The organism is Undibacterium hunanense, assembly GCF_014284335.1.
Taxonomy (GTDB): Bacteria; Pseudomonadota; Gammaproteobacteria; order Burkholderiales; family Burkholderiaceae_D; genus Undibacterium; species Undibacterium hunanense.
In genome coordinates this window covers 115,344-173,014 of the sequence record NZ_JACOGF010000006.1, presented here as the reverse complement: position 1 = coordinate 173,014, position 57,671 = coordinate 115,344, and the positions used below count along the sequence as shown (strand labels likewise).

Here is a 57,671-nt window from a genome sequence, read left to right as displayed (position 1 = left end):
ACTGCACCCTGGTTATCCACTTTCCTGCTTTTCTTCGTTTGCCTGCAAGGTGCATTTGGTGCCTGGACGGTCACACTGAAGCTGCAACCCGTCATAGTGACCACTCACTTGATCCTCGGCATGGGTTTGTTGGCCCTTTTGAGTGCCAGTCTGGAACAGCAGAGCCATCAGGGGGATGCGCTGCGCCAGGCAGATGCCCGTCGCCTGCTGTGGCCTGCCAGCCTGGCCTTGCTGCTGGTCTTCATGCAAATTGCCCTTGGTGGCTGGGTGAGTACCAACTATGCTGCTTTGGCTTGCCATGACTATCCTTTATGTAATGGCAAGGTCATGCCTGCGATGGATTTCGAACATGGCTTCAGCCTGTGGCGACAACTGGGGCAGACCGTAAATGGTGATTTCCTGCCTTTCAGCGCCCTGGTGGCGATACAATGGGTACATCGTAATTTCGCCTTGCTGGTGGTGGCCGTCTGCCTGTGGGCAGGCTGGAAAACCCGTCAGACTCCTGGCCTGGAAAGCCTGGGCAGGAATATCCTGCTGGCGATTGTTGCCCAGTTTGTGATTGGTGTATCCACCGTCTTTTTTTCCTGGCCTTTGTTACTGGCGGTTTTGCACAATGGTGGCGCAGCGACTCTTGTGCTGTTGCTGACCATGTTAAACTACCGCATAAGGCATGTGAGCCTTGCCGCTGCCAAAGATAGATTATGACCACTTTAAGTTTGCCCTCCAACCGTTTTGCCCAGTACTGGGCTTTAACCAAGCCCCGTGTCACCCAGTTAGCCGTGTTCTGTGCGGTGATAGGCATGTTCCTGGCGACGCCGGATTTGCCTGACTGGCGTATCGTCGTTGCTGCCACGGTCGGTATCTGGCTGCTGGCTGGCGCTGCCTTTGCGGTTAATTGCCTGGTGGAAAAAGAAATTGACTCGCGCATGGCAAGAACTGCGCGCCGTGCCACAGCCCAGGGTGAAATCAGCGTTCTTCAGACACTGGTGTTTTCTGGTGTCATAGGCGGCATGGGTATGTGGATACTCTACACCATGGTTAATCCGCTCACGATGTGGCTGACCTTCGTCACCTTTGTCGGCTATGCCGTGGTCTACACCATTATCCTGAAACCGGCGACACCCCAAAATATCGTCATCGGTGGTTTGTCTGGTGCCATGCCACCGGCGCTCGGCTGGGCTGCCGTGGCCAATGACGTACCCATGCAGGCCTGGTTACTGGTACTGATCATTTTTGTCTGGACGCCGCCGCATTTTTGGGCGCTGGCCATGTATCGCCGTGACGATTATGCCCGCTCCGGCTTGCCGATGCTGCCTATCACCCATGGTCTGGAATTTACCCGTTTCCATATCTGGCTGTACACCATCGCCCTGTTTGCGACCACCATGCTGCCCTATGCAGTACACATGAGCGGCCTGATTTACCTGATCAGCGCGGTGATACTGGGGGCCATATTCCTTTGGTACGCATGGCGCATCTACAAGCACTATGATGATGCGCTGGCACGCAAGACCTTTGCTTTTTCCATCATTTACCTGTCCCTGCTGTTTGCGGCCCTGTTGATTGACCACTATATCAAGCTATGATGATATCCAATCTGTTCAAAGCTTTGACGGCTGCCCTGCTTGCGGTGTCGCTGCTGGCCTGCCAGAAACCGGCAGAAAAGTTCGTGAATACCGACCTGACTGGCCTCGATTACGCGAAAGACTTTGCCCTGACCGACCACAATGGCAAGCCGCGCACGCTGGCTGATTTTCGTGGCAAGGCAGTGGTGATTTTCTTCGGTTACACCCAGTGCCCGGATGTCTGCCCGACCACCATGGTGGAAATGGCGAATGTCATGAAATCCCTGGGGCCGCTGGCGCAAAAGGTACAGGTTCTGTTCGTGACAATAGATCCGGAACGGGATACTCAGGCCCTGCTGGCCAACTATGTACCAAATTTTGATCCCAGCTTCCTCGGTTTGTATGGCGATGCTGCTGCTACCGCCAAAGTTGCCAAGGAATTCAAGGTGTTTTATCAAAAGGCTGCAGGCAAAACGCCTGACAGCTACACTATGGACCATACGGCAGGCAGCTACGTATTTGATCCCGAAGGCCGTATCCGCCTGTTCCTGCGGCATGGACAGGGGCCAGAACCGATTGCCCATGATTTGAAGATGCTGCTGCAGTAATCTCACAGAAAGCGAGAAAGAGAAATCAGGCAGTAAAAGTAAAAAAGGCACTCAATGATGAGTGCCTTTTTCATGCAGTGCCGTGGTTTCAGGAAGTGAAACTGGCGAGGCTGCCTTTCATTTTCTTCAATGCCGCACTTTCGATCTGGCGTATGCGTTCGGCAGATACACCGTATTCATCGGCCAGTTCATGCAGGGTAGCACCGGTACCATCATCATTTTTCAACCAGCGTGCTTCGATGATGTGACGTGAACGTGCATCCAGCTTGGACAGCGCTGATTCCAGACCTTCGCTTTGCAGGCGATCGTACTGGCGTGTTTCCAGTACACGGGTAGGCTCATCGGATTCTGTCTTCAGATAAGCGATGGGAGCGAATTTCTCATCGTCATCATCCGTCGGTGCATCCAGCGCAATATCATGGCCGGACAAACGCATTTCCATCTCGATGACTTCTTCGCGTTTGACATCCAACGTTGATGCCAGGGCATCAATCTGCTTCGGTGTCATCGCGTCCAGGCCTTCTTTATGGCTGCGCAGGTTAAAGAACAACTTGCGCTGTGCTTTGGTTGTTGCAACTTTGACCAGGCGCCAGTTTTTCAGGATGTACTCATGCATCTCTGCCTTGATCCAGTGCATGGCATAGGACACCAGACGTACGCCCTGGTCAGGATCGAAACGCTTGACGGCTTTCATCAGGCCGATATTGCCTTCCTGGATCAGGTCTGCGTGTGGCAGGCCATAACCCAGGTAGCCGCGTGCAATCGAGACAACCAGGCGCAGATGCGACATAACCAGTTGTTGCGCTGCTGCGAGATCATTGTCGTTACGCAATTTTTTTGCATAATCAATCTCTTCCTGATGCGTGAGCATAGGCAGGCGATTGACTGCCGAGATATAGGCATCAATATTTCCCAGCGTGCCGCTAAAGCCAAGGGCCAGTGCGGTGCTGTCAGAAGCAGGGATTAATTGTGTTGTAGTTGTTGCCATTTTTCCTCCTCATTGCTGCCATCCTGAGTATGAATTACCCGATCTGGCACGTTCAAGTTCCTATATTAGCACTCTCTTGAGAAGAGTGCTAATACTGTGATTCTATGAATTCCATCAAAAAAATCTATCGAAAAACTTGTATTAATATGAAGTACTTATATAGCTTAGATGGCTGCCAGCTCTGAAAGTTGCAATCATTGAGGTAAATTTTAACTTTACAACATGGTCTGGATGTAATGCACAGGCTATGTTGACCTGTGGATTCAATTTGCCCGTGCCAGTTGTCTTCTGACCGACAGCCATACCCCGACCAGGCCCAGCACCATGCTGACAGCCAGCAATAACAGACTGGGCAGCAGACCCAGTGGTTGCAGATGGAACTCGGATGCATACAGTTTGGCAAATTCTGCAATCGCCCGGTTCAAGGGCTGCAGGGATGCTGCGATCAAGCCCAAAGCGGCGCCACCGGCCAGCAAACCGAGCAGGGCACCAGTATAGTAGTACGGCTTGTGGATAAAGCTATTGGTCGCCCCAAGCAGGCGGGTCACGGCAATTTCTGACTGGTGAGAGATCACTTGCAGCCGGGTGGCATTGAACACCACCACCACTACCACCACAGAAAGCGTTGCCGCCAGGAACAATAAGCCCAGTTGCATGATCTGTACCAGTGCCGCCAGCCGTTTGACCCAGGCCGAATCCAGTTGCACGATATCGACATCAGGCATTTGCCTGATTTCTTCCACCAGCATATCAAGCTTGCCGGCATCATTGTTCGACAGCGACAGGATATAGGCATCCGGCAAAGGGTTGCCACCCAGCGTGGACAGCACTTCGGCCAGATTGGATGATTGCTCCAGACTGGCCAGGGCCTTGTCCTTGGGGATGAAGTTCAGGCTGGCTGTAATATTTTTTTCTTTGAGCAACTTTTTGATCGGTATCGACAAGGCAGTTGCAGTTGGCCGTGGCGTATCCGGGCTGACAAAGATACTGATTTCCGGTTCTATCGACAATTGTGACGAGATGGGGCGGATATTTTCTATCAGCGTCAGGCCAGCGATGGGCAATGCCAGCGCAATGGCAACCACCAGCACATTAAACAGGAAATTACCGGGGCTGCCGCGTAAATGGGTCAGGGCACTTTTTAAGGCAAACAAATGCTGGCGAAACCAGATGGTCATGAATTCTTCCTCTGCGGGCAGCTAATGTAGGGTAGGTGGATCAGGCAGCGAGCGATGATTTCCAGGTATTCACGACCTGGCCCTGGCTCAGGTAAATTACGCGGCTGGCCTGGTCAAGAAACTGTTCGTCATGGCTGGAAATAATGCAGGTCACGCCTGCACTCTGGAAAGCCTTGAGCGCACCCAGTACCTTGTTGGCATTTTCGCGGTCCAGAAAGGCGCTCGGTTCGTCTGCCAGTATGATCTGGGGACGATTCACGATGGCGCGGGCAATCGCCACCCTTTGCTGTTCACCGCCAGACAATGCCATGGGCAAGCTGGCTGCCTTGTCCGGCAAGCCGACTTTTTCCAGGGCGATGCGGGCACGCTGCTCTGCTTCCGTGGATGAGGCACCAGTGACAACCAGGGGCAGCATTACATTCGACAGGACGCTACGGTCATTCAATAATTTCTGGTCTTGCAGTATCAGGCCCAGCTTGCGGCGCAGATAGGGCAGGCTGCTGGTTTTCAGCTTGCTGATGTCCTGGCCGTTGACGCTAACACGGCCGCTGCTGGGTTTTTCTATGCCCGCGATCATTTTCAACAGAGTGGATTTGCCAGCACCGGAAGGGCCTGCCAGAAAAATCAGTTCACCATCGGCAATCGACAGCGACACATCTTTCAATGCATAGGCATCTTGTGAATATTGTTTGCTGACGTGTTCAAAGACTATCATGGTCGGCCAATTCAGAGTGAATGAGAGAAATGGAAGTGAGCATTCAAATTCTGTTTTAGTATTACAACAGCGCTGACGCAACTTGTAATGTCTGACGTGTTAATGCCATCTCAAGCGCGTGCGTCTGACCCGCATCAATTCAGCAGGGCGTCCACAAATTCCTGCGCATTGAAGGGTTGCAAATCTTCGATCTGTTCACCTATACCAATGAAATACACAGGTACCGGGCGGTTTTTGGCAATCGCAGCCAATACGCCGCCTTTGGCCGTGCCGTCCAGTTTGGTAATCACCAGGCCGGTGAGTTGCAATGCATCGTCAAAAGCCTTGACCTGTGCCAGGGCATTTTGGCCCGTATTGCCATCGATGATCAGCAAGACTTCTTGCGGTGCACCGTCCATGCCCTTGCCTATCACGCGCTTGATTTTCTTTAACTCTTCCATCAGGTGCAGCTGGGTAGGCAGGCGTCCGGCGGTATCAACCATCACCACATCCGTACCGCGTGCACGGGCCGAAGCAACAGCATCAAATGCTACCGCTGCCGGGTCACCGGATTCTTGCGAGATGACGGTGACATTATTGCGTTCACCCCAGATCGTCAGTTGTTCACGCGCTGCCGCACGGAAGGTGTCGCCTGCTGCCAGCAATACCGATTGCTGATGGCTTTGCATATGCTTGGCCAGTTTGCCTATGGTGGTAGTCTTGCCGGCACCGTTGACGCCGGTAATCATCATCACCATTGGCTGATAGCGCCCTAGCTCCAGCGGTTTTTGCAAAGGCGTCAGCAAGTCCAGCAGCAACACTTTCAAGGCAGATTTGACTTGTTCGGCTTCGGTCAGTTTTTCTTCCTTGACCTTTTTCTTCAGCCCATCCAGCAGGAATTGTGTGGCTTCAACTCCGGCATCGGCGGTCAGCAAGGCGGCTTCCAGCTCTTCATACAAATCATCATCAATGCGAGCGCCGATGAAGAGGGTGGTAAGATTCGTGGATGTCTTGGCCAGACCTGCTTTCAGGCGGCTCAGCCATGAGCGTTTTGGCTCCGCCTGGGCGACTTCGGCAATGATTGGTGTGCTTGCTGTCACCACTGTGGCAGCAGATGTGGCAGGTGCAGCAAGCGCGTCTGCCGTTGTGGCGACAGGTGCCTCAATAGTGGTAGCGGCAGGCGCAATACCAGGTATGACAGCAGGCGCTTCTTCTTTGGGCTTCTTTTTAAAAAAACTAAACATCGGGAGTGATTTACCGGAATGCGGATGGCCAGAATGCCCATCCTGATATGAGAATGCTGCCATTCTAACAGACAGCGCCCGGTAAACTTATGCTCCAGTGTCAAGCATGCAATGAAAACAAATAGTAAAAAAACTACACCTATCAAACGTTCCAGTCATCAGGTCAGGATCATCGGCGGTCAGTGGAAGCGTACTGTCCTCAGCGTCATAGAAGCAGAGGGCTTGCGGCCCACGCCCGACCGTGTGCGTGAAACCGTATTTAACTGGCTAAATCATTTGCTGGATAATGCTTGGGGAAACAAGACTTGCCTGGACCTGTTTGCCGGTAGCGGTGCCCTGGGTTTTGAGGCAGCCAGTCGCGGTGCCTTGCAGGTGTATATGGTGGAATCGCATACACCAGCCTTCCGCCAGCTGGAACAGATCAAGGAAAAATTGCAGGCCAGCCAATGTAATCTGATACGTGGTGATGCCGCCAAGGCGCTACAGGTATTTGCGGACAAACAACAGATGCTGGATGTTGTTTTTCTGGATCCACCTTTTGGGCAGGACTGGCTGGCCCGTATCCTGCCTTTATGCAGCCGTGTAATGCAGGCAAAGTCTGTTTTGTACGTAGAGGCCGAGTTCTCATTGGCAGAACCGGTAGAGGATGAAAATCTGGCAAAAATACTTTCCGAATGGCAAGTTGTCAGGGCAGACAAGGCAGGTAGTGTGTTCTTTCATATACTGCAACGCAACATCTTGCCGCATGAGACGCACGAAAATCAGGCATAATGCCTGCTCAACTTGGTGCATATCCTTATGCATATTGCGAAAAAGGGAGTGAAGATGGTCACAGCCGTTTATCCGGGAACATTTGATCCGTTGACGCGTGGTCACGAAGACCTGGTGCGTCGCGCCTCCGGTCTTTTTGATACTTTGGTCGTGGGCGTGGCAGATAGCAAGAGCAAAAAACCTTTTTTCTCTCTGGAAGAACGCCTGACAATTGCCAATGAAGTATTGGGGCATTATCCGAATGTCAGGGTCGAGAGTTTTTCCGGTTTGCTGAAAGATTTTGTGCGCAAGAATGATGCGCGCGTGATTGTGCGCGGCCTGCGTGCGGTATCCGATTTTGAATATGAATTCCAGATGGCCGGCATGAATCGTTACCTGCTGCCGGATGTCGAAACCCTGTTCCTGACACCGTCGGATCAGTACCAGTTCATTTCTGGCACCATCGTGCGCGAGATCGCCATGTTTGGTGGTGATGTATCAAAATTTGTATTTCCTTCCGTCGATCGCTGGCTGAAACAAAAAGTGGCTGCGCTGGGCGACAGGACTTGATAGCTGTTTGCCGGTAGCGGCAGTAATAACGGTTTGACACAAACCGCCTGAATGAGAAGTGAGCTGGTATGGCCCTGATGATTACAGATGATTGCATCAATTGCGATGTCTGCGAACCTGAATGCCCGAATGATGCGATATACATGGGCCCGGAAATTTATGAGATCGATCCTCATAAATGCACGGAATGCGTGGGCCATTACAAAGAGCCGCAATGCCAGCAAGTGTGCCCGGTGAGCTGCATTCCCTTCAATCCGGAATGGCGCGAGACACCGGCACAGTTGCAGGCAAAATATGAAAGCCTGCAGGCTGAATCATAAGCCGCGTTTCATAAGCCGCGCTTCATAAGCTGATTCTTAAGCGGATTCAATAAGTGAAAACTGGCACAGGGGCTGCTTCCGCAGTCCCTTGTCGCTTCAATAGCAGCGTACCTGATTGCGTCCACCGTTTTTAGCCTGATACAAAGCCCGGTCTGCGCGTTGCAGCATATCCCGTGCGACGACGCTGGCGTTGTCCTGGTTAGACTTTTCATCGATGGTTGTGAGGCCGATGGAAATCGTGGCCTGGCAAGTGCCTGATGCGCTCAATGTAAATTCCTGGCTGGCGATACTCTTGCGTATGCGTTCCGCTACCAGAATGGCATCATGCAGATTGGTGTTGACCAATACCACCACGAATTCTTCGCCACCAAACCGCCCCAGCGTATCGCTCAGGCGCAGTTCAGCCTTGATGCGTCTTGCCACTTCTTTCAGCACATCATCGCCACCTTCATGTCCATAACGGTCATTGATTTGTTTGAAAAAATCAATATCCAGATACATGCAGGCAATGCTGTAGCGCTGCCGGCGCGCACGGCCTATTTCTTCCAGTGTTCTTTGTTCCACATAGCGACGGTTGCTGACATTGGTCAGCGGATCGGTCATGCCTATATAGGTCAGCCGTTCATTATTGATGACATTTTCCAGACAGATGGCAATGATGGAGCCCAGGCGCTCGATAAAATCGGTGGCCATATTCGGCTGAAAGCGGTCGGCCCGGAAGCTGCCTACATTCAGGCAACCGATCAGCCTGCCCTGACGGCGCATAGGGATGATGGCGATGCTGGCCGGTTTCTTGTTGAAACTGGTGAAATACGATGCATAGGCCAGGCTCTGGTACAGACCCAGCTGTGGTTTGCGCAAGGCTGATTCGGGCTGGCTTAATTCAACCTCATGTCGCAGAAACAGCAGGTGAGGGAATTCATTGAGATCAATTTTCAGGTCAGCCAGCATTTGTTGCAGGTCGCCATATTTATCGAACAGTACCAGCGACACCACATCCAGTTCGGAAGTGATCGCCAGTGCACTGAAAATATTCGTGATCAATTCACGGAAACTGTTGGCACCGATGATCTTTAAATCAAAGTTTTGATGGCGGGCCATGATGCTTTGATTGCGATGTGCCAGTTCCAGCAGGTTTTCCAGCCGCGCGCGCAAAGCCTGATTTTCGCGTTGCAATTCTTGCAGCGCGTCCTGAGCATCAAGCTCCAGGGTATCGTCGTCAGGGGCGGGGATGGCGCTATCCATAATGAGTTGTTCTGCTGTTAAAAGGCAATCTGCATATTGACTTCATCACCAAGTCGCAGGGTGTGCCCGGCGCCACTGTCCAGAATGACGTTCATGCCAAAAGTAATGCCACCATCCACCAGCGGGTTGGCGCGGTAAGTCTGCAAGATGTCCAAAGGATCAGGGCCGATTTTTTCGGTCAGTTGATCAATTGAGGGCATGGGACAGCGCGGACAGGGCTTGACCGGACGCAACTGTATGTCGGCACCGATTTCAAAGCATTCCGCATAATCTTCTTCATAGGCTTCCATCTCATCCAGCACCACATTAGGACGAAAGCGGTTCATTGGCAATGCGTCACGGCCCTGTTGTTGAAGGCGTTCATTCAAGTCATCGAGCGAAGCTGTACCCGTTAGCAAGATGGGGTAACCATCAGAAAACCGCGTGGGTACGCGTTTATCCCCGGTCCATTTCTGGTTGGCAAAGCGCTGGGTGTGTACGCTGGAGCGTACCAGCCTGCAGGCTACGCCAAGCACCTGACTGAACCAGGCGGCGGCTTCATCACCAGCATCCAGAGCCAGAAAACTTTCTTCCCAGATCGTTACCTGTACTGGTGCATCATCAGATTGTTCTGCTGGCAGTTGCAGGGGGAGTTGCAAAGCAGTCATGTTGGCTGCATGTACCAGCAAATGCTCGCTGCCCAGTTCCGGGCGTATCGTTGCCATCAGCGGATATTCCCTTTGTGTCAGGAACAGGCCCTGTTCATCCACCAGCATCCATTCCCTGTCATACACACCACCCGCGCTCAGGCCGGTATCCGTCAGGACGGCAGTGTTCAGCCGTATGCCAGCGCAGGATTTGATTGGGTAAATGTTCAGTTCAGCGATGCTTGGCATGGTAATTGGATAAATTAAGGGCCAGAGATGCGGTAGTGGGTATTTTAAAGGGGATCATGCTATTCATGCTGGCAATTTACAGGCATATTTTATGCCTGCATCGCAGGATGGGGGCTGGCTTCAGTCTTCGCCGCGAAATGCACGCCGGTAAGCCGAGGGCGAAATCCCGAATTCGCGGGCAAAATAGCGGCGCAGCAACAAGGCGGAACCAAAACCCGTATCCATGGCGATATCGTCAATAGACCGTTTGCCCGCTTCGAGTTGCCGCTGAGCCAACGCCAGACGCTGGTTCAGCAACCATTTTCCGACAGTGGTGCCGGTCTGTTGCTGGAAATGGCGGGTAAAACTGCGCCTGCTCATCAAGGCCCTTGCCGCCAATTCGTCCAGATGCTGGGTGTCTGCCAGATGGGCCAGCATCCATTCCAGCACTTTGGCCATGCGTTCATCTGTGGCCAGTACCGGTAACGGCTGTTCTATGTATTGCGCCTGGCCGCCCTGGCGATGCGGGGCCACCACCATGCGGCGCGCCACATGCGCCGCCGCTTCTGCCCCATAGCTGGTGCGCAAGACATGCAGACAGCAATCAATGCCAGCGGCGGTACCAGCCGAAGTGATCACGTCACCATGATCGACATACAGCACATTCGGATCCAGCCTGATATGTGGATAACGCTCGGAGAATTCTTTGACCAGTGCCCAGTGGGTGCTGGCACTGCGCTGTTCCAGCAAGCCAGCCTCTGCCAGCACAAATGCACCCAGACACAAGCCAATGATGCGTGCTCCGGCCTGGTGGGCGCGTCGTATGGCTTTCAACAGTTCCGGCGGGGCCGGACGCAAATCATCATGCCAGGATGGTATCACCACCATGTCGGCGCGGGCCAGTACGTTCAGCCCATGCTGTGTCTGTATGCTGAAACCGGCATTGGTGCTTATGGTACGTATGGTAGGTATGGTACGTGCGGTACGCAGCTTGTCAGCCCTGCCGCTGCCGTCTGATGGGGAAGGGGAACTGCATACACGCAGATGAAATCGTGGCAGGTCGATACTCGCATGGTGTTCGCCAAACACCATGCAGGGTACAGACAGATGAAACGGGCTGATGCCGTCAAAGGCCAGCACAGCTACATTCACACGATTGACAGGTTTAATTGTATGCATGGCCCAATTGTATCGAATATTGGCTATCGGGTCACTTATTCCATATCCGGTTTTCACCGAGAATGATGCACATGGACAGCATAAGTGCTGATTATTTTTGATCAACCCAAACAACAGGAAGCAGCCATGACTAGCGTTACAACAAACCAAAACGTAAAACGTGCCCTGATCGTCATTGATGTGCAAAATGAATATTTCACCGGCAATATGTTGATTGAATACCCTGATCCTCAGGTGTCTTTACGCAATATAGGCAGGGCAATGGATGCCGCCAAAGAGGCGGGTATTCCGGTACTGGTTGTCCAGCATTCTGCGCCAGAAAGTGCCCCTATTTTTGCGCGCGGCTCGCAAAGCTGGCAACTGCATGAAGTTGTCGCCAGCCGTCATGCGGACCATCGCATAGAAAAAAACATGGCCAGCGTATTTACCGGTACCGATGCAGCGGTGTGGTTGCAGAAAAATGAAATCACAACCATCAGCGTCGTTGGTTACATGACCCATAACTGCAATGCCAGTACCATCTATGAAGCTGCGCATAATGGCTATACAGTCGAAGTGCTGACCGATGCCAGCGGCAGTCTGCCTTATGCCAATGCAGCCGGGTTTGCCAGCGCAGAAGAAATCCATCGCATTTACAGTGTAGTCTTCCATTCAAATTTTGCCGCAGTGACCAGCACTGAAGAATGGATAAGCGCTGCGCAGGCGGCGACCCCGCTTGCCAAAAGCAATGTACTGGAATCACATCTGGCTGGCCGTCAGCATTCAGCCAGCCAGAATGGAATTTGATCTGCAAATCTGTTTGAGGTAAAACGCGACTGTCAGCGCGCGTACATTTTTCCTGATATCAGGAAGGCAGAGGCTGGTTGTTCATGGAATGCAGGGCGATGCAGTTACGTCCTGCATTTTTTGCCCTGTACAGTGCCTGGTCTGCGGCACCAACCAGGGTCGACAGATCAGTGCCGACCGTCGATGAATCGGCAACACCGGCACTCAAGGTGCTTTGCAGGATTTCGTTCTTCCATTCTATGCGCAGATCGGCATATAGCAGACGCACGCGTTCTGCCAACTGGGCGGCACCCTGCTCACGGGTACCTACCAGCAAGATACAAAACTCTTCACCACCGTAACGTGCCAGGCAATCCTCGCTGCGGATGACTGCCTGTAATAATTTGGAAAGACGGCGTAAGACTTCATCGCCAGCAGGGTGACCATGGCGGTCATTAATCCTTTTGAAAAAATCCACATCGATCATGATGATGGACAGCGGCTCACCGGTGCGGATGGCACGTGCCAGCAAACGTCGGGATTCGTCCTCGAAACGGCGCCGGTTCATGGCACCGGTCAGGCTGTCATATGATGCCTGTTCGCGCAAGTCACTGACCAGGCGGAAGGTGATCAACAGCACCAGCGATAGCGAGATCGACAGTTGTGACAAACCACCAAGGACCAGGAAGATGGGATTGACATTGCCCTGTGCGAACAGGCCGACTCCATGAGCAGGTGTCAGAAAAAGATTCAGTGCCCTGAGCAGGCTCATCAGCGCAATGAAGGCAAAAGAACCGGCGGCCAGCCAATAGGCTGTCTTCAGCGGTTGCGTGGTTTTCACCATCAGGTTGATTGCACCAGCCGCAAATATGCCACTGAATAACAGGGAATTAGCGATCAACACGGTGCGGATGTCATCTTGCACAATACCGAACCACAAGCTTTGCGTCATCATCTGCAAGCCCAGCCATGCGGTGATCCAGTAATTGCAGCGCTTTCCCTTGAAGGCTTGAATGCCGTTGAAGATAAAACCAAAGCCGCAGCCTGTGATCAGCGGCACGGCGGCGATAATCAGCAAGGGCCATTCCGGCGACATTTGCGTGCTGGTAAAAATACCGATACACATGCAACAATGCCCCAGAGCCCACTGGCGCGCACCCCTGACATTGTCGGCATGAAAACTGATGAGCGCCATCATCCCCGCACCCAGAAGATTGATCCCGCTCAGCATTAGCATGATGGTTCTGACATCCAGATTCATGTCAAACTCGCATCGATGATGTGGTGGGGATTCTTGTCAGGCAAATTTGCTCCGCAGTGGGTGTATCGTGACGTCAAAATTATTATAGCTTAGGTGCAGCAGAAATAAAAAAGCCGCGAATATCGCGGCTTTCCAGGCATATGTGCAAAACGTATGTAGCTTCGTTCAGACGTTGTGCTCAAACGTTGAACAGGAAGTTCAACACATCACCATCCTTGACCACATATTCCTTACCCTCGGCGCGCATCTTGCCTGCTTCCTTGGCGCCGGTTTCACCTTTGTAAGTGATGTAATCGTCGAATGCGATGGTCTGGGCGCGGATGAAGCCGCGTTCAAAATCGGTGTGGATCACGCCCGCTGCTTGCGGTGCCGTGTCACCTACATGGATAGTCCAGGCGCGTACTTCCTTGACACCGGCGGTGAAGTAAGTCTGCAGGCCCAGCAGTTTGAAACCGGCGCGTATCAGTCGATCGAGGCCAGGTTCCTGCATGCCCATGTCAGCCAGGAAATCGGCTTTGTCAGCGTCATCCAGATCCGCGATTTCAGATTCTATGGAAGCACAAATGGCCACGATAGGGGCGTTTTGTGAATTCGCATAAGTCGTCAACTGATCCAGCAAGGGGTTATTGGTAAAGCCGCTGTCAGAGACATTGGCCACATACATGGCTGGCTTGGCAGTGATCAGGCACAGTGGCTTGATCAGCAGCATTTCTTCTGCATCCAGACCCAGTGCACGCACAGGCTTGGCATCGTTCAGGGCTGGCATGATGCGTTCCAGCACGGCCACCAGTTTGGCTGCGTCTTTGTCACCGGAGCGGGCTTTCTTGTTTTCGCGATGGATGGCTTTTTCTACCGTACCCATGTCGGCCAGTGCCAGTTCGGTCTGGATAACTTCGATATCGTCGAGTGGGCTGACTTTACCGGCTACGTGGATCACATTGTCATCTTCAAAGCAGCGCACCACGTTGACGATGGCATCGGTTTCGCGGATGTGTGCCAGGAACTGATTGCCCAGGCCTTCACCTTTGGATGCACCGGCAACCAGGCCAGCGATATCAACAAATTCAACGATGGCGTTCTGGATGCGCTCAGGCTTGACGATGTCAGACAATTGCTTCAGACGTGGATCAGGCACTTCAACGACGCCCACATTCGGTTCTATCGTGCAGAAAGGATAATTTTCTGCCGGTATGCCCGCTTTGGTCAGCGCATTGAACAGTGTGGATTTGCCGACGTTAGGCAGGCCGACGATGCCGCATTTGAGACTCATGATGTTTTGCCAGTTGGATTTGATTAACCCGCTATTTTACCGGAACTGGCGGTCTTGCTGACTGATTCCGCAGCGAATACCCCGAAATAGAAGGAAGTGCTGCATCGCCATCACCGCATCACTGCCCTGTTTTAGACAGGAAACAGGCAGGTCTGCCATATTTTGAGGCGATTTTTATCAAAATAACAGGTATGAAATTTGCTATAAGCCATATGAAACCAACAAATGTACAGGAGCAACAATATGGACAGACGTGGATTTATAGGCAAAAGCGCATTGGCTGTGGGCAATCTGGCAGTCATTACCTATGCCATTGCGCAGGTCATCAACCTGAACGAAGCCATCAACAAGTCGGGCAAGCAACGCATGCTGTCGCAGCGTCTGGCCAAAGCCTACCTGCAACTGGGACAGGGGATCGAGGTCGAGCAGTCAAAAAAGATACTCGATACATCCATGGCCAGTTTCGAGAAACAACTGGGGGAACTGAAAACCTTTGCGCCCACCCCTGATAACCGGCAAATGCTGGCAGAAGTGGAAAAAAACTGGCTGCTGTATAAAAAGGTGTTGCTGGAAAAAGCCCCTAATCAGCAAGATGCCAGACTCGTCATGGTGCTCAATGAAGATGTGCTTAGCCTGGCGAACAAGGCGACCGTGCAGCTGGAAGCCTTTTCTGGCACGGTCATGGGGCAACTGGTGAATGTGTCTGGCCGGCAGCGCATGCTGTCGCAAAGAATGGCCAAGTTTTACCAGGCACAGCAATGGGGAGTGGCACCGCCTGATGTCATGGTCAAGCTGGATGCGGCACGCAAAGATTTTGTGGCTGGCATGGCGACCTTGCAGGCCTCATCGTCGAATACCTCGCGCATCCGCGATGAACTGGCCCTGGCACAACAGCAATGGCTGTTTTTTGACGATGCCTTGCGGCAGATCGCAGAACCAAAAAATGCACGTCAATATGCCGTCAATGTGGCCACGACCAGCGAAAGAATCCTCAGTACCATGGATGGCATTACCAGCCTGTATCAACAACTGAGCTGATATGCCTGAAGTCCTGGACTATGGCTCAGGCAGTTTGCCGGATACGTCTGGTGCTAAGGCGTTGCAGGAACAGAGTCAGCAGGACGCCGGCAACGGTCAGGCCCAGTACCAGGCCTATCCAGAAGCCGCGTGCTTCCATCGCCTGTTGTGGATGCCACGGCATCCATTCTGGTGCCAGGCCCAGCAGGCAACCCAGCGGCAATGCAAAGCCGTAAAACGCCATGAGGTGTATCAGCATGGGAGTGCGCGTCACCTTGTAGCCGCGTATGGCGCACGAAGCCGTTACCTGTGCAGCATCCGACAACTGGAAAATTGCTGCATACAACAACAGCTCTGATGCCAGTGCCTGCACCGCCAGATCTGATGTATAAGCGGCGGCAATCTGGTCACGCATCAACATGATGCCCAGCGCAGACAGCACGGCAAACCCCATGGACAGGGCAAAACCTACCCAGGACACAAAGCGTGCCCGCACGGCATCACCTTCACCCAGAGCCTGACCGACACGGGTGGTCAGGGCGATACCCAGGCTCATCGGCACCATGAACACCAGCGAAGAAAAATTCAGTGCAATCTGGTTGGCAGAAACCGGCACCACACCAAAACGGGCGATCAGCAGGCCGACTGCGCCAAAGGCCGACACCTCGGCAAAATAGGTGATGCCTATCGGAAGCCCCAGTCGCAGGGTGGAACGTATCTCTGTCCAGTTGGGCGCTTCAAAATGGGTGAAGGGGAAGGTGCTGTGATACACCGTAGAGCGACGCATCCAGAACACCATCGCGCCTAGCATCAGCCACAGCCCGACGCCAGTCGCCAGTGCGCAGCCGGTAGAACCCAGTTTCGGGAAACCCAGGTGACCATAAATGAACAGCCAGTTAACCACGATGTTAAAAGACAGGCCGCCCAGTGCAATCATCATTACCGGCTTGGTCTGGTTCAGGCTGGTGGTGTAACCATACAGCGCGCGGTACATGGCAAAGGCTGGCATGCCGATACTGATGACATGCACGAATTGCGATGCCTTGGCATTGATGGCGTCATCCAGTTGCAGGTAATTAAAAATCAGGGTGGAAATATTCAGCAGCAGGCAGGCGATCAGGCCTACACCCAGGCCCAGCCATAAAGACTGACGCACCATATGTGGTACGCGCTCATGATTTTCGGCGCCGACTTCATGCGCAATCACCGTGTTGACAGCCATCATGATACCCATGACAGTCACCAATATGATGGCCCAGACATTCGCCCCCAGCGAAACCGAAGCCAGGTCATCCGCACTCAGATGGCCAGTCATGGCCACGTCAGCCACACCCATACCCACGGTCGCAAGCTGGCCTATCAGGACAGGCCAGGCAATATTCCAGAGAGCGGCGGCTTCGGTGCGGATACGGGTTTTCATGCGGGACTGCCAAATCGAATAAGAATGCGGACCAGCATCTTACCGTATAAAGCCGGGACTTACGCAAAACCGCCCCAGCTGCATTGCATCCTTGTATGCCTGCTTATCACCCGACATGCGCTGATAACAGGCGCCAAGTTGTACTATGACTGTTATTCAGATAATATCCGCGGTTAGGTAAATTCGGTATTTTGAGCTGGAAAAATAATCCGGCCGTCACTGGAATGGGAAGCTGTAGTTTGACCCGATGCTGGGGAAGACTACCTGTATTAAAAGTGTTATTTCAAAATAAACTTAATATGGAGACTTCTTATGTATACGTTTTTATCATTGAAACGAACTTGTTTCAGCCTTCTGGCGAACCTGTTCCTGATCCTGTTCAGCGCCAATGCCCTTGCGCAAGCCGTAGATATCAATCCCAATACCAGTTATCAAACCATGCGCGGATTTGGTGGCTTTAATGGCGCCGGGTGGATAGACGATTTAACCAGCGCCCAGGTGGACAGTGCTTTTGGTAACGGTAGCGGGCAGATCGGTTTATCGATCATGCGCATGCGGATCGACCCTTCCAACAGCAACTGGCAAAGGCAGGTGCCCACAGCCCAGTTGGCCAAGGCCAAAGGTGTGACCCTGTTTGCGACACCCTGGTCACCGCCTGCCTATATGAAGACCAATAATAATCTTGTATCGGGCAGGCTGTCACCGACCTACTATCCTGATTATGCGACGCACCTGCTGAACTTTGCCTCTTATATGGAAACGAGTAACGCCGCCTTATATGGAATTTCTGTTCAGAATGAACCGGACTGGGATCCCACATATGAAGGCTGTCAATGGAACTCGACCGAATTCATTAATTTCCTGAAGGCGCAGGGTTCACGCTTTGGCTCGCTGAAAGTCATGACGCCAGAGTCTCTCAATTTCAGTAAAACCCTGGCAGACCCGATACTCAACGATGTCAACGCAGCACCGCAATTTGATATTGTTGCGGGCCATCTGTACGGTGTCAGCCCCAGTGATTATCCGCTCGCACGCAGCAAGGGAAAAGAGCTGTGGATGACCGAGCATTTCACCGACAATTCTGACGCCAATGACTGGACCAAGGCCATGCCCGCCGCGCTGGAATTACATAACAGTATGGTTGCCAACTACAGTGCTTATGTGTGGTGGTATATCCGCCGTTCGTATGGTCTGATCACTGAAGATGGTAATGTCAGCAAGCGTGGTTATATCATGTCGCAATACGCAAAATATGTGCGCCCTGGCTACACGCGTATTGCCGCAACTGAAAAACCTTATGCGGATGTGTTCATCACGGCCTACAAAAACAGCAGCGGAAAAATTGTGGTGGTGGCGATCAATAACGGTACGTCACAAAGACAGGTCAAACTGCAATTGAGTGCAGCAAGTTCAGGAAGCGCAACTGCTTTCGTGAAATACAGAACATCGTCCAGCTTCAATAATGAATACGCTGGTCAATATACGGTCACCAGCGGTCTGGCTACCGCTTATATTGATCCGGGCAGCGTTAATACGTTTGTGAGTCAGTAAAAACTTCAGTTTTTACTGAAGATACTTGTACCTGTTTTTTACTGCTTTTTTTTAGAATTTTTTCCGTACACCACCACAATCCCTATACTGAGATCGTGGTGGCGTGGTGGTGCTATTCAGTGCTTCAGCCACATTTCATCGAAAGAAACAAAACCAAATGGCGTCATCCTGACACCGGCCACATGTGGGGCGATGCTGACTTGCTGGTTTTCGTGTGAAATAGGGATCAGCCAGCCTTCTTGTACCAGGCGTTTTCCTATGCGGGCATACGCCAGCATGCGGCGCTTGCTGTCTGGCAGTGTCTTGATTTTCATCAGATCAAGATCGATGTGCTTTAGGGCGGCGTCCGGCATCCAGCGGCGGAACACACTGTCGGCGGCAAACCATTCATAGCAACCAAAATCCTGATCATCATGCATGACTTCACGGGTGACCACCAGGTCGGCGTCTTTCATCCAGTCACGGGCCAGCAGTTGATCAAACGGCAGGCTGGTCCAGATGACGGTGACCCCGCCTGCTTCCAGCCTTTGCTTGATGGTCGCTGCAAGGCTCAGCATTTCCTGGGTCTGGCCACTGACCATGCGCAATTTGCAGCCAGCTTTAAAGCTGCTGCATCTGGTCTTTTTCGCGACGCGGTGTTTCCAGATTGCCAGCAAGCCTGATGCTGCTTTTCTGCTGCGTTCATTCGGGTCAATCAGCATCTCAGGTGCCAGCCAGTCCGCCAAAGCCAGTCTTTGTTCCACCGTTTTAAAAGCATTGCGGCAGGGGTTGCAAATAATATAGGTGCAGCCTGATTCCGCACCGGCGACGGTTTGCTTTTTTGTGCAGTCTTCATTGGCATAACCAAACTGCAAATCAAATCCGGACGGGCCGGATGGCGGCGGCAGCATCCACAAATCAATTTCATCCAGCAAGGGGCGCTCGCGATAATAATCCTTGAACGCCTGCAAGGTCAGTTGATAGGTATTGTTTCGTATCACGCGAAATGCACCGCTGCCCACCGGAAAGCGTTCAAAGTCGGTGTTGCGATGACGTGGCACGATGGAAGAATTGGCAGTGGCCAGACAATGTGGCCAGAGCTGATCGGGGTGTTCCAGATAAAAACTCACGCGCCGACTGGGGCCAGTCTCGACATGCTGCAAATGACGGTACAGACGTTGATAAATTGCCGACTCATCCCGCAGGCGTAAAAAGCTGGCTTTCACATCATCTACACCCAATTCCATGCCGTCATGAAAGCTCAGGCCAGGGCGTAGCCAGAAATGCCAGACGGTGGCATTTTTCTCACTTTCCCAATGATGGGCAATCGCAGGCATCAATGCATTTTGTTGATGATCGAATGTGGTCAGGCGTGAAAAAATCTGACGTACCAGATGCGCTTCCAGGCGTCCGTATACCTTCAGCGGGTCCAGGCTTTCCACCTTGCGAAACAGCGGCATGCGCAGGCTGCGGCAAGCGGCATCAGGTACACCCAGGTATTCCGGCAGGCGCATTGCCAGTTGCTGGCGCTGTCCATCTTCCAGGCTGGCAAAGGCCTGTTCCAGATCTCCGCGTGCCAGCAGATGGGACAGATGATCAAGCGCGAGCGTATCGGGTGTCTGTAGAAAATCCAGTTGTGAATGATTACCACGCCCGCGCCCCGCCTGCCAGTGCAGCCAGCCCTGTTGCTGCATTTTTGCCAGCAGGTTGCGCATGTTGCGTTCACTGCAATGCATGGCCTGCGCCAGGCTGGGCAGACCTGGTTGTTGCGTCTGGCCTTGCAAGAAAGTGTAGAGACGCCGGTACTGGTCGAGAAGTTTCATAAAAGGGGAAATTTTTTTCTCAATTATATCCATTTTTCCTTTCTGCTTTTTTCTGGATACTTGCAAAGAGCGAGAATCATCCATGCCGTGCGCGAGGATTTTCAATGCCAGGTTTGCCCATTTATACAAAGATTGATGAACAAGGATAATGATGAAGCGCTTCCCATCGACAGTGATCCGGCTCTTGTTGAGTTCTTTTGTCTTTGTCATGGGGCGAGCGGTGGCGCTGCCCTTCATGGCCCTGTATCTGTCAGACAGTCTGGGGCTGGATCAGCAGGCCGTAGGCTGGATAATGGGCGGCAGCATTTTCTTTTCCACGCTGTTTGGTCTGTATGCGGGCTATCTGACAGATCGTCTCGACAAGCGCCGTCTGATGATGTTTGCCTGCATCGCCGTGGCCCTGTGTTCGCTGCTGGTGACGGTATCGGCCTTTGCGCTGGCGGCCTTGCTGGCACTAGCCTGTATTGAATCGGCGCTGACCTTGCGCAGTATCGCGCTGAAGGCCATGCTGGCAGATTTGCTGCCGCCAGACCAAAGGCCACGTGCGTTTTCCATGAACTACATGCTGATCAACATGGCGTTTGCCATTGGTCCGGTATGGGGCGCCTGGCTGTTTGCGTATCAGGTGGCTGCACCCTTGATGATATCTGCCATATTTTCATTGATGGCTTCGCAAATAGTGGGGTATCAGGCCAGAGACAACATCACCCAACCACCCGCTACGGTACCGGCAGTTGCCGATACCGGGCTGAAGCCCGGCTTTGGCAGTACCCTGACCAGCCTGAAGAGTGACAGACGTCTGATTTTCTTCACACTGGGCAGTGTCCTGACATCGTTTGTGTTTGGTCGTTTTGTATCCGGCTACCTGTCGCAATACCTGATACTGAGCAGGGGTACGCAAGCCACAGCAAAACTGATTCCTTACATCCTGATCACCAATGCGGTCACTGTCGTGGCCTTGCAATATCCGGTTGGTAAACTCATGCAGCAAAAATACCTGTTTCGCTGGGTGACGCTGGGGGTTTCGCTGTATGCGCTGGGTTTGCTGGGCTTTATGCAGGCCGACAGTGTTATATCCTGGGTGATGGCGACGCTGGCTTTCACTTTGGGTGAAGTGATCGTGATTCCCTGCGAATACCTGTTTATCGACATGATCGCACCCGCCGACAAGCGTGGCAGTTATTATGGAGCGCAAAGCCTGGCGACTTTTGGGGCAGCTTTCAGCCCGGTGGTGTGCGGTTTCTTGCTGGCGCATTTCCGGAGTGCTGTCATGTTCTGGACCCTGATTGCGGCTGCCCTGATGGGTGTCGTGCTGTATTACGCCGGCACCCGTGCCAGGGCATCCTTGCCCGTGGTCGCTGCCGGGCCTGCTCAAGCCGCTGAGAAAGAAACGCGCTGTGTGTCATGCTTGAAGGCCGCATCAAGTATGATGGCATCCAACCGTATCAGGAAGTTGTTCCCCTTTTCCTGAGTTCCGGCATTTGACCAGGTCAACACGCCCTAGCTGAATGGGTGTTGCTCATACAATGCCTTGCACCTTGCCTTCGCTACAGGAATACACCCTGTGGAAAATGCTGACTGTGCCAGTCATGGCCTTTCTACTATTGTTTTCATATTTTCTTGACAGGCTCGTATTTGCGGCCTAAAGTGATATCACTTTGATTTCAAAGTGCCATCTATCAGGAGAAAGTATGAGTACTACCTCAGTGTCTGCGAGTGATAAAAAATTAATACAAGAGCGCTCCCGCCCATCGCTAGACGGTTATTTCATGATTATTGTTGGCCTGCTTCTTGTGGCAGGCGGTGCCTATAGTTTTATCGGTCTGGTTGGTGTGGGTGGCGACCCCAGTGTGCCGGGGGTATTGCTGCGTCTGGCTGTCGTCGTGGTAGGTATTTTCATCTTGACTGGCTTGTATATGCTGCAACCGAATGAAGCGGCTTTACTGTCGCTGTTTGGTCAGTACAAAGGGACAGACCGCAGCGAAGGCCTGCGCTGGGTGAATCCTTTTTATTCCAAGCGCAAGCTGAGCCTGCGCGCCCGCACCTTGAACACTGCGCCTTTAAAGGTGAATGACAAACGCGGCAACCCCGTCGAAATTGGCGCGGCCATCATCTGGCGCGTGCAGGATACGGCGCTGGCAATTTACAATGTCGATGATTTTGAACGCTTCGTCAACATACAGGCAGAAGCTGCAATACGTCATCTGGCAACGCAGTATGCCTATGACGATGGTGAAGATCTTGCCGAAGGCGAAACGACCCTGCGGGCAGGCATGGATGTGGTTGCCGGTGCCATGCGTGACGAATTGCACAAACGCTTTACCGCTGCCGGTATCGATGTTGAAGATGCCAAGCTGACCCATCTGGCCTATGCCGCAGAAATTGCCCAGGTGATGTTGCGCCGTCAGCAGGCAGAAGCCATCATCAGCGCCCGCAAAAAAATTGTGCATGGCGCAGTCAGTATGGTGGAAGCTGCATTGCAGGGTCTGTCAGAGCGCAAGATATGTGAACTCGATGATGAAAGAAAAGCGGCCATGGTCAGCAATTTGCTGGTGGTGCTGTGTTCCGACAAGGAGACCCAGCCTGTCATCAATACCGGCACCTTGTACAACTAAAAGTTAATGGACCAAGCATATGCAACACCCTATTTATGTGGAAAGACAGTTATTCAAGTTTTTATGGATATTCATGCCTTTGATGGGCCTGGTTAACATGTGGATGCATATGCACGCAGATGGTTCACGTCCTGTATGGGCACCATTCATCGTGCTGCTGGTTAATCTGCTGGTGTTACTGATATTGGGTAGCCTGACTATACGGGTAGATGCCACTCATCTGTCCTGGCGGTTTGGCTGGCTGGGCTGGCCAGTGTGGAAAGTCGCACTGGCTGACATCCAGGCGGCAGGGCCTACCAATACCAGCTTTCTGGATGGCTGGGGCATACGCAGAACCAGGCAGGGCATGCTGTATAACGCACATGGCAAGCAAGCGATACGTTTGATCATGCGTAATGGCAAGACCATACTCCTCGGTACGCAAGACCCGCAACGTCTGCTCAGTTACCTGACCCCACGTCTGAACGGTAGATAATGGCCAGCCCCGGGAAAAAATCCTTCCCCCTGCGTATCGATCCCGTGTTGTGGAACGAGATCGAACGTATGGCGGCCCAGGAACTGCGCAGCGCCAATGCGCAGGTTGAATATCTGCTACGGCAAGCCCTGCAACAGCGTGGCAGGCATATTCCTGTGCCGGGCAAGGCTGAAATGGAGGGTGGTACTGGTGGTGCTGGCGGTACTGGTGGCACTGGTGGTACTACGAAGGCAGATAACGAAGGGCCGTAGAGTGCTTGCCAGGCTCTTCGGCAGCCTGGCCCAAAGAGGGGTAAACTCTGGCTGATTCTATGAACTATCTCGCCCACATCTTCCTGGCACAACAAAGCGACCAAGCCATGCTTGGTGCCTTGCTGGGGGATTTCGTCAAAGCCAGCGACACCGCGCGTTATGCGCTGCCTATACAGACAGATATTATCCTGCACCGCAAGATAGACAGCTATACCGACAGTCACCCGCTGGTGCTGGATGCCAGGCGGCTGTTTCAGCCACAGCACCGGCGTTATGCCGGTATCTTGCTGGATGTGTTTTATGACCACGTACTGAGCCAGCACTGGTCGCGCTATTCTGACGCGCCCATGCAAGATTTGATCGCACGTTTTTACACTGCCTTGCAGGCGCATGAAAGCATTTTGCCTGACAGGCTGCAACGCGCATTGCCGTACATGGTCAGCCAGGACTGGCTGGGTTCTTACCAGAACTTTGCCGGTGTCGATATTGCCTTGCGCCGGGTGTCGCAAAGGCTGTCAAGGAATGGACATCTCTTGCGTGAAGGTATCGCCGATCTGGAAACCCATCATGCCGCCTTGTCGGCAGGCTTCCTGGAATTCTTCCCCGAATTGATTGCCTATGTGGCAGAGCAACGGCAGAACGGTGCTCTGGTTTTGCCATCACCTGTCGTGATGTAGAAATTAAAAATTCAGCGGTATGACCTGGCTCATGTCGGGCTTGTCCACGAATGCTGCAAAGTCATCGCGTATGCGGCTGCTTTCTGAAATAGCGAGTTTCCAGTTCAGTATGCGGAAATCGTGGTCAGTGCCATAGTAAAAAAAGTCTTTGCGGTCTGGCAGTTTGCTACGTGACAGGGTTCTCAAAAAAGCCGGCGACGGTGCGATCATCAGCACATTGTCCAGCCATTCGCGGTTTCTGCCCAGACCGGCGCGGCGCCACGGCAGGGGTTTGTCTAGCCAGCCGGGTACGATATGGTCAGTGAAATGTGGATACAGCACCAGGCCACCATCCTTGTCACCGGCCACGCGTGAATACGGTAGCGCCAGGTGGTAATCGATAATGCCGCCATCCCAGTAGCTACCAGTCGGTGCGTGCGGTATATCTGCCACCGGCTCCATGATCAGTGGCAGCGTGCCAGAGGCCAGCAGGGCCGGGGCCAGATTGTCTTCTGTCAGTTGGCAGAAATGTGTATCAAAACTGTCAAAGCGCGCCTTCAGCCAGAACAGCGGGTCGCGCACGTCGCCCACGACCACCCTGTCCATATGCCTGGCAAGACGCGAGCGTGACGCCAGATTGGCAAAGCTGGCCGCCACAAAACCTGCCTTGGCCTTGTGCTGGGATTTGGGCGCATTCAGCAAACCGCGCCCACGTCCGGCCAGCAAATGCAGCCTGTGCAGTGGTTGATGCACGATATCTGATTCATGGCCTCCGATGAAGGCATGCAGTAGTTGCTGTATTTCGCGTGTGACGTATTGGGCCGTCGGTTTTTCCGGATAGCGCTGTTCACAATACAGATCCCCCAGACGTGCAAATGCCGCCACCGGGTCAGCCTGACTGGCCGCTGCCATGCGCCATGCACCGATGGATGCACCAATCAACGTGCGTTCACGCGGGGCGGTCGGCAACCATTCACCAAAAATCCATTGATCCAGCGCTTGCAGTATCAGCCCCTTGGGGCCACCTGCCGCAGCGGGAATGATGGCCACATCCTGCGCCCGCAAGCCATGCTGACGCAGATGGTCAAAGGCTTTGCGACCGGCATGAATTTGGATTGCCGATTTCATTTGGTGGTGTGTAGTTGCATCATCGCTTCCGGGAACTTTCCTTCAACCAGCATGGGTAATACATCCAGACTTTTTGCTATCGCTTCATCGATCAGGCTTTGCTCTTCCTTGCGTGGGCGGTGCAAGACAAAGTCAGCCACACCCTGTTGCAGGTTCAGGCTGCGCGGATGGCCTATGCCTATACGCAAGCGCCAATAATCCTGGGTGCCCAGTGCAGCGGTAATATCCTTGAGACCATTGTGCCCGCCGGATGAGCCACCCTGTTTGAGTTTGGCCACACCAGGCAGCATATCCAGTTCATCATGCACCACCAGCACCTGGTCAGGCGTGATCTTGTAAAAGCGGCAGATGGCACCTACTGACTGACCAGAACGGTTCATGAAGGTTTGTGGTTCCAGCAACCAGACCTCGTGACCGGCGATACGGGTCTTGCCAACCAGGGCATTAAAATTCTTGTCCCTTTGCAGGCTGACCGGCAACTGGTCGACCAGCCAAAAGCCCGCATTGTGGCGGGTTTGTTCATATTCGGGGCCGGGGTTTCCCAGGCCAACTATCAGACGTATGCTCATAGGTTGCGGCAGATTCTTAATTATGTTTTGCTACGGCGTGCCGCGACGGATTAAATTTAGAACTCATTTCATGAATAGGGATGAGTGCGAGCAAGGCGATTCGGGATGCAGTGCAAGGCGTCAAGGGTGACACTTGCAGCTAAGGCTGGTGCCTTAGCAAGCGGCGCAACGTAGCAATGCGCCCGAATCGCCAGCTCCCGAAGGGTTTGCCTCATAACGCGTGCTGGACTGCGTTGGATTCGTTATCAATAGCACCGCTATTGACTGCCTCGTCCGCCTTGTCAACCCACGTTATGAGGCAAACGCATCTCATCCCTATTCATGAAATGAGTTCTATTATAACCAAGCGCTGTGGCGCACCTGTAAATATGGCCATGAGGCCGCACTTATCAAGCGACCACAGCCATTAAAAAGCCGTATTTCCCGCAAAGGAAATACGGCTTTTTACCCACAAAGGGAAAACGATTATTTTGATTTTTTCAACAATGGCAGCAGATATTTCCCAGTGACGCTATCTGGATTGGCTGCCACTTCTTCCGGCGTGCCGGTAGCAATGATCTTCCCGCCGCCAGCGCCACCTTCCGGTCCCAGATCAATCAGCCAATCCGCTGTTTTGATCACATCCAGATTATGTTCAATGATGACCAGTGTATTGCCCTGATCACGCAGCTTGTGTATTACCTTCAGCAGCAGCGCAATGTCGTGGAAATGCAGGCCCGTGGTTGGTTCATCCAGAATGTACAGAGTGCGGCCAGTGTCACGCTTTGACAGTTCCAGCGACAGCTTGACGCGCTGCGCTTCACCACCCGACAGTGTGGTAGCACTTTGCCCCAGGCGTATATAACCCAGACCCACATCCAGCAGGGTTTGCAATTTGCGTGCGATGATGGGAACCACCTTGAAGAATTCAAATGCATCTTCCACCGTCATGCCCAGCACTTCATTGATGTTCTTGCCCTTGTAATGCACTTCCAGGGTTTCGCGGTTATAGCGTTTGCCGTGGCAGACATCGCAGGGTACATACACGTCAGGCAAAAAGTGCATCTCGACCTTGATGACGCCATCGCCCTGGCAGGCTTCGCAACGGCCACCCTTGACATTGAATGAGAAACGGCCAGCACTGTAGCCGCGTTCCTTTGCTGTCGGCACGGTGGCAAACAGGTCGCGTATCGGTGTGAACAAACCGGTATAGGTCGCCGGGTTGGAACGTGGCGTGCGACCAATAGGTGCCTGATCGACAGAAATAACTTTATCAAAATGTTCCAGACCGCTGACATGGTCAAACACGGCTGGTTCGGTTTGTGAACCATACAAGTGACGTGCAGCGACGTGGTACAGCGTGTCATTCACCAGCGTTGATTTGCCAGAGCCGGATACACCGGTGACGCAAGTCAGCAAGCCCACCGGCAATTTCATCGAGACTTTTTTCAGATTATTGCCACGTGCACCGGCAATCAGCAATTGCTTGGCCGGGTCCGCTTTTGTACGCTTTTTAGGGACAGCAATTTCCAGCGCGCCGCTCAGGTATTGTGCTGTCAGCGAACGCTTGTTGCTCATGATGTCTTCCAGCGTACCCTGGGCGATAATTTCGCCGCCATGTACACCCGCACCAATGCCCATGTCGACCACAAAGTCGGCGCAGCGTATGGCGTCTTCATCATGTTCTACCACCAGCACGCTGTTGCCGATATCGCGCAAATGCTTGAGTGTGTCGATCAGCCTGTCATTGTCGCGCTGATGCAGACCAATCGAGGGTTCATCCAGCACATACATGACGCCAGTCAGACCAGAGCCGATCTGTGATGCCAGGCGTATGCGCTGGGCTTCGCCGCCAGACAGGGTATCGGCACTGCGTTCCAGTGACAGGTAATCCAGACCGACATTATTGAGGAAGGTCAGGCGGGCCGTGATTTCCTTGATGATGCGGTCGGCGATGTCGCGCTTGGCACCGGTCAGTTTCAGGTGTTCAAAGAAATGCAGGGTTTCACGCAGCGGCATGGCGCTGATGTCGTAAATGGCTTTCTCTTGCTTGCCGGTACCGACCTTGACGAAACGTGCTTCGATGCGCAGGCGTGCGCCATTACAGGACGGACATTGTTTTTCATTGATGAACTTGGCCAGCTCTTCCTTGACGGCCATCGAATCGGTTTCGCGATAACGGCGTTGCAGGTTGGTGACCACGCCTTCAAAGCTATGCTCCTTGATGACGGTGCGGCCTTTTTCATTGATATAGGTAAACGGTATTTGTTGCTTGCCCGAGCCATACAAAATGATTTGTTGCGCTGATTCCGGCAATTGCTCGAAAGGCGTGTCGATATCAAATTCATAGTAGGCGGCCAGATTCGACAGCATCTGGAAATAGAACTGATTACGCCTGTCCCAACCCTTGACGGCACCACTGGCCAGCGACAGATTAGGGAAGGCGACAATCCGTTTTGGATCAAAAAATTCTATATGCCCCAGGCCATCACATTCCGGGCAGGCACCCATGGGGTTATTGAAAGAGAACAGGCGTGGTTCCAGTTCTTGCAATGAATAGCCGCAGATAGGACAGGCAAATTTGTTCGAGAATAATTGCTCATGATTGCTGTCCATATCCACAATCAGGGCGCGACCATTTGCCAGTCGCAAGCAGGTCTCGAAAGATTCTGCCAGACGCTGCTTGATGTCTGCCTTGACCTTGACGCGGTCTACCACGACGTCAATGGTGTGCTTCTCGGTCTTCTTCAGCTTGGGCAGGTTATCGACTTCATAGATTTTGGCGTCATGCGTGCCGCTCTGCACACGAAAGCGCACAAAACCCTGGGCCTGCATCTGCTCAAACAAATCCATGTGCTCGCCCTTGCGGTTGGCAACCACCGGGGCCAGTATCATCAGCTTGGTATCTTCCGGCATGGCCAGCACGGCATCCACCATTTGCGATACTGATTGTGCCGCTAGTGGGTTCTCTGGATGGTCAGGGCAATATGGCGTGCCTACACGTGCATACAGCAGACGCAGGTAATCATGGATCTCGGTGACGGTACCGACTGTCGAACGCGGATTATGCGAGGTGGCTTTTTGTTCGATGGAAATGGCTGGTGACAGACCTTCAATCAAGTCCACATCCGGTTTTTCCATCAACTGCAAAAACTGACGCGCATAGGCCGACAGCGATTCCACATAACGGCGCTGGCCTTCTGCATACAGCGTATCAAACGCCAGTGAAGACTTGCCCGAACCCGACAGACCGGTGATGACCACCAGCTTGTTGCGCGGCAGGTCAAGGCTGATGTTTTTCAGATTGTGCGTGCGGGCGCCGCGTACGCGTATCAAGTCCCGCTTTTGTGCCAACTGGATGTCGTTGGCATCAAAATCGATTTCTGCGGGTTTAGCCGCTTTTGCTGCTTTTGTACGTGTGGTCATGGTATTGGAGCTGAATTTGGGCCGAATTGGGGGAAGTAGGCGTGCAACCTGATACTATAACGGGTTTTGAAAATTACCGTGGGCTCGTCTTTGCTTTATGTAAGTTAAATTGATCAGGCGGGTTTTGAATATGACTATTGCAACACCTTCAGATGCTTCTACGCTGAATGAAATGGAACCTGCCGGCATGAGCCGGCAAGAGATCAGCGCCAGTACCTCGCTGGCATCCATCTTTGCCCTGCGTATGCTGGGCCTGTTCCTGATCCTGCCGGTTTTTGCCATCCACGCCAAAACCTTGCCGGATGGCGATAACGCCAGCCTGATCGGCCTGGCCATGGGTATCTATGGACTGAGCCAGGCATTCGGGCAGATACCGTTTGGCATCGCCTCAGACAAGTTCGGACGCAAGCGCATTATCGTGATTGGCTTGCTGTTGTTTGCCATTGGTGCTTTTGTTGCCGCATCGGCAAGCACCGTGGTTGGCGTCATCATCGGGCGGGCCATCCAGGGTGCGGGGGCGATTTCTGCCGCCATCACCGCCCTGATCGCCGACTCTACCCGTGAAGAACACCGTACCAAGGCCATGGCCATGGTCGGCGGCTCTATCGGTCTGACGTTTGCGTTTTCGCTGGTGGCTGCACCACTGTTGTATCAAAGCATAGGCATGGGTGGCATTTTTGCCATGACCGGCGTGCTGGCCCTGGTCGGCATTGCCGTCGTGGTCTTTGTGACACCAGATGCCCCTGCCGTCCACCATGCGCCGGTACCGTTTTCCGTTATTCTTAAAAACCGTGAGCTGATGCGCCTGAATTACGGTGTGTTTGCCCTGCATATGACACAGATGGCCATGTTTGTCGTCGTGCCATCTGCCCTGGTGCAATATGCCGACTTGCCGGTGGCAGCACACTGGAAAGTGTATTTGCCCGTCATGTTTGCTTCATTTATTGCCATGTTGCCAGCAATCTTCATCGGTGAAAAATTTGGCAAAATGAAACAGGTATTTGTGGTTGCAATTGCTTTATTATTATTAGTTGAACTGGGTTTGTGGCAATACCTGCAGTCCCCGCTCATGCTGGTGATTTTGTTGTTTGTTTTTTTCATTGCATTCAATATTCTGGAGGCATGTCAGCCTTCGCTGGTATCACGCATTGCCCCGCCTGCAGCCAAAGGGGCTGCTCTCGGTGTGTACAACACCTTGCAGGCCATAGGCCTGTTCTGTGGTGGTGCGCTGGGAGGCTGGATAAAGCAGCATATGGCAGCTTCATCCGTTTTTGTTGTAAGCGCAGTCCTGACAGCGATATGGCTGCTTATCGCTGTCAATATGCCGAATATACCCAAACGCAGCAAAGCTGCCGTTGGGGCAGAGGCTTAAATTAATTTGTATCAGGAAACTTCAGGAGAAACATATGGCATCAGTGAACAAGGTCATTATCGTCGGCAACCTTGGGAGAGACCCGGAAACCCGTTATATGCCATCAGGCGATGCAATGACCAGCATCACCGTGGCAACCACCGATAGCTGGAAAGACAAATCCAGCGGTGAAAAGAAAGAACAGACCGAATGGCACCGCATCACCTTCTTCGGCAAGCTGGCAGAAATCGCTGGCCAGTACCTGAAAAAAGGCTCACAAGTGTACGTAGAAGGCAGCCTGCGCACCCGTAAATACACCGACAAAGACGGCGTAGAAAAATACGCAACCGACATCAAAGCCGACAGCATGCAAATGCTGGGTAGCCGCCAGGGCATGGGCGGCGGCGCACCGATGGATGACAGCGGCTACGGCGGTGGCGGCGGAGCACCAGCTCCACGCCCACAGGCAGCACCACAACAACGCCAGGCACCAGCATCCCGCCCGGCACCGAATTTCTCGGATATGGATGATGATATTCCGTTTTAATTCGAGTAAATTGTATTGATATCGATTCAAGCCCGTTCTTCGAGAGAGGAGTGGGTTTTTTTATAAGCACATTTTTGTGGTTCATTTGCTATACGACTGAAAAGGAAGAATATGCTATCGAGCCAAGAGCTTTGTATCGAAGTTGCACAACTTACTACCCGCGTAACTTTGCAGAAAACCGAAGATAATGAGTTGCTTACTACCGAAATTTTTGGTGTGGGATTATTGCGCTATCCATATGTACAAGTACTTCATGAAGGTTACCCTGACAAGACTGCCAAGCTGACTCAATGCGAAGTAAGAATTCAAGTTGTGGCCGACAGAGAGGAAGACCACGTTGAATGTTTCATGTTTAATTACCTTGAGAGTTACGGCCAGTTTCCCAAAGATGTTCGGATGACCGTGTCGGTCCTAGTTTCCAAGTCACTATTTGAAGCTCTTAGGGCAAGCCTCATAATTTCTCATAGCAGGTGCAATCTCTATTTAGAACTTTCTGACTGGGTAAATAAATTTACTGTTGAGCGGGACTTTGCAAATGTAAGGGCTAAAGCTGCCACCCTACATTTGGAAAGTTCCCAGCATTTTGTCAAAGTTGTCCCGCAGAACTATGAAGACAGTAGCTACTATCAGGCTGTCGCCGAGAAAGTTCTATCGAAGCGTTGGGCGCTGAGGTATCGTATTGGCGTTGAGTTGTCGTCTGGACTGGCGCTACAAGACTTGAGTGCAACCAGATGGAATGTGATTGAAACTTTGGATGAAATTATGAGTTATCTTGTAAGTTCATTTCATTCCATGGAGGAAAACACAGTAGAGAGAATTCCTCAAAATTTGTTTCGTTTATCCCCTACTGAATTTTTGGAGCAGGTTTCTGATTTGCCGAAATCATTGTCAGATAAGCTCATCTCATCATATGACCGCGTCTGGATACACGTACCTATTATGCAGGTGTTACGAACAGGCGAAGCCGCATCAGAATTGAATGCCCAGCGATTGTCACCGAACGTTGAGGAAATAGAAGAATTAGCTCGTCTTTATTACGAGCACAAGCAATTGTGTTCACCATTACTCGAATGGGCGATTATCAATGCGCTCATCTATTCAGAAACTATTAATTTTGCCAGAACTATACTGGCAAAAAATCATTTGTTAGGTTTCCCAATCGCTGAATCAATAGAGCCTGTTGGTTATTGGAAGCAGTTGCGTCTATCGCTCACCGAAGGTCTGGGGTCTATATTCTGTGAAGCATATTCATTGGGACTTACGGCCATTGCTGCTAGCGTCGCAAATTTTATAAGCGAAAGTGGTTTCTGGTTGTTGTTTTGGGGGATCACTGCAATACGTTGGATTCGTAAAAGGGATGATCCCAAGTTAGAAGTGCATAAAAAAAATTATGCACTACTTTCCGATATGATCAGCGCACATCAATGCCTCAAAACCTATGATTTTAATGCTGATCTGCTCAAGGCAAGGTTGCATGCACTTGAAATTCGCGGTGCAGTTTTCAGCGTGACCGTTTATAACCTTTTGGAGAAGCGCCTTTATCGAGATTAGTTAGATCTTAAGGATTACTCAAGAGTCAAAGGTTAGGCGACCGCCTTTAATGCTAAAGTCTCTTCCTATCTAATGGAGACAACGCCAATCCACAATGCCCTGCGCTTCTGCCAAAATCTTGTTTAAATGCTTTTCAACCTTGAAACTCTCGGCATAGATATGATAGATTTCCTCAGTGCCTGATGGAGGGCGGCGAACCAGTCTTTGTTTGTAATGACTTTCACGCCGCCATGGTGGTCATGTTGCCGGATGCGGTGGTGAGAATGTCTGTGATGCTGTTGTTCGCCAGCAATGTGCTAGTGATCTATTGCGTAGGACAGATTGGACAAGTTTTTTTCTGTGTTCGGTGGCAGCAGCTTCTACTCTTATGCTGGTCTGGACGTACCCCTAATTCAACCCCGGCAACAATCTCCGCCCCCAACTGCTCCAATCACTACCGGTGACTGGATCATTGTCGTTGCGCGGATGCTATGTCACTAACAAGTCGAACTGTCTTGCTATCAGCGGCAGGTCGAAGCTGTCTAGGTGGTCGGCGTTGGCGGACAGGAAATCTTCTGACGTGGAATAGATGAATTTGGTGGCGGTAACGGTGATTGATAGCAGGATGTAATTAGATACCGAGACTGCCACATCCTTATTCGTCTCACTACCACCTTCAAGGCAATTCCGTGACAAATACATTGACGCATGCAAGACCAATTACCTGGTTATGTTGCCTGATGAGCTCTTTGCTGCTTAGTGTCTTCAACACCTTGATGTGGCGCTGGACTGGAATCAATCTTTTTTCTTTCTCTTACCTGGTCGTTCTGCCGATAGGTGCCATTGTCATGGGTTTTATCGCCATGAGTGGTTTTTACTTCGCGGCGAACATCTTCAAGTTCCAGGCAAAGCGAATCGATTTTGCCTTTTTGCTGGTGGTCGCAGTCGCTTTTGCTGTGCAAATTTTTCTGGGTATCTACGTGTGTTTCTATTTGATGGGCAGTGTGGCACACTTTTCACCTGCTTCATTTATGGAGTTCATCTCGCTTTACGTGACCAAAGTCAAACACACCATGCACCTGGACAACCATACCAGTGATTCCGTGGCTGCGGGTGGGGCTGGATGGTATCTGTTGATGGTGCAGGTGATGGGCCTGTGCGCCGTTGCCCGTACTATTTACGGTGCGACCGATAAAAGCGGCAATGCGCAATGGGAATCGACGTTTTAAGCGGCACTTCGCCAGCAGATTTCATTCATGCTGGAAAATGCGGGGTGTCCCAATCTGCATCCCTAGTCTTATCGGAAGTAAAGCCGCGCATTTTCTTCTGCTCCTGATGGCAGCAGGGGCGGCCTCTTATTGCGACAGAACCACAATTCGCTGGTGAAAATTTCTAGAGGGATCTGTTATCCCAATATGCCGAATATGCTGCCAATTGCGGCTGTTGCGCCCATCGCAAGTACATTTCAGAATGTCATACGAACAATGCCTTTTATGACGTTAGCACCGCCGACCCTCGCGGCTAGACCGCCAGGGGTAGCAAGAAAGAGTAGTGAGCCGATTCCTACAAATAAAATCAGTTGATCAACCGGCGCAAATACCACGATCAGCAATGGGAGCAAACAACCCAAGGCAAAGCTGATTGCCGACGCGAATTCTGCCTGCAATAGTTTGGCGCTTAACATGTCGGTAATACCTGACTCATCTCTGGCATGCACTCCCAACGCATCGTGTGCCATCAATTGGGTTGCCACCTGTTGTGCCAGTGCTGCATCAGGGCCGCGATCGACATAGATGTTCGCCAATTCCCTGTATTCGTCTTTGACGATGAGGGCGCAGGTTCTTGAACAAAAGCCTGCGCCCTGCCTTGGTGCTGCCTGCGCTACTTCTCTCTATTTCACTTCTTTCTGTTTCACGTCTCCCTATTCATGATCGACATTGCGCAGGCTGCGGCTTAGCTCGGAAAAATTGGGCTTGCCGGTTGGCTGTTGCTGGGGCGCGATGCTGTCGCTGACTGGCGTTGCTGCCGGTGTTGGAGCTGCTGCGGCCAAAGTGTGGGGGGCGATTTTTTCTGCCAGTTCGACTGGGTGGGGCAGGGCTTGTTTGAGGAAGTTGTTGAGCAGGCTGCGCTGGCCGACTGTCATGTCGCGGGTGACGGGCATGAAGAGGTAGCTTTCAAAGGCTTTGGGGTCGGTCAGACGGTGCAGGATGCTGGCGTAGTTGTGGACTTGCACGGGGTTGGCCAGGTCTAGCCAGTTGTCCATGCAGGGGGCCATGGCGTTCCAGTTGATGAGGACGTTTTTATACACATTGTCCCAGGTTGGGGGCAGGGCGGCGGTGGCACTGTCGGCGGGCAGTACGCGCACATAGGCATAGGTGTAGGTCTGGGTGTCGATGCCGTTGCTCAGATCGGGCGGAGGCAAGTTTTTGCCAATCAGGGGCAGGTAGGCATACACCTGACCAGCGCTGGCGTCGGCGCTGATGACGAGCTGGCCCTGGGCATTGGTTTTGAGCTCTTGCGTGCCGGTGATGGTTTGGCCAGCGGCATCGGTTTTATAGACGGTGATGTCGCTGATTTTGTGCAGGGGTTTGCCATGCAGGTAGACTTGCATTTTGGTGTTGCCAGCCGGGCCCTGGTCGAGATAGAGGTTGGGGCTTTGCGGGATGATGCGTGTTGCCGATTCACTCAGCAGCAAACCTTCTTTGCTGCTGCGTAATTGCCAGTCAGCCAATTCGGCATGGGCCAGGTCGGCGGCGCTTAAGGCTGGATTGAGAGGCACGCTGACGATGCCGGCGCTGGCTTCATAGGCGTGGCGGTCATATTGTGGGTAGTTGAAGCTGGCCAGCTGGTATTCTTTTTTGCTGGCGGCATCGACGGCCACCACTTGCAGGGTGCCAAGGTCTTGTTTGATGAGGGCAGCGCCGGTTTCGCTGATGCTGTTGGAGAGGTCAAGGTTGACATGGCCACGATCTATGCGGGCGTGGGCGGTGGCGACAAAGGCTTTGGCATTGGCATCGGGCAGCAGGGCGCGGTCACTTGGTTCGTGCGCGGCTTCGCCTTTGCGCCAGACGCCGATGGTGCCGACGATGAGGCTGCGGGCGGGATTGGGCTGGAAGCCACCAGCCAGCAATTTTTTGTAGAGCAGGTCGCGTTGTTTTTGTACCGGTATGGGGACGCCATTTTGCAGCGTGGGATCATCAAAATAGATGGTGCGGTAGGCATTGAAGCTGACCACCAGGCCGAGTGCATCGGGTTCATACAGGGCTTGCTGCAGGGCGTGCAGGGCATCGCTGCCGTGGCTGTTGATGGTGAGGCCAGCGGTGGCGAAGGTAGTTTGCCAGTTGACGGAGGCGCCGCCAGCAGTAAAGCCGAATGAGTTGCGGCCAAAGTTGATGTAGCGCGCGGTGAAGCGTTCATTGCGCGGGGCAACAATGCGGCAGCCGCCGTCTATGCCAAAGCGCAGCGTGTCAAAGAACAATTGTGAGGTGCAGGCGCCATACGGTTCCAGGTCAACCAGCATGGCGTTGAGGAGAGCCGGTGCGCCGCATAGTTTGTCGGTAGTGACCGCGCCATGGCCGAGGTCAACGGCGGTGACGCTGGTCTCAAAGAAGGCGGCGCGGTGGGTGCCGTCCGGGTTCCAGTTGCCACCCTTGGCCGCTTCGATGGCGGCCTGGCGGAACTGCTTCATGCTTTCGGTTGGTGTCAAGACGGTTTGGGCATTGTCTTCATCATAGAACTTGGGGTAGTTGTTGGTGACGATGGGGTCCCAGGACATTTGTCCCTTGAAGTGGATGCGTGGTAATTGCAGAATGCTCATGCTGTTTCTCCCGTGATCGTTGCAGTGTGCCGTGTTCAGGCAGCGTGGTAGATGAAGGCCGGGCCGGCCACTTTGCTCTTGTCGGCCAGCGGTGTCTGCAGGACGTGAATGGCGGCCATGCGCAGGTCAAACATGCGACGCACGGCAATGCCGAGTTGGGCGGCATCGCCGTTCAAAGCCAGGTTCAGGCTGTCGACCATGGCGGTGTAGGCGACCGTGCAGGCTTGCTGGGCGGCGCGGGCGGCTTCTGGCTGCTTGCTGTAGTCGAGCAATTGTGGGTCGGCAACGGCGGGATAGGATTTGGCAAAGTCAACGCCTAGCGGCTCGCCCCAGGCAAAGCCGGGTTTGCCTGGGATGCTGGTGAGCACCTGGTTGCGGTAGATTTCTTCAAAGCGGTAGAAGTGCGCGAGTTCGTTGCTGAAATCGAGCGGGCTGGTGCTGGTGGCTTCGCCTTCGGAGACGATAACCTGGATAGCGCGGTGGGCATCGGCATAGTTGTTGACGGCAAAGATCTGACCAGGGAAGAACTGGGCGTCGCTGATCTGGTTGCGGTTGATCTGCCAGGCGGTGGCGGGCAGGGATTTCAGGTAGGCATCGAGGGCTTCATAGAACTGGCCTATGGTGACAGCCTTGGTGGCAACCAAGGTGGTCATTTTGAGTTGTGGGAAGTCGATCGGATCGACCGGCATTTCTATGTCCATGCCTTGTTTCATGGCGTACTTGCCAAAAGGCAGCAGGTGCAGGGTTAGCACTTTGCCGTCAAAGCCGATGTCGCCAGGCAAGGGGCCAGGATAAACCGGTGCCACCAGCTTGGGACTGCCGCCAAGGGCATTGAGAATGTTTGCACTCAGGCAGAGGTGGATCATTTCCTGATGGGTAATGGTTTGCAGGCGCGCCATGGCCGGGGCATTGCTGCCGGGCAGTATGCTGAGCTGAGCATACAGGTAGGGCGGCAGGGTGCCAAATTCAACATTGATGGCGGTTTGCAACATGGCCTGGGCATCGGCAACACTGGCAATGGGATTGAGTTGCAGGCGTATCATGCTTGCCCCCTGCTGGGGTGTGGCTGCTGGCGGCTGGCAAGAATCAATGAGGTGTTCATGGCGCTTCTCCTATAGCTGGCAAGTTGGTGTCGCGGGTGAAAAGGGTGGAGTAAAAAGCAGGCTGACCATAAGGCCAGTTTTTTGCCTGCCTGCTAGCCGTCTGCCACCTCTTATAACGGCGGTAGACAAGCGGCAGACAGGCAGTATAAATTAATATAATGACTTTACTATATGATAATAGAAATTCCAGCATTATTTTGCTGAATTTATATTAATGATGCATTAAGCAACATTTGAGGCGAAGCAGGCTGGAGGGGGATTGCAATCGACTTAAAATAACAAGGGGGTCAACATGCCTCTGGAACGTTGTGTCTGGGGCGAGCGGAGTAAGTGCATGCTGATCGTGCCAATGACGGCGCAGGTGATGAGCCCGTGCGCCGCTGCCCGTACTATTTACGGTGCTGTCGACAAAATCGGCAATGCGTAATTCATGCCGACAAATACTGCGTATCTCAATCGGTACAATACTTTTATCGGCAAAAAATCACACACCCCTGAATAGCAGTAACCCAGGTGTACCGCGCACGAATTGTCTTCAACATTTCCTGCTTTGATGCGGCAAGTGGCTATATGCCTCAGGGGCGCGACCATGCTTATCATATGCCATGCAAGGTGAGCCAGTTTACTGCGAGACTGGTTCCGACAAACTCTCCAGCACCATGGCAATACGCTCCGCCAAAGGCAAGAGGCCAGGGTCATAGTTGGACAGCACAACGATCGTATAAGCCTTGTCCAGATACATATCCAGCTTGCTATAAACGCCTGGCATTTGTCCGCTGTGGCCTGCGACTTTGCCCAGTGTGCCGGTACCCAATTCAAAACCGTACCCATAGCTACCCTTGTCTGCGCGGCCAGCGGTGTGGTCTTGCCAAAACAGCTTACGCGTTGCTGGTTTTAGCAGCTTGTCCATTTGCAGTGCCTGCGCAAAGCGCAACAGGTCATGCACGGTTGAATAGCCGGCACCGTAAGGGGCACCGCGCAATAGCATCAGGTAGGTATTCTCTTTTTTGCCTGCTGTTCTCTCTTTTTTGTCCATATAGCCGGTAGCAAGGTTTTCTGTCCCCTCGTCTCTGACATAGTTATCGGTGCTGTTCATACCTGCAGGTAAAAAAACATGCTGGCGCACATAGTCATAGTAACTTTGCCCGGATACCTTTTCTATGATTGCTCCCAGTAAAAGCATGCCTATGTTGCTGTAAAAATAATTGCTGCCTGGTTCAAAAACGGGAGTGGCATCATGTGTAAATGTCTTGTAGCCATCCAGGTCTTTGAGTGTCGCCAATTGCATGTAAGGGCCATTAAGAAATTGGGGATTAAAAATATCCCCCAGACCCGATGTGTGGGACAGTAACTGGCCTACCGTAATTTTCTTGGCCACGGCTGGTGCCAGCCAGCTTGCATCCAGGTATTTGCTCACTGGGTCGCGATACGACAAACGCCCGGCTTCTGCGAGCTGGCCTATGCCAACGGCGGTAAACATTTTGCCGACCGAGGCAACGTTGAATCGTGTATCGATAGTATTGGCGACGTGATAGCGCTTGCTGGCTTCACCGCATGCTGCCTCGCTGATGATCTGATTGCCTTTGGCGACAAGGTAGGCACCAGAAAATTCATCCTTGCTACAGGCTGTGTTGAACATGGCTTGTAGCTTGTCCTTCAGCGAACTCGCACTGTTAACAGTAGTAGCAGTAGTAACAGTGTTGACCGGAACATTTTTTTCCACGGCTATTTCAGGTGTGGCGGGTACGCTGGTTTGAGCAATTACCTGAGATGACAGCAACAAACTCAGTGTCGCAGAAATTACATGGATAGTAGGCATTCGTTCCCTTTTTTATAGCCGTCCGGCTGATGTCATCGCAGATTTTATCTGAGTATGATGTTGAAACAAGTAGATACATTACTATTTTTAATCGGTCATTTACGGGTAATACAAAACAGCGCTATTTCACTCTGCCCGGGAGATGGCATGATTTTCAATAGTGTGACAAAGAGCTGGTTCGCTCCATGTTTCAGCAAGAGGCAGGCTCTCTCATCAATGACGATGCGAGCGGCACTACAGATGCCGGGATCGCTTGCCCAGATCATGGAAGCAAGCGGTGATCATTTTCTTGACCGCTTTGTCAGATCTTGCTTGATCGATAGTGGATAGCAGGTGTCCGAATTTATCCTGAGGGCAAAGTTTGCGGAATTTTATGCAGGTAATATATAATAAGAATCATTATCATTTGCATTAACGACTGCTCCTACTCCGGTATTTTGTCGTTAAGCACGGGAGGATATTGTGGCGGCTGTCGAACTCGCACTGCATCAGCAAGTTAGCATTTTGTATACTGACCATCATGGTTGGTTGCAGGGGTGGCTGCGCCGCAAGCTGGGAGATTCCTTCGTGGCTGCTGACCTTGCACATGACACATTCATGCGGGTGCTTACCAAGGATGTGCCGCTGACCATCGAAGAGCCGCGTGCGTTGCTGACAACGGTTGCCCGTGGCCTGATGCTGAATATGCGCCGTCATCAGCGCATTGAACAAGCTTATCTTGAGGCGCTTGCTCAGCAGCCAGAGTCGCATGCCCCGTCACCGGAAGCGCAGGCCATCATGATTGAAGCACTCATGGAAATTGATCGCCTGCTTGATGGTCTGCCTTTGAAGGTAAGACAGGCTTTCCTGTTGTCGCAACTTGACGGCCTGCGCCAAAGCGAGATCGCCACGCGCTTGGGCTTGTCTGTCCCCACGGTCAAGCGTTATATCGCCAAAGCGCTGGAGCAGTGCTGCTTCGCCTGACACCGCTGAACAAATACGCCGCCATGACTACGCCGTCTATCTCACTTGCGAAGGATGATGCCACGCAGCCTATCCCGCCCGAAGTGCGGAAACAGGCAGTCGCATGGCGTGTGGAGTTGCAATCTGATGTCGTCACGGCTGACACCTGTCAGCGTTGGCAACAGTGGCGTGAAGCGCATCCTGATCATGAACGGGCCTGGCAGCGTGTTGAATCTTTTGGTGGCAGACTACAGGCGCTGCCATCGCCGCTGGCGCACGCTGCACTGGCACCGAAATCAATTCAGCGTCGCCAATTCGCCAAAACCATGGCAGTCATTTTCTTTACTGGTGGCGCTGGCCTGATGCTTGAAGAACATACACCCTGGCGTTTGTGGTCGGCAGACAAGAATACTGCTGTTGGTGAGCAAGCCAGCCTCACCTTGCCAGACGGTACACAGGTTGAACTGAATTCGGGAACTGCCGTCAATATCAGGTTCACCAGTACCGAGCGTGTGCTGCACTTGCTCAATGGCGAGATACTGGTTACTACCGCGCATGAGCCACTGGCGGCATCAGGCGCGACGCGACCATTCATCGTACAAACCGCGCAAGGACGGCTACGGGCTTTGGGCACGCGTTTTTCAGTGCGTGATTTTGGGGATGGAGACAGCAGTCGCGTCGCCGTGTTCGATGGTGCAGTGGAAATCTCGCCAGAACGGATGCAAGTGTCGCCTCGTATTCTGCGGGCGGACCAGCAGGCCCGGTTTACACGAGAGACTGTCGACGACATCACAGCGGCTGATGAACATGCTATCGCCTGGACGCAGGGCATGATCGTGGCAGAAGATATGCCTCTCAGCGATTTTCTGGCTGAACTGAGCCGTCACCGGCCTGGCCGCCTGGCCTGTGCCCCGGCCATCGCCAGACTCAGGGTGACGGGGACTTATCCTTTAGCCAATACCGACCGCATACTGACAGTGCTGGAGGTCGCCCTGCCTGTGGAGATCCGGCGCATCACGCGTTATTGGGTTACGGTGCAACCGCGCAGGACATAAGCGCTGATGGTCGGTAGTAGAGGATATTGGCGGGTAGAGATGAGACAAGATGAGATGGGAGAAAAAATTATTTTTTCTTGAATTTGATCCTTTTTTGGTTTTCGCGGGGCAATGAAGATAGGACCACCTACTTCTCTCACACTCCAAAGGAAACGCATATGGGCCGAGCCCGTCAATTTCATACCAGGTCAATGTCTTCCCGGCTGCCTTCACGCCGGGTCCAGCGCAGCGTCATGGCACGTGCCGTCACGCACGCTATTTCACAGACTGTAGCGAACATACTTGCTCGTAGCATGCTGGCCGTGACCGCCACCACGTTCTCTGCCATGGTTTTGCCCGGAGCGTATGCACAACAGGTCGAAGCCGCAAAGGATTATCGCATCCCGGCTGACACGCTGACCACCGTTCTCAATCGCTTCGGGCGTGATGCCGGTATCCTGCTATCTTTCTCCACGGATCAGACAAATGGCCTGCAAAGCAAGGGCATTTCAGGCCGTTACACAGTGCCGGCAGCCTTGCGTGAATTATTGCAGGGTAGTGGACTGGAAGCTACACCACAAGCGGGCGATGCCTATGTGATACGTAGCCAGCTAAACCCGGCAACGGCCAGGAATCCGGTCAATGTACCTGCGTCAGACATGAGTACGGGTACATCATTGCCAACCATCGTTATTAGTGCTCAACAACCCCGCCTGTTCGAAACACCGGATGTCAATGCTGGCGCCCTGGGGGTACGCGGCATGCAGGATTTGCCATTTTCTATCGGTTCATACACGACTGATACTATCGAAAGCCAGCGTGCACGCACTGCGCTTGATGTATTGCGCAACGATCCTTCGGTCAGCCCTGTGACTTATGGTGCATCTTTCGATGGCGTGGCAGTACGGGGATTTTCTGCCAACACCTTCAACAATGTCAGACGTGACGGTTTGCTGGCGAATGTGTATGCGGACGTACCGCTTGAAAACAAGGACCGCATTGACGTACTCAAGGGCGTGTCCGGGTTTCTTTATGGTGTGGGTGACCCTAGTGGTTTGGTGAACTACGTCATCAAACGCCCGACACGTGATCGATTGCTGAGTCTGACGGGGGAAATACGCAGCCAGTCAGGCTACTATGCCAATGTTGATGCCGGCGGTCCGCTGAATGATGGCCAGCTTGGTTATCGCTTGAATGCGGCTAAGGAAAAGGTGGGCGACTTTACACATCCAGGTGACCTAGACCGGGAGTTCGTGAGCGGTGCGCTTGATGTAAAACTCAATCGTGACAGTATGCTGCAACTGGATTTTGACTACCAGCAAAAATCACAGTCGGCCAGTGCCAGTCTGGGTCCGCGTCTTGATGGCACGCTGGTACCGGCATCCAGTGTGGATCCGCGCACCTTGATCGGGCAACCATGGGCGCGCTATAAATCCCGTAGCTGGAATGCGGGCGCACGACTCGACTACGCCTTGAATGCTGACTGGACTCTCACCAGTCAACTGGGTTATGGATCAACCTTTCGCAATGCACTGTTTAACAATGTCAACACAGTGGCACTCAACGGTAATGTACTTAGCGGCGGTGTCTCTTATGAAGGTGAGGAATACCGTGTCATATCGGGCCAGGTTTTTGCTACCGGGAAGCTTGCGCTAGCTGGTTTCAAACACGAACTGGTTGGAGGATACAGCTATTCAAAAATGGATTATCCGGAAGGCCCGTATACGCGGTTGCCCGACCAGATTGCCAATATCTATCACCCCGTGTCGAGACCCGACCCACACCTGCCTTCTGACACAGGCTTGCCAACCGCACATTCGATACAACACAGTCTTTTTGTGAGCGACACGATTGCCTTGTCTGAAGCCTGGTCAGTCTTGCTGGGCGCACGCTATATCGATTACGTCAACGACAAGCCGCGCGACTATCCTGACAGCGGCGTGCGCCTGCATTATGCAACGGCAACAACGGTTCCTACTGTCAGCATCCTGTTCAAACCGCTTTCGCACACGACGGCCTACATTACTTATACCAAAGGTTTTGAACAAGGTGCTTATGCGCCCAACTGGGCCAATAATGCCTATGAACGCCTGGACCCTATCACCAGCCGTCAATATGAGATCGGGCTTAAATCAAGCATAATCCAGGGCATGCAGCTATCGGCTGCCTTGTTCGACATCGACAAGCCATTGCAGTCCGTAAGTTCTGTCGATAACGTCTTCAAGACCAAAGGCCGGCAGCAACATCGTGGCGTCGAACTTGCAGCGAATGGACAGATCACGCGACAACTGAGCGGCATCTTCGGCCTGGCCTGGCTGGATGCCAAACAGCATGACACCGGTGACGTGAGTGTCGATGGCAAGCGGCCAGCCAATGTGGCGCGCTTCCAGAGCAGCATGTTCCTCGATTATCGTTTTGATGAAACGCCAGGACTGTCATTGAACGCTGCGTATTACCACATGGGTAACCGCCCACTCAATGGCGCTAACAGCATCATGGTGGATAGCTTCACTCGCTGGGATTTGGGTGCTACCTACACCACCCGGCTTTTCGACAAACCTTCTGTCGTACGACTGACAGTGCAAAACGTCGCGAACAAACGATATTGGGAATCCGTGGTCTATGGAACGGTGGGGATGGCACAGCCACGTACCGTACGCCTTTCATTGACCAGCCAGTTCTGACGGAGACGCCATGACATCTATTGCATTCATGCGCAGCACGGCGTTGGCGTTGTTGACTGGTACGCTGCTGTCTTTGGGAAATGCCCAGGCCCATGGGATCTGGATAGCACAGCGAACCGGTGAATGGGCCGTGGTGCTGGGGGAGGGCGCATTGGATGATGCCTACCCACCTCAAAACATCAAGCAGGTCTTGGGGCAAACACGCAAGGGAACAGCCTTGCCTGTAAGCGTTCGTGCGCAAGCACACAATGTGGTGTTTGACGCACCCTCCGAACTTGCAAGCGTGGCAGTGAGTTTCGAAGATGGCTACTGGAGCCAGGGTATTGATGGCAAATGGGTGGCGGGATCGCGTAGCCAGGTGCCGGCAGCAAAAAAGGTTGGTTATTACCAGATGTTCACCCGTACAGTGTTGGCGTCTGGTTCATCAGTTGTGAAAGCCTTTGGTTTGCCTTTGGAGATATTGCCTCTGGCCGATCCAATGCAACTCAAAAAAGGTAGCAAGCTACGCGTGCAGGTGCTGTTTGAAGGCAAGCCACTGGCCAGTACGACAATAGCCAGCGACTATCTGAACGCAGGTGAAGACCATTCAATCAGGACAGACGCGCAGGGTTACGCCGTTGTCACGATACGCAGCAGTGGGCTGAACGTGATCAAGGTCGCACACAGCGTGCGACGTACTGATACCAGCGAAGCTGACGAGGATGGCTATGCAGCCACCCTTGCTTTTGCATTGCCGTCAACCGGGGACTGACGCGTGGCAAATGCACGTGCGGCGGCAGTGGTGATGCACCGCTGGGTTGGCCTGGGCATCGCCGGGTTTCTGGTGATCGCCGGGCTGACCGGTAGCTTGCTTGCATGGAATGATGTGCTGGACGCTGCCTTGTATCCGGCGCTGCGTGTCCAGACATCAACTGATCTTGCTCCCCTTGATCCGCTGACCATACGTGACCGTCTGCAGGCGCGTTATCCTCAGGTGACGTTTTCTTCTGTTGACCTGTATAGCGAACCTGGGAAGGCGATGCTCTTCAATGTCCAGCCGCTTGCACAAAAAAATGGATCAGCCGCATCAGCCGAACCGGGCGCTGATGCTCAGGCATTCGAACAGGCATTTGATCAGTTATTCGTTAATCCCTATACCGGTCAGGTGCAGGGCGCGCGCCTGTGGGGTGATTTGTCGCAAGGTTGGAAAAATTTCATGCCCTTCGTCTACCGTTTGCACTATTCGCTGGCGTTGGGAACGGCAGGTACATCCATTCTCGGCATCGTGGGTTTGCTGTGGACGCTGGATTGCTTTATCGGTATGTATCTCAGCTTTCCGGCGCGGTTGCGCAGAAATACTAGCGGGCATGAGCGCGCCGATAACAAGCCCTGGCTGATACGCTGGCGCTCATCATGGCGTGTGCGTTGGCCTGGCGGAAATGCTGGTAATGGTGCCATACACAAACTCAATTTTGATCTGCACCGTGCAGGCGGGCTGTGGATATGGGCCATGCTGTTTGTCATTGCCTGGAGTAGTGTGTCATTCAACTTGCCGGGAATCTACAACCCGACCATGGCAGCCTTGTTCGACCAACAGACGGGTGATGACGCAGCGTCAGAGACAGGGGTGCAGCAGACTGGGCAACTCCTCAGTTGGCAGCAGGCACGCGAGTCTGGCCGGTTCTGGATGCATAGGCAATCGGTCTTGCATCACTTTCATATTGAGCATGAAGCCTCGTTATCGTATGACGCCAGCCGCATGGAGTTTCGTTATACCGTGCGCAGTAGCCGTGACATCCGTGATAAGGGCGGTGCCACCAGTATCTGGTTAGATGCCGGTAGCGACGCCATGAAGAGATTTTTTGCGCCGACTCGTCAGGCCAGCGGGGATACCATTCGCACCTGGTTGACGAATCTGCATAAGGCCTTGCTTGGTGGAGCCTGGTTCAAATCGCTTGTCACGCTGACCGGAATGGTGGTGGTTTTGCTTTGTACTACGGGTAGTATTCTATGGATAAGAAAACGACGGGCAAAGCGCTTAGCAATGACCACGAGAACATCTTCAAAAATGTCGCGCAGATAGAATGATCTCTTGGGTGCCGTCAACTCTGAGCTTCAACTTTCAGCGTCAACTCTCAGCTTCCACTTTTTTGGCCGATCAATCGAATGAGCGGTTGTTGGAAATCTTCATCTGATCAATGAAATACTCCAGAAAATTGCCGTATAAAACTATGCGGCATCTCTTTCCTGAGCAGGTGTATATACAGAAAAGCGCAATTTTTCTGTACGTTACCGCACATTTACCGATCTTCCTCCCGGCTACAGTTGCAATAACCATAAAATAGGATAGTATCCGGATGATCATGCCGCAACAAGGCGTCGTTCGGTTTAACGCGTCGTGGGAGTGCTATATCCAGTCTTTATCCGGTATAGAAATACGGTTGTTGCGCGCTAGCTGACGAAGTTTTGTTACTGTGGAAACAGCCGATGTCCATCCGAAATTTGCTTGACGATAAAAAACTGATTGACCTGCAGCGTTTTCAGCTACTGGTTGATGCGATTACTGATTACGCGATATACATGCTTGATATCGATGGCCGGGTGGTGAGCTGGAATGCCGGTGCGCAGAAATTCAAGGGCTACACCTCAGAAGAAATCATTGGTCAACATTTTTCCCAATTTTATATACCTGAAGACCAGAAGGCTGGTGTTCCTGCGCTCGCATTGCAGATTGCTGAAACTGAAGGGCGTTACGAAATCGAAGGTTGGCGCGTTCGCAAAGACGGATCTTATTTCTGGGCAAGCGTGATCATCGATGCAATCCGTGAAGATGGTCGTCTGCTTGGTTTTGCAAAAATTACCCGTGATATCACTGACCGCAAGAAAGCGGAAGAAGCATTACGCCTGAGCGAACAGCAATTTCGTTTGCTGGTGCAGGGGGTGACTGATTATGCGATCTATATGCTGGACAAAGACGGTTATGTCAGCAACTGGAATTCTGGTGCGCAGCGCATCAAGGGATACCGGCAGGAAGAGGTGATCGGTACACATTTTTCCCGTTTTTATACGCCAGAAGATCAGCGTAGCGGGGTGCCGCAGCGCGCATTATTGACAGCCAGGACCGAAGGTCGCTTTGAACAGGAAGGCTGGCGCGTCAGGAAGGATGGCAGCCAATTTCGCGCCCATGTCGTGATTGATCCTATTTACAATGCATTCAGTGAGTTTGTCGGCTACGCCAAGATTACCAGGGACATTACCGAAAAATATGAAGCTGCAGTCGCATTGAAAAAAACCGAGCAGGCATTGCAACATTCCCAAAAGATGGAAACAATCGGTAAATTGACGGGTGGCATAGCCCATGATTTCAATAATCTGTTGCAGATCATCTCAGGCAATCTGCAACTGTTGTCGGCAGAGATTGCCGGTAATCAACATGCAGAGCGGCGCGTTACCAATGCGCTTGCCGGTGTCAGGCGTGGTGCCAAACTGGCCAGCTATTTATTGTCTTTTGGGCGGCGTCAGGCGCTGGATCCCAAAGTCGTCAATATTGGCCGTTTTGTGATTGATATGGAAGATATGCTGCAGCGCAGCCTTGGTGAAACGATAGAAGTCGAAACGATTCTGGCCGATGATTTGTGGAATACCTTTGTCGACGTCGCTCAAGTCGAAAATGCTTTACTGAATCTCGCAGTCAATGCACGCGATGCCATGGAATCTGTCGGCAAGCTCACCATAGAAATCAGTAATGCTGTTCTGGATGAGAATTATGCGCGTACCCACGCTGAAGTGAATCCTGGCGAATATGTGATGCTGGCAGTGTCCGACGTTGGTTCAGGTATGCTGCCAGAAGTGGTGGCCCAGGTATTTGAACCGTTTTTCTCGACCAAACCAGAAGGCAAGGGAACAGGCCTGGGTTTGTCCATGGTGTATGGCTTTGTCAAGCAGTCAGGTGGTCACGTCAATATATATAGTGAACTTGGCTACGGCACTACCGTTAAACTTTATCTTCCACGTTCGACAGAACAGGAAGGGAAATTGACGATACAGCCACTGGAAAAAATTGTAGGAGGGGCTGAAACTATTCTGGTAGCAGAAGACGATGACGAGGTTCGTACTACTGCAATCGAGATACTGATGGGCTTAGGCTATAAGGTATTGCATGCCAGCGACGCTGAAAGTGCTCTTGCAATTGTTGATACCGGTGTCAAGATTGACCTGTTGTTTACGGATGTCGTCATGCCTGGTACTTTGCGTAGCCCTGAACTGGCCCGCAAGGCGCGCGAGCGTTTGCCGAATCTGGCGGTATTGTTTACCTCTGGCTACACGCAAAATGCCATCGTACATGGAGGACGGCTGGATGGGGGCGTGGAGTTGTTGAGCAAGCCATATAGCCGTGAAGCACTGGCGCGCAAGGTCAGGTCTGTGCTTGCCAATTGTAAGCAGCATAAAACATAAGCATCTTGCCGCAAGCAACAGTATTGATGTAGTAGAGCATATTGCATCGTATCAGGCGCATTTCGTATCTGGTGCAGATATGTTCCCGCACAAACGACTGCTGCATCTCAGGCAGATGCCGGGCGCACACTATAAATTCAACATGGTTGCAGACGACGCATGTCACCAGTTCCTGCGCTGACAATCAATCAGTTTTGTTGTTATAAAGGCCGATTGCTTAAGGCGATCTCGATTTTTCGCAAAAACTGATCCTTGGCAGCGCTTATTTCTATATCGGACATAGACGGCAGGCGGCTGATCAGTTTATCCAGTTCATCCTTAAAATCAGCACTTGAACTGTAGATCGGATTGTTTGAATCTTTTGTGACTTTTTTCGTCATGATTATTTCACTCTTTTGAATACAAGAGATTGTTGCAAAGAGACCGTTGCACAATTAGATGACCCTGTGCTCCTGACCAGGCGTCCCCGGCCAGGCTTTGCATAGAGCCATCATTTAGCTGGAAAAATACATGGTTCGTAAATTCCGGCGATGTTCTTCCATTTTCTTCAAATGCACATGATGCTTTGCAGGAATCAGGCTTTTCGGTTTTTTAGCGCAGCTCATGTCTGTCGCTGGAATCGCTGTAATGTCAGGATCAACTTTCTGTTCCTTGATTTCAGAAAGTTTTTGATTATTGCTTGAAAAAGGGAAACCGAAAAAATTCCTCATGATGACTCCTCTGAAAAGATAGGGTGCGCTGTACTTTCTCTGCCGCATCGGTACCAGAAATGCCGACGAATATGTCGCCGAATTATGGTCGCTGCTTTGCAGTAGAGCTGACATGGTAACCAGAATGCCGTACATGCAATACCGGACAATAGCGAGCAGATTTGTAGGAAAAATCTTACTGGGCAGGTTTATGCAATCTATACAGAATTCTCTGTTTATTCAACTCTGTTTCAGAGTAAAAAAATTCCAAAGCTCGCAGGCACCTTACTGAAGCAGCACGGATACAGGCTATTTCTCAAATGAAATAAGTTGGACGATATCTCCGCTTGTCGTTGCGTGTGGTCTACCGCACAGATGTAGGTAGATTAATTGCCTTAGTCTGGTACCACTTGTCCACAATGGACTTAATCAGGAGCGATGAATGGGACGAATATTTAATCAGATAGGCACCGCTGTATTGCTGTGCGCCACTATATTGCCATGCACAGGTTTTGCGGCCGATCCGGTTCCTCCCGTTGTTAAAGAGGGGAAAAGTGCATCTAACGTCGATAATACGGCGATCAATAACCGGGACAAGTACGCCGGGAATAAAACGCCAGAAGATCAAGCCAATACGCCAGAAGACAGGACTCTTCTTGCTGCGGTCCGGCGTTCTGTCGTGCAGGAAAAATCGCTGTCGGTGATGGCACATAACATCAAAATTATGGTGGATGCGGGTGCCGTTACGTTGCGCGGCCCTGTAAAAACCGCGGACGAAAAATCGAAGGTTGAAAAAATTGTCCAGACAGTCAAAGGCGTGAGTTCCATTAATAATTCACTGGACGTAAAAACCAACTGAAGCCGGCAAGCAAAGCGTGCAACACCGACAGGTAAGCATGTAACTTAATTCACTCAAGGAAATTATATGAAAACCGCAATCTACTGTATCGCAACAAATCGTGTTCAAGCAGAAACTATCGTCGACAGGCTGAAGGTGTCTGGCTTTTCAAGTGCAGACATCTCGGTCTTGTTTCCTGACCAGACTGGTACACGGGATTTTGCACATGAACAAAACACCAAATTACCTGAGGGTGCTGCCACTGGCGGAGTTGCTGGCATGGGTGTCGGTGCGATACTGGGCTGGCTGACAGGCATAGGCACATTGGCAATCCCTGGTGTCGGTCCTTTCATTGCTGCCGGGCCTATCATGGCTGCATTAAGTGGCGCTGCATTGGTGGGTGCCGCTGGCGGCATTATTGGTGGCCTGGTGGGTATGGGGATTCCTGAATACGAAGCAAAGTTGTATGACGGAAAAATTCGCGGTGGTAATGTGCTGATCTCCGTGCATACCGATAATTCTGATCAGGCTGAAATTGCAAAAGACATTTACAAAAAAGCCGGCGCAGAAGACATCAACTCCACGTCCGAGGCAAGTGCCCCTTAAGTTTTTTCAGGATTTTTTTTGAAATAAAACCCTGCTTGCATCGCAGAAACGGACTGTATAACGCAGTCCGTTTTTTATTCTTGAATATGAAACACAAAATTCCAAACACTCTTTGAAAATAAAAAGTAATTTTTATTGCGAGCCTGATCTGAGCGTTCGTTTCCGAACAAAGGATGACGAGATTTTGGTCTATCGTGAGTTAAGCCAAATTAAACGTCGATCTGATCCATGTTTAACTTTGATCGCGTCCAAACTGATCTTTTGTAGAATGCCTGCCATGTCCAAAACTGATACGACAATAGTCAATACTGAAATAAAGAAAACAAAAAGCCGCACCACTACATTGACTGGTAACGGTGGCGAACTACATCAGACTGCCGGGAAAAATCATCCGGAACTGACGACAAATCAAGGTGTGGTCATTGCCGACGATCAAAATTCTCTGAAAGCCAGCGTCAGAGGTCCGACTTTGCTGGAAGACTTTATCTTAAGAGAAAAAATTACCCATTTTGACCATGAACGTATTCCGGAACGTGTAGTACATGCACGTGGAACTGGGGCGCATGGATACTTTGAGCTGACACATTCGCTGGAAAAATATACCACCGCCAAAATCCTGACCGAAACTGGCCGTCAAACTCCTGTATTTACCCGTATATCTACAGTAGCCGGCGGCTCTGGCTCGGTTGATACGCCAAGAGACGTACGTGGGTTTGCGGTCAAGTTTTATACATCGGAAGGTAATTGGGACTTGGTTGGCAATAACATTCCTGTTTTTTTTATCCAGGATGCCATCAAATTTCCCGATCTTGTCCATGCGGTAAAGATGGAACCAGACCGTGGTTTTCCGCAAGCAGCGACAGCACATGATACGTTCTGGGATTTTATTTCACTGACACCTGAAGCCATGCACATGGTAATGTGGATCATGTCGGACCGCACGCTGCCAAGGTCACTACGAATGATAGAGGGTTTTGGCGTGCATTCTTACCGCCTCATTAATGCAGATGGTCATGCCAGCTTCGTGAAGTTCCACTGGCGCCCAAAGGCCGGGTTGCAGTCTACCATCTGGGATGAAACAGTAAAAATTGCCGGTGCTGATCCTGATTTTCACAGACGCGATTTTTTCGATGCCATCGCTGCGGGTGATTTTCCTGAATGGGAATTGGCCGTACAGCTATTTACACAAGAAGAAGCAGATCAATTTCCGTTTGATCATCTCGATGCAACCAAACTCATTCCTGAAGAGCTGGTACCACTGACTTTCATTGGACGTATGGTACTTGACAGGTGGCCGGATAATTTCTTTGCCGAGACTGAGCAAGTCGCATTTTGCCCATCACATATTGTCCCTGGTATTGATTTTTCCAATGACCCTTTGTTGCAGGGGCGTTTATTTTCTTATCTTGACACGCAGCTGTCCAGGCTGGGTTCTGCCAATTTCCATCAGATTCCGGTCAATGCGCCGAGGTGTCCGTTTGCCAATAACCAGCGCGATGGTCATATGCAAATGACACAAGCTACCGGCAGGGTAGCGTATGAGCCAAATTCATTGGACAAGGATGCCCCGCGTGAACAAGCGGTGAAAGGTTTTAAAAGCATGGCAGAACCGGTAGCTGGTGACAAAGGCCGGATACGCCCAGAAAGTTTTGCAGATCACTATAGCCAGGCTCGTCAATTTTACGCCAGCCAGAACGAAACCGAACAAGCACATATCATTGCAGCACTCATCTTTGAGTTATCAAAAGTCGAGCATCCGCATATAAGCGAAGCAATGGTCGGCCATATGCTGCATATCAACGAAGAACTGGCGCGACGTGTTGCTGTTGGCCTGGGCATTAAGGTGTTGCCAGTGGCACCGCCTGTTTTGGTAGAGGTGCAGGACTTGCCGGTGTCACCGGCCCTGCAATTGATAGGCAAGATGAAGGACACGCTGGCAGGTCGCGTGGTTGGCATTCTCATTGACGAAGGTTCGGATGCCAGTATCCTGGAAAAGCTCAAAGCTGTAGTTACCAGTGCAGATGCGAAGTACAAAGTTATTGCTCCCCGGATTAATAGCATCCATCTGTCTGACGGTAAAGAAACCAAGGTGGATGTGCAACTGGCAGGAAGTCCTTCGGTAATATTTGATGCAATCGCCCTCGTTCTCTCCAGCGAATCTGCAAAAAAACTGGAGCACGATATGACAAGCATTGATTTTGTCAGGGATGCCTATAGTCACTTGAAAGCAATTGCCTATGATGCGGGGGGCGATATTCTGTTGAATGCAGCCTGTATCAATAAAGACGTTGCTGTGATATCGACGAATAAATTGAAGGACTTTCTGACAGCAGCGAAAACACGACAATGGAACCGCGAGAAATTGGTAAGGCCATTAGTGTAAGCGTGCAATTATCGTAGAGAGAATTTGGAAATACTAAGCTGGATGACGTTTCTGCATGACCCCGGTGTGCAGAGCCTGTTCCTAAAAATGTACTTCCAAGCGCTTACTACGATTGATTGCACAGGTTTTAAGATGACTGACCCTGCCCAGCTTAGTTCATATGCGATCTTCTTGAATCAGGTTGAATAAGCAGACTTATAGCATTTTCTCTTTTTTATGACATAAAGGATATACCATGCGCACCGCCACACCTTCGGCCAAAGCCAAGTCTGTAAAACTCCCTGCTGTTATTGCAAAAAAGGCGAAAGGCGCTGCAGCGCAAGATGCTGTCAGCCTGCTTAAGCAAGACCATAAAAACGTGAAAGCCTTATTCAGTAAATTCGAAAGCCTGGGCGATAAGGCTTTAGTCAGCAAAAAGAAAATTGCCCGGCAGATTTGCCTGGAATTGACCAAACACACCATTGCCGAGGAGGAGATTTTTTATTCAGCCATGCGCAAGGTCGGTGAAGATACCCGGGACATGATGGACGAAGCTACTGTCGAACATGCGGCTGCCAAGGATTTGATTGCACAGATCCTGGCCATGGAGCCTGGTGATGATCTCTATGACGCCAAAGTCAAAGTCTTATCAGAACAAATAGAGCACCATGTAAAGGAAGAAGAAGCAGAAATGTTTCCCAAAGCAAAAAAAGCGAAACTGAATCTGACTGCCCTGGGCGAAGCAATACAGGAACGCAAGAATGAAATTGATTTTCCGTCCCTGCAATAAATGAAACAATACAAGAACTCTGGACATGAAAGGACTTTTTTACTGTCCAGCGTTTTTAGAGTCTCTTGTATGAGACCAGGACATCATCAGTAAGCCTGCTATCCGGAAATGCATTGGGAAAATTTTCAGATACAGTGATTACCGTTTGGGTTACACGACATGCCGCCTGAGTGATTGCCAGGCTTTAGTTATCCGGAGATACCCAAAGACAGGATATTTCCCGCATTTACGCGAATTTTTGATTTGAATGTGCTCTAGCGCACAGATTTATTCAGAGCAAGACTCCATCATCTTTTCCCTGCGTCCCGCTTTCCTGGCGTAAATCCCCATACCGGCACCTCCCGCCGTAAACCTGTAATTAGTAGGCTTGGGATACCTGCGAGATCTGCATGATGCACGAACCTTTGATCGACCGTCACCCAGAGCTTGTCCATGATTGCGACAATCCTTGTCAAGAGTTAGTGGATCCGCGTGCTGGCCTTGACGAAAAATTTGAGAGCAGCGCATTCCGCATAAATAATTGCTTCTTCGGTAATGCTATCGTAGAAGCTGTAAAGTTGTTTAATGCGTGTCATGATTCAGTCGTCGTTAATGAACAGGCTTGGAAGGCGAATCAGCCTTTGGGGTTTTTCGCTCATGCGTTTCACCATTGCGTGAAGATAACGATGCTTGCATTCGCTGCTATCAAGTCAGGTAATGTTCACCTGATTTTTTCCATCAACAGGATGCCGCATCGCAACATGGCGAAACTTCGGCGGCAGATTGAGCGTTTTCTGGCTGATCTGATCAAGCGCAACTTCAACGCTGAGCAGTTTTCTTCCATAGCCACTGTCAATAATCACGATGATTTGTTGACCTCAGCGATGGGGAATCTATGGCTGAACGCGTTCAAATTTAGTGGCAAAGGTGGTATTGTGATGCTTGGTATTGGTACCCGGGCGGTGCGTAATTCGACGCAGTGTAAAAATAATGCTATTTATTGAAATATTGAGAAACTTCATTTGGGATAGATGAATTGAATGCATATGACCCTGCTTTACTTTACACGCAGGCTGTTTTCAAACCAGACAGGTAACAATGGAAAATTCACTTTCTGATAAAGAGCATGAGACTTCTCTTGCCAAGGACTCTGCTACTGATTCTGCCAGTGATACAGGGGCAGGCTTGCATATTCTGGTTGTTGAAGATAACCAGGATTTGCTGGAGATGTTATGCGAAATGCTCGATATGATAGGACATATGCCCGTCCCTGCTGCAAGTGGGGAAAATGCTTTGGAGTTACTGCAGCAACAGCGTTTTGACGTATTGCTGACGGATATCAATTTACCCAAAATGTCGGGCATCGCCCTGGCAAAGCAAGCCATGCTGAATGCGCCGGATATGCATATTGTTTTTTCATCCGGTCATGGCCCGCACATTCATAGTTATGTCAATTTTCCCTGCCATATGCTCACCAAACCGTATGAACTGAGCCAGATTCAACAGCTACTTGAGGGATTTTTGGTGCGGCGATAACAAGAAAAGTACCAACGCTGTTCAATGTGTTGTTTGAATACGCAGGTGGAGTAAGGCGATCAGGTTCAGGCTGGCCCCATGCTGGGTGTGTTGAAACGGGCAATTCAGCGTACTTCCTGGATTGACCAGTTTGAGTGAGTTCGACCTGTTGGACCTGAACTTCAATTTCTTCGTCATGATAAGCACCGCAGTGGAATGAGTGGGATGAGTCAGATGTGAATCTTAAACACACTCTTGCACGGGGTATATCAGCGAGTCTATACAGCTTTTGTAGGATGGGGACCACAAAGTCATCTTTGCTTGCTCAAGCCAGGCACAACAGGCAGGCTGACACTTCAGCGTCAGGCAATTCAGACTATTTCAAGCTTTTCTATGGCAAGCATCAGTTGCTGGAGTTTTAAAGGTTTTACGAAGTGGGAATCAAAACCGGCCTCCATCGTCAATCTGTGATCTTCTCTGAGTCCGTAACCGGTCAATGCGATCAGGTACATGCTGCGGGTGTCTTTGTCGCTGCGTAAGCGTCGTGCCACTTCATAACCGTCCATGCCTGGCAGCCCGATATCAATCAGGGCTACAGAAGGTTTTTCTTCCTTCGCCAGGATCAGTCCTTCGGCACCATTTGCAGCTTCAAGCACCTGAAAGCCGTGAGCCGTGAGTAACTGCGTAGTCATTTCGCGGGCATCCTGATTGTCTTCAACCAGCAGCAGCTTGGTGTTCGTTTTCAGTCTCCGAACCTCGTCAGGTTGAGGTGATACCCTGCTCTCTATGGCCTGGGGTAATACGACAGTAAAAGTGCTACCCAGATTTTCACCTTCGCTTTGGGCGAGGATATCGCCACCGTGCAATTCAACCAGCTGCTTGACCAGGGCGAGACCTATGCCGAGGCCCCCTTTGGCACGATCCAGAGAATGTTCTCCCTGGACGAAAACATTAAAAATCCGGGGCAGCAAATCTTTCGCTATACCGATGCCGGTGTCGCTGATCATCAATTTTATAGTGCCCTTGCGGACGGCAATCTTTATAGTGATGGTGCCACCAGCGGGCGTATATTTAATGGCATTGTCCAACAAATTAGTGATGATTTGCTCTACACGCGTGGGGTCTGCGTCTATCCATGATTCGGCAGGATCCATATTCCATTGGTAACTGTCAACCGGGCGGCTGGCTCTCAGGCTATCGAGGCAGGACAAGACAACTTCGCCAAGATTGACTGCCGTTTTATCGAGAACGATTTTTCCTGACATGACCCTTCCCAGATCCAGCAAATCATCGACTATGCGGGTTAAATGCTGTGATTGTCTTGAGAGGATTTTTTTTGCGCGCTCTACACTGTCTGCTTTCGCACCTGGAAAGCCTATGATGGATGCTGCGCTGGTGATTGCACTTAAGGGATTGCGTAATTCATGGCCAAGCATGGCCAGGAATTTATCTTTGGCTTCATTCTGTTGAACAGCTATTTTTCTCTCTTTTATTTCACGCTGCAGTTTGTCATTGGCCGCCTGCAAATCCAGAGTACGCAGACCGAGGGCGTCTGTTTGTGCTTTCAACTCCAGATTTTTTTTTGCCAGTGAAACGAATACGGATACCTTGGCTTGTAACACCTGGGGAATGATAGGAGTGAAAAGATAGTCGACGGCACCCTGCTGGTAAGCCCTTAATTTATTCAGATCATCGACCAGGAAAGCCGTAATGAAGATAATCGGTATCGAAGAAGAACGAGCGCGCTTGTGGATCGCTTCGGCGGTTTCGAATCCATTCATGCCGGGCATGTTGACGTCCAGCAGTATCACGGCGAAGTCATCCTGTAATACGTGACGCAGTGCATCCTCTCCGGATTTTGCGGTAACCACAAGGCAGTTATTCTCATCAGCCCAAGTCGTGAGCAGCCCGCTCAGGGCGAACAAACTCGCCTTATCGTCATTAACGACCAGAATTTTGGGTTTATATTTTGCTTGCACGGGGTTCCTCGTCTGCACCGTTTCCGGTTGGAGACACTTTTGTCATTATAGAAATATTCAATTGTCACAGATCTTTAAATATGAAGTAAATTATGTCACCGTATCTCGTTTGACGGAAAGAAAATAATCGAATACCGCTGAAAAGCTGTTTGCAGGCTTTTAATACGGCGTTTAACGCATGTTGCCCTGCAAAATACCTGTGTTATTTGCTGCTACCTGGCTGACACTGCATCAGTTCCAGTCAAACTCTTGCAGAAAAAAGGGTGAATCAG

51 protein-coding genes (1 of these 51 only partly in view) are annotated in these 57,671 nt (G+C 51.7%); 30 read left to right on the top strand and 21 right to left on the bottom strand.

Features of this window, described 5'->3' with window-relative positions; all coding sequences use genetic code 11:
• The 3 genes in view from H8L32_RS13560 to H8L32_RS13550 are tightly spaced (each overlapping or abutting the next) and all read left to right on the top strand, a layout consistent with a single transcriptional unit that may run on beyond the window.
• Positions 1-705 carry the 3' portion of a COX15/CtaA family protein gene (locus H8L32_RS13560; protein WP_186947769.1) on the top strand. 381 nt of this gene lie to the left of the window's left edge, so the window shows 705 of its 1,086 coding nt (coding positions 382-1,086); the start codon falls outside the window, past its left edge; it ends in the stop codon at positions 703-705.
• The gene (gene cyoE / locus H8L32_RS13555) at positions 702-1,586 is read left to right on the top strand and encodes a heme o synthase (RefSeq protein ID WP_186947768.1); all 885 of its coding nucleotides are present in this window, start codon (positions 702-704) and stop codon (positions 1,584-1,586) included. The genes H8L32_RS13560 and cyoE overlap by 4 nt, the downstream gene beginning before the upstream one ends.
• On the top strand, positions 1,586-2,173 hold the full coding sequence (locus H8L32_RS13550) for an SCO family protein (protein WP_186947942.1): 588 nt from the start codon (positions 1,586-1,588) through the stop codon (positions 2,171-2,173). The genes cyoE and H8L32_RS13550 overlap by 1 nt, the downstream gene beginning before the upstream one ends.
• 88 nt (positions 2,174-2,261) lie before the next feature.
• Here the strand turns inward: H8L32_RS13550 and rpoH are convergent, their stop codons facing one another.
• The 4 genes from rpoH to ftsY all read right to left on the bottom strand — a co-directional run bounded on the left by rpoH (position 2,262) and on the right by ftsY (position 6,277).
• Complete coding sequence (gene rpoH / locus H8L32_RS13545) at positions 2,262-3,161, bottom strand: RNA polymerase sigma factor RpoH (RefSeq protein ID WP_186947767.1); 900 nt, start codon at positions 3,159-3,161, stop codon at positions 2,262-2,264.
• A 263-nt stretch (positions 3,162-3,424) separates the two neighbouring features.
• Positions 3,425-4,339 carry a cell division protein FtsX gene (locus tag H8L32_RS13540; protein WP_186947766.1) on the bottom strand — a complete coding sequence of 305 codons (915 nt, stop codon included), beginning with the start codon at positions 4,337-4,339 and terminating at the stop codon, positions 3,425-3,427.
• Positions 4,340-4,379: 40 nt separating this feature from the next.
• Entirely contained in the window at positions 4,380-5,054 is a 675-nt protein-coding gene (locus H8L32_RS13535) for a cell division ATP-binding protein FtsE (protein ID WP_186947765.1), read from the bottom strand.
• 134 nt (positions 5,055-5,188) lie between these two features.
• Entirely contained in the window at positions 5,189-6,277 is a 1,089-nt protein-coding gene (ftsY, locus tag H8L32_RS13530) for a signal recognition particle-docking protein FtsY (RefSeq protein WP_186947764.1), read from the bottom strand.
• A gap of 111 nt (positions 6,278-6,388) precedes the next feature.
• Between ftsY and rsmD the strand changes: the two genes are divergently transcribed.
• The 3 genes from rsmD to H8L32_RS13515 all read left to right on the top strand — a co-directional run bounded on the left by rsmD (position 6,389) and on the right by H8L32_RS13515 (position 7,917).
• Positions 6,389-7,048 (top strand): 16S rRNA (guanine(966)-N(2))-methyltransferase RsmD, encoded by a 660-nt coding sequence (gene rsmD / locus H8L32_RS13525; RefSeq protein WP_186947763.1) that lies wholly within the window; start codon positions 6,389-6,391, stop codon positions 7,046-7,048.
• Between the two features lie 54 nt (positions 7,049-7,102).
• A complete protein-coding gene (gene coaD / locus H8L32_RS13520; protein WP_186947762.1) occupies positions 7,103-7,597 on the top strand; it encodes a pantetheine-phosphate adenylyltransferase in 495 nt (164 codons plus the stop codon).
• A gap of 68 nt (positions 7,598-7,665) precedes the next feature.
• On the top strand, positions 7,666-7,917 hold the full coding sequence (locus tag H8L32_RS13515; RefSeq protein ID WP_186947761.1) for a YfhL family 4Fe-4S dicluster ferredoxin: 252 nt from the start codon (positions 7,666-7,668) through the stop codon (positions 7,915-7,917).
• Between the two features lie 96 nt (positions 7,918-8,013).
• On the opposite strand, the gene H8L32_RS13510 is transcribed toward H8L32_RS13515, so the two are convergent.
• From H8L32_RS13510 to H8L32_RS13500, 3 genes are all read right to left on the bottom strand, one after another.
• The gene (locus H8L32_RS13510) at positions 8,014-9,162 is read right to left on the bottom strand and encodes a GGDEF domain-containing protein (RefSeq protein ID WP_186947760.1); all 1,149 of its coding nucleotides are present in this window, start codon (positions 9,160-9,162) and stop codon (positions 8,014-8,016) included.
• Between the two features lie 17 nt (positions 9,163-9,179).
• The gene (locus H8L32_RS13505) at positions 9,180-10,037 is read right to left on the bottom strand and encodes an MOSC domain-containing protein (protein WP_186947759.1); all 858 of its coding nucleotides are present in this window, start codon (positions 10,035-10,037) and stop codon (positions 9,180-9,182) included.
• Positions 10,038-10,157: 120 nt separating this feature from the next.
• Positions 10,158-11,195 (bottom strand): GlxA family transcriptional regulator, encoded by a 1,038-nt coding sequence (locus H8L32_RS13500; protein WP_186947758.1) that lies wholly within the window; start codon positions 11,193-11,195, stop codon positions 10,158-10,160.
• Between the two features lie 126 nt (positions 11,196-11,321).
• Here H8L32_RS13500 and H8L32_RS13495 point away from each other — a divergent pair, with 126 nt between their 5' ends.
• Entirely contained in the window at positions 11,322-11,981 is a 660-nt protein-coding gene (locus H8L32_RS13495; RefSeq protein ID WP_186947757.1) for a cysteine hydrolase family protein, read from the top strand.
• A gap of 58 nt (positions 11,982-12,039) precedes the next feature.
• Here H8L32_RS13495 and H8L32_RS13490 read toward each other — a convergent pair whose 3' ends face one another.
• Together H8L32_RS13490 and ychF are read right to left on the bottom strand one after the other, a co-directional pair.
• Positions 12,040-13,221 (bottom strand): GGDEF domain-containing protein, encoded by a 1,182-nt coding sequence (locus tag H8L32_RS13490; RefSeq protein ID WP_186947756.1) that lies wholly within the window; start codon positions 13,219-13,221, stop codon positions 12,040-12,042.
• Between the two features lie 178 nt (positions 13,222-13,399).
• Positions 13,400-14,491 (bottom strand): redox-regulated ATPase YchF, encoded by a 1,092-nt coding sequence (ychF, locus tag H8L32_RS13485; protein WP_186947755.1) that lies wholly within the window; start codon positions 14,489-14,491, stop codon positions 13,400-13,402.
• Positions 14,492-14,734: 243 nt separating this feature from the next.
• Between ychF and H8L32_RS13480 the strand changes: the two genes are divergently transcribed.
• Positions 14,735-15,529, top strand: coding sequence for a type IV pili methyl-accepting chemotaxis transducer N-terminal domain-containing protein (locus H8L32_RS13480; protein ID WP_186947754.1), 795 nt, complete (start codon positions 14,735-14,737; stop codon positions 15,527-15,529).
• A 25-nt stretch (positions 15,530-15,554) separates the two neighbouring features.
• Here H8L32_RS13480 and H8L32_RS13475 read toward each other — a convergent pair whose 3' ends face one another.
• The gene (locus H8L32_RS13475) at positions 15,555-16,928 is read right to left on the bottom strand and encodes an MATE family efflux transporter (protein ID WP_186947753.1); all 1,374 of its coding nucleotides are present in this window, start codon (positions 16,926-16,928) and stop codon (positions 15,555-15,557) included.
• A gap of 312 nt (positions 16,929-17,240) precedes the next feature.
• Here H8L32_RS13475 and H8L32_RS13470 point away from each other — a divergent pair, with 312 nt between their 5' ends.
• A complete protein-coding gene (locus H8L32_RS13470) occupies positions 17,241-18,479 on the top strand; it encodes a glycoside hydrolase family 30 beta sandwich domain-containing protein (protein WP_186947752.1) in 1,239 nt (412 codons plus the stop codon).
• 116 nt (positions 18,480-18,595) lie between these two features.
• Here the strand turns inward: H8L32_RS13470 and H8L32_RS13465 are convergent, their stop codons facing one another.
• Positions 18,596-20,281, bottom strand: coding sequence for an SgrR family transcriptional regulator (locus H8L32_RS13465; protein WP_186947751.1), 1,686 nt, complete (start codon positions 20,279-20,281; stop codon positions 18,596-18,598).
• Positions 20,282-20,432: 151 nt separating this feature from the next.
• Here H8L32_RS13465 and H8L32_RS13460 point away from each other — a divergent pair, with 151 nt between their 5' ends.
• The 5 genes from H8L32_RS13460 (at position 20,433) to H8L32_RS13440 (ending at position 24,299) form a co-directional block, all read left to right on the top strand.
• On the top strand, positions 20,433-21,752 hold the full coding sequence (locus tag H8L32_RS13460) for an MFS transporter (protein WP_186947750.1): 1,320 nt from the start codon (positions 20,433-20,435) through the stop codon (positions 21,750-21,752).
• A gap of 220 nt (positions 21,753-21,972) precedes the next feature.
• Positions 21,973-22,896 (top strand): SPFH domain-containing protein, encoded by a 924-nt coding sequence (locus H8L32_RS13455; protein ID WP_230412198.1) that lies wholly within the window; start codon positions 21,973-21,975, stop codon positions 22,894-22,896.
• A 19-nt stretch (positions 22,897-22,915) separates the two neighbouring features.
• The gene (locus H8L32_RS13450; protein ID WP_186947749.1) at positions 22,916-23,371 is read left to right on the top strand and encodes a hypothetical protein; all 456 of its coding nucleotides are present in this window, start codon (positions 22,916-22,918) and stop codon (positions 23,369-23,371) included.
• Positions 23,371-23,622: a hypothetical protein gene (locus H8L32_RS13445; protein ID WP_186947960.1), complete on the top strand. Its 252-nt coding sequence runs from the start codon at positions 23,371-23,373 to the stop codon at positions 23,620-23,622. The genes H8L32_RS13450 and H8L32_RS13445 overlap by 1 nt, the downstream gene beginning before the upstream one ends.
• Positions 23,623-23,681: 59 nt before the next feature.
• A complete protein-coding gene (locus H8L32_RS13440) occupies positions 23,682-24,299 on the top strand; it encodes an acyl carrier protein phosphodiesterase (RefSeq protein WP_186947748.1) in 618 nt (205 codons plus the stop codon).
• 3 nt (positions 24,300-24,302) lie between these two features.
• Here the strand turns inward: H8L32_RS13440 and H8L32_RS13435 are convergent, their stop codons facing one another.
• The 3 genes from H8L32_RS13435 to uvrA all read right to left on the bottom strand — a co-directional run bounded on the left by H8L32_RS13435 (position 24,303) and on the right by uvrA (position 29,380).
• Entirely contained in the window at positions 24,303-25,406 is a 1,104-nt protein-coding gene (locus tag H8L32_RS13435; protein ID WP_186947747.1) for a patatin-like phospholipase family protein, read from the bottom strand.
• Complete coding sequence (pth, locus tag H8L32_RS13430) at positions 25,403-25,975, bottom strand: aminoacyl-tRNA hydrolase (RefSeq protein WP_186947746.1); 573 nt, start codon at positions 25,973-25,975, stop codon at positions 25,403-25,405. Before pth ends, H8L32_RS13435 begins: the two co-directional genes overlap by 4 nt.
• Before the next feature lie 465 nt (positions 25,976-26,440).
• Positions 26,441-29,380, bottom strand: coding sequence for an excinuclease ABC subunit UvrA (uvrA, locus tag H8L32_RS13425; protein ID WP_186947745.1), 2,940 nt, complete (start codon positions 29,378-29,380; stop codon positions 26,441-26,443).
• Between the two features lie 187 nt (positions 29,381-29,567).
• Here uvrA and H8L32_RS13420 point away from each other — a divergent pair, with 187 nt between their 5' ends.
• The 4 genes from H8L32_RS13420 to H8L32_RS13405 all read left to right on the top strand — a co-directional run bounded on the left by H8L32_RS13420 (position 29,568) and on the right by H8L32_RS13405 (position 34,037).
• Entirely contained in the window at positions 29,568-30,752 is a 1,185-nt protein-coding gene (locus H8L32_RS13420) for an MFS transporter (RefSeq protein WP_186947940.1), read from the top strand.
• 34 nt (positions 30,753-30,786) lie between these two features.
• Positions 30,787-31,278 carry a single-stranded DNA-binding protein gene (gene ssb, locus H8L32_RS13415; RefSeq protein ID WP_186947744.1) on the top strand — a complete coding sequence of 164 codons (492 nt, stop codon included), beginning with the start codon at positions 30,787-30,789 and terminating at the stop codon, positions 31,276-31,278.
• Between the two features lie 111 nt (positions 31,279-31,389).
• Positions 31,390-32,829 carry a hypothetical protein gene (locus tag H8L32_RS13410; RefSeq protein WP_186947743.1) on the top strand — a complete coding sequence of 480 codons (1,440 nt, stop codon included), beginning with the start codon at positions 31,390-31,392 and terminating at the stop codon, positions 32,827-32,829.
• 719 nt (positions 32,830-33,548) lie between these two features.
• On the top strand, positions 33,549-34,037 hold the full coding sequence (locus H8L32_RS13405; RefSeq protein ID WP_222619349.1) for a hypothetical protein: 489 nt from the start codon (positions 33,549-33,551) through the stop codon (positions 34,035-34,037).
• A 236-nt stretch (positions 34,038-34,273) separates the two neighbouring features.
• Here the strand turns inward: H8L32_RS13405 and H8L32_RS13400 are convergent, their stop codons facing one another.
• The 4 genes from H8L32_RS13400 to H8L32_RS13385 form a co-directional block, all read right to left on the bottom strand.
• Entirely contained in the window at positions 34,274-34,636 is a 363-nt protein-coding gene (locus tag H8L32_RS13400; RefSeq protein WP_186947939.1) for a VIT1/CCC1 transporter family protein, read from the bottom strand.
• A gap of 93 nt (positions 34,637-34,729) precedes the next feature.
• Complete coding sequence (locus H8L32_RS13395) at positions 34,730-36,625, bottom strand: hypothetical protein (RefSeq protein WP_186947741.1); 1,896 nt, start codon at positions 36,623-36,625, stop codon at positions 34,730-34,732.
• A gap of 35 nt (positions 36,626-36,660) precedes the next feature.
• A complete protein-coding gene (locus tag H8L32_RS13390; RefSeq protein WP_186947740.1) occupies positions 36,661-37,668 on the bottom strand; it encodes a ferritin-like domain-containing protein in 1,008 nt (335 codons plus the stop codon).
• A 682-nt stretch (positions 37,669-38,350) separates the two neighbouring features.
• Entirely contained in the window at positions 38,351-39,547 is a 1,197-nt protein-coding gene (locus tag H8L32_RS13385) for a serine hydrolase domain-containing protein (RefSeq protein WP_186947739.1), read from the bottom strand.
• Positions 39,548-40,009: 462 nt separating this feature from the next.
• Between H8L32_RS13385 and H8L32_RS13380 the strand changes: the two genes are divergently transcribed.
• From H8L32_RS13380 to H8L32_RS13355, 6 genes are all read left to right on the top strand, one after another.
• Entirely contained in the window at positions 40,010-40,510 is a 501-nt protein-coding gene (locus H8L32_RS13380) for a sigma-70 family RNA polymerase sigma factor (RefSeq protein WP_186947738.1), read from the top strand.
• Between the two features lie 23 nt (positions 40,511-40,533).
• The gene (locus tag H8L32_RS13375; protein ID WP_186947938.1) at positions 40,534-41,544 is read left to right on the top strand and encodes a FecR domain-containing protein; all 1,011 of its coding nucleotides are present in this window, start codon (positions 40,534-40,536) and stop codon (positions 41,542-41,544) included.
• 191 nt (positions 41,545-41,735) lie between these two features.
• On the top strand, positions 41,736-44,207 hold the full coding sequence (locus tag H8L32_RS13370; protein WP_186947737.1) for a TonB-dependent siderophore receptor: 2,472 nt from the start codon (positions 41,736-41,738) through the stop codon (positions 44,205-44,207).
• A gap of 10 nt (positions 44,208-44,217) precedes the next feature.
• Positions 44,218-44,958 carry a DUF4198 domain-containing protein gene (locus H8L32_RS13365; protein ID WP_186947736.1) on the top strand — a complete coding sequence of 247 codons (741 nt, stop codon included), beginning with the start codon at positions 44,218-44,220 and terminating at the stop codon, positions 44,956-44,958.
• A gap of 3 nt (positions 44,959-44,961) precedes the next feature.
• Complete coding sequence (locus tag H8L32_RS13360) at positions 44,962-46,269, top strand: PepSY-associated TM helix domain-containing protein (protein ID WP_186947735.1); 1,308 nt, start codon at positions 44,962-44,964, stop codon at positions 46,267-46,269.
• Between the two features lie 404 nt (positions 46,270-46,673).
• Positions 46,674-48,641, top strand: coding sequence for a hybrid sensor histidine kinase/response regulator (locus H8L32_RS13355; protein WP_186947734.1), 1,968 nt, complete (start codon positions 46,674-46,676; stop codon positions 48,639-48,641).
• A gap of 200 nt (positions 48,642-48,841) precedes the next feature.
• On the opposite strand, the gene H8L32_RS13350 is transcribed toward H8L32_RS13355, so the two are convergent.
• Both H8L32_RS13350 and H8L32_RS13345 read right to left on the bottom strand, forming a co-directional pair.
• Positions 48,842-49,021, bottom strand: coding sequence for a hypothetical protein (locus H8L32_RS13350; RefSeq protein ID WP_186947733.1), 180 nt, complete (start codon positions 49,019-49,021; stop codon positions 48,842-48,844).
• Between the two features lie 114 nt (positions 49,022-49,135).
• Positions 49,136-49,465, bottom strand: a complete 330-nt coding sequence (locus tag H8L32_RS13345; RefSeq protein WP_186947732.1) for a hypothetical protein — start codon at positions 49,463-49,465, stop codon at positions 49,136-49,138.
• 307 nt (positions 49,466-49,772) lie between these two features.
• On the opposite strand from H8L32_RS13345, the gene H8L32_RS13340 reads away from it, so the two are divergent.
• The 6 genes from H8L32_RS13340 (at position 49,773) to H8L32_RS13315 (ending at position 55,441) form a co-directional block, all read left to right on the top strand.
• The gene (locus tag H8L32_RS13340) at positions 49,773-50,189 is read left to right on the top strand and encodes a BON domain-containing protein (RefSeq protein ID WP_186947731.1); all 417 of its coding nucleotides are present in this window, start codon (positions 49,773-49,775) and stop codon (positions 50,187-50,189) included.
• Between the two features lie 66 nt (positions 50,190-50,255).
• Positions 50,256-50,774 (top strand): hypothetical protein, encoded by a 519-nt coding sequence (locus tag H8L32_RS13335; RefSeq protein ID WP_186947730.1) that lies wholly within the window; start codon positions 50,256-50,258, stop codon positions 50,772-50,774.
• 277 nt (positions 50,775-51,051) lie between these two features.
• Positions 51,052-53,157: a catalase gene (locus tag H8L32_RS13330; RefSeq protein ID WP_186947729.1), complete on the top strand. Its 2,106-nt coding sequence runs from the start codon at positions 51,052-51,054 to the stop codon at positions 53,155-53,157.
• A gap of 235 nt (positions 53,158-53,392) precedes the next feature.
• Positions 53,393-53,926 carry a hemerythrin domain-containing protein gene (locus H8L32_RS13325; protein ID WP_186947728.1) on the top strand — a complete coding sequence of 178 codons (534 nt, stop codon included), beginning with the start codon at positions 53,393-53,395 and terminating at the stop codon, positions 53,924-53,926.
• A 389-nt stretch (positions 53,927-54,315) separates the two neighbouring features.
• Positions 54,316-54,909 (top strand): hypothetical protein, encoded by a 594-nt coding sequence (locus tag H8L32_RS13320; RefSeq protein WP_186947727.1) that lies wholly within the window; start codon positions 54,316-54,318, stop codon positions 54,907-54,909.
• 94 nt (positions 54,910-55,003) lie between these two features.
• Positions 55,004-55,441 carry a response regulator gene (locus H8L32_RS13315; protein ID WP_186947726.1) on the top strand — a complete coding sequence of 146 codons (438 nt, stop codon included), beginning with the start codon at positions 55,004-55,006 and terminating at the stop codon, positions 55,439-55,441.
• A 350-nt stretch (positions 55,442-55,791) separates the two neighbouring features.
• Here the strand turns inward: H8L32_RS13315 and H8L32_RS13310 are convergent, their stop codons facing one another.
• Positions 55,792-57,399: a response regulator gene (locus tag H8L32_RS13310; protein ID WP_186947725.1), complete on the bottom strand. Its 1,608-nt coding sequence runs from the start codon at positions 57,397-57,399 to the stop codon at positions 55,792-55,794.
• Between the last annotated feature and the right edge of the window lie 272 nt (positions 57,400-57,671).

Coding starts and splice junctions, on each gene's coding strand:
- H8L32_RS13320 (WP_186947727.1), top strand. CDS start 54,316: ATGATGCACGAACCTTTGATCGACCGTCACCCAGAGCTTGTCCATGAT.
- H8L32_RS13350 (WP_186947733.1), bottom strand. CDS start 49,021: ATGACGAAAAAAGTCACAAAAGATTCAAACAATCCGATCTACAGTTCA.
- H8L32_RS13450 (WP_186947749.1), top strand. CDS start 22,916: ATGCAACACCCTATTTATGTGGAAAGACAGTTATTCAAGTTTTTATGG.
- uvrA (WP_186947745.1), bottom strand. CDS start 29,380: ATGACCACACGTACAAAAGCAGCAAAAGCGGCTAAACCCGCAGAAATC.
- H8L32_RS13535 (WP_186947765.1), bottom strand. CDS start 5,054: ATGATAGTCTTTGAACACGTCAGCAAACAATATTCACAAGATGCCTAT.
- H8L32_RS13490 (WP_186947756.1), bottom strand. CDS start 13,221: ATGAATCTGGATGTCAGAACCATCATGCTAATGCTGAGCGGGATCAAT.
- H8L32_RS13540 (WP_186947766.1), bottom strand. CDS start 4,339: ATGACCATCTGGTTTCGCCAGCATTTGTTTGCCTTAAAAAGTGCCCTG.
- H8L32_RS13325 (WP_186947728.1), top strand. CDS start 53,393: ATGCGCACCGCCACACCTTCGGCCAAAGCCAAGTCTGTAAAACTCCCT.
- H8L32_RS13465 (WP_186947751.1), bottom strand. CDS start 20,281: ATGAAACTTCTCGACCAGTACCGGCGTCTCTACACTTTCTTGCAAGGC.
- cyoE (WP_186947768.1), top strand. CDS start 702: ATGACCACTTTAAGTTTGCCCTCCAACCGTTTTGCCCAGTACTGGGCT.
- H8L32_RS13550 (WP_186947942.1), top strand. CDS start 1,586: ATGATATCCAATCTGTTCAAAGCTTTGACGGCTGCCCTGCTTGCGGTG.
- H8L32_RS13375 (WP_186947938.1), top strand. CDS start 40,534: ATGACTACGCCGTCTATCTCACTTGCGAAGGATGATGCCACGCAGCCT.
- H8L32_RS13395 (WP_186947741.1), bottom strand. CDS start 36,625: ATGAGCATTCTGCAATTACCACGCATCCACTTCAAGGGACAAATGTCC.
- ychF (WP_186947755.1), bottom strand. CDS start 14,491: ATGAGTCTCAAATGCGGCATCGTCGGCCTGCCTAACGTCGGCAAATCC.
- H8L32_RS13355 (WP_186947734.1), top strand. CDS start 46,674: ATGTCCATCCGAAATTTGCTTGACGATAAAAAACTGATTGACCTGCAG.
- H8L32_RS13345 (WP_186947732.1), bottom strand. CDS start 49,465: ATGTCAGCTCTACTGCAAAGCAGCGACCATAATTCGGCGACATATTCG.
- coaD (WP_186947762.1), top strand. CDS start 7,103: ATGGTCACAGCCGTTTATCCGGGAACATTTGATCCGTTGACGCGTGGT.
- H8L32_RS13500 (WP_186947758.1), bottom strand. CDS start 11,195: ATGCATACAATTAAACCTGTCAATCGTGTGAATGTAGCTGTGCTGGCC.
- H8L32_RS13445 (WP_186947960.1), top strand. CDS start 23,371: ATGGCCAGCCCCGGGAAAAAATCCTTCCCCCTGCGTATCGATCCCGTG.
- rpoH (WP_186947767.1), bottom strand. CDS start 3,161: ATGGCAACAACTACAACACAATTAATCCCTGCTTCTGACAGCACCGCA.
- H8L32_RS13510 (WP_186947760.1), bottom strand. CDS start 9,162: ATGGATAGCGCCATCCCCGCCCCTGACGACGATACCCTGGAGCTTGAT.
- H8L32_RS13460 (WP_186947750.1), top strand. CDS start 20,433: ATGAAGCGCTTCCCATCGACAGTGATCCGGCTCTTGTTGAGTTCTTTT.
- H8L32_RS13495 (WP_186947757.1), top strand. CDS start 11,322: ATGACTAGCGTTACAACAAACCAAAACGTAAAACGTGCCCTGATCGTC.
- H8L32_RS13330 (WP_186947729.1), top strand. CDS start 51,052: ATGTCCAAAACTGATACGACAATAGTCAATACTGAAATAAAGAAAACA.
- H8L32_RS13455 (WP_230412198.1), top strand. CDS start 21,973: ATGAGTACTACCTCAGTGTCTGCGAGTGATAAAAAATTAATACAAGAG.
- H8L32_RS13480 (WP_186947754.1), top strand. CDS start 14,735: ATGGACAGACGTGGATTTATAGGCAAAAGCGCATTGGCTGTGGGCAAT.
- pth (WP_186947746.1), bottom strand. CDS start 25,975: ATGAGCATACGTCTGATAGTTGGCCTGGGAAACCCCGGCCCCGAATAT.
- H8L32_RS13370 (WP_186947737.1), top strand. CDS start 41,736: ATGTCTTCCCGGCTGCCTTCACGCCGGGTCCAGCGCAGCGTCATGGCA.
- H8L32_RS13420 (WP_186947940.1), top strand. CDS start 29,568: ATGAGCCGGCAAGAGATCAGCGCCAGTACCTCGCTGGCATCCATCTTT.
- H8L32_RS13470 (WP_186947752.1), top strand. CDS start 17,241: ATGTATACGTTTTTATCATTGAAACGAACTTGTTTCAGCCTTCTGGCG.
- H8L32_RS13315 (WP_186947726.1), top strand. CDS start 55,004: ATGGAAAATTCACTTTCTGATAAAGAGCATGAGACTTCTCTTGCCAAG.
- H8L32_RS13475 (WP_186947753.1), bottom strand. CDS start 16,928: ATGAAAACCCGTATCCGCACCGAAGCCGCCGCTCTCTGGAATATTGCC.
- H8L32_RS13390 (WP_186947740.1), bottom strand. CDS start 37,668: ATGATACGCCTGCAACTCAATCCCATTGCCAGTGTTGCCGATGCCCAG.
- rsmD (WP_186947763.1), top strand. CDS start 6,389: ATGAAAACAAATAGTAAAAAAACTACACCTATCAAACGTTCCAGTCAT.
- H8L32_RS13335 (WP_186947730.1), top strand. CDS start 50,256: ATGAAAACCGCAATCTACTGTATCGCAACAAATCGTGTTCAAGCAGAA.
- ssb (WP_186947744.1), top strand. CDS start 30,787: ATGGCATCAGTGAACAAGGTCATTATCGTCGGCAACCTTGGGAGAGAC.
- ftsY (WP_186947764.1), bottom strand. CDS start 6,277: ATGTTTAGTTTTTTTAAAAAGAAGCCCAAAGAAGAAGCGCCTGCTGTC.
- H8L32_RS13340 (WP_186947731.1), top strand. CDS start 49,773: ATGGGACGAATATTTAATCAGATAGGCACCGCTGTATTGCTGTGCGCC.
- H8L32_RS13440 (WP_186947748.1), top strand. CDS start 23,682: ATGAACTATCTCGCCCACATCTTCCTGGCACAACAAAGCGACCAAGCC.
- H8L32_RS13505 (WP_186947759.1), bottom strand. CDS start 10,037: ATGCCAAGCATCGCTGAACTGAACATTTACCCAATCAAATCCTGCGCT.
- H8L32_RS13410 (WP_186947743.1), top strand. CDS start 31,390: ATGCTATCGAGCCAAGAGCTTTGTATCGAAGTTGCACAACTTACTACC.
- H8L32_RS13385 (WP_186947739.1), bottom strand. CDS start 39,547: ATGCCTACTATCCATGTAATTTCTGCGACACTGAGTTTGTTGCTGTCA.
- H8L32_RS13405 (WP_222619349.1), top strand. CDS start 33,549: ATGAGCTCTTTGCTGCTTAGTGTCTTCAACACCTTGATGTGGCGCTGG.
- H8L32_RS13435 (WP_186947747.1), bottom strand. CDS start 25,406: ATGAAATCGGCAATCCAAATTCATGCCGGTCGCAAAGCCTTTGACCAT.
- H8L32_RS13515 (WP_186947761.1), top strand. CDS start 7,666: ATGGCCCTGATGATTACAGATGATTGCATCAATTGCGATGTCTGCGAA.
- H8L32_RS13365 (WP_186947736.1), top strand. CDS start 44,218: ATGACATCTATTGCATTCATGCGCAGCACGGCGTTGGCGTTGTTGACT.